Origin of the sequence: Microbacterium sp. SY138 (assembly GCF_039729145.1) — a bacterium.
GTDB lineage: Bacteria > Actinomycetota > Actinomycetes > Actinomycetales > Microbacteriaceae > Microbacterium > Microbacterium maritypicum_A.
The window spans coordinates 1,585,780-1,641,787 of sequence record NZ_CP155793.1 but is presented as its reverse complement, the minus strand read 5'-3'; the positions used below and the strand labels follow the sequence as shown (position 1 = coordinate 1,641,787).

General features: G+C 67.9%; 57 protein-coding genes and 1 tRNA gene (2 of these 58 running past the window's edge). 23 read left to right on the top strand and 35 right to left on the bottom strand.

Going from position 1 to position 56,008, the window contains the following annotated elements:
• The 3 genes in view from dnaG to dusB are tightly spaced (each overlapping or abutting the next) and all read right to left on the bottom strand, a layout consistent with a single transcriptional unit that may run on beyond the window.
• On the bottom strand, window positions 1-163 hold the start of the coding sequence (dnaG, locus tag ABDC25_RS07790) for a DNA primase (RefSeq protein ID WP_031206747.1). Its footprint begins 1,697 nt before the window's first position; 163 of the gene's 1,860 nt are visible here — the first part of the coding sequence; its start codon is at window positions 161-163; its stop codon lies beyond the left edge, outside the window.
• Window positions 163-1,548 (bottom strand): deoxyguanosinetriphosphate triphosphohydrolase, encoded by a 1,386-nt coding sequence (locus ABDC25_RS07785; RefSeq protein ID WP_021198589.1) that lies wholly within the window; start codon window positions 1,546-1,548, stop codon window positions 163-165. The genes dnaG and ABDC25_RS07785 overlap by 1 nt, the downstream gene beginning before the upstream one ends.
• The gene (gene dusB / locus ABDC25_RS07780) at window positions 1,538-2,692 is read right to left on the bottom strand and encodes a tRNA dihydrouridine synthase DusB (RefSeq protein ID WP_021198588.1); all 1,155 of its coding nucleotides are present in this window, start codon (window positions 2,690-2,692) and stop codon (window positions 1,538-1,540) included. The genes ABDC25_RS07785 and dusB overlap by 11 nt, the downstream gene beginning before the upstream one ends.
• A 59-nt stretch (window positions 2,693-2,751) precedes the next feature.
• Here dusB and ABDC25_RS07775 point away from each other — a divergent pair, with 59 nt between their 5' ends.
• Entirely contained in the window at window positions 2,752-3,246 is a 495-nt protein-coding gene (locus ABDC25_RS07775) for a glutathione peroxidase (protein ID WP_021198587.1), read from the top strand.
• Between the two features lie 32 nt (window positions 3,247-3,278).
• On the opposite strand, the gene ABDC25_RS07770 is transcribed toward ABDC25_RS07775, so the two are convergent.
• Window positions 3,279-3,965, bottom strand: a complete 687-nt coding sequence (locus ABDC25_RS07770) for a DsbA family oxidoreductase (protein WP_021198586.1) — start codon at window positions 3,963-3,965, stop codon at window positions 3,279-3,281.
• Between the two features lie 69 nt (window positions 3,966-4,034).
• Between ABDC25_RS07770 and ABDC25_RS07765 the strand changes: the two genes are divergently transcribed.
• A complete protein-coding gene (locus ABDC25_RS07765; RefSeq protein WP_347125703.1) occupies window positions 4,035-4,646 on the top strand; it encodes an AAA family ATPase in 612 nt (203 codons plus the stop codon).
• On the opposite strand, the gene ABDC25_RS07760 is transcribed toward ABDC25_RS07765, so the two are convergent.
• Window positions 4,586-5,389 carry an isoprenyl transferase gene (locus ABDC25_RS07760; protein WP_021198584.1) on the bottom strand — a complete coding sequence of 268 codons (804 nt, stop codon included), beginning with the start codon at window positions 5,387-5,389 and terminating at the stop codon, window positions 4,586-4,588. The genes ABDC25_RS07765 and ABDC25_RS07760 overlap by 61 nt on opposite strands.
• Window positions 5,386-6,129, bottom strand: a complete 744-nt coding sequence (gene recO / locus ABDC25_RS07755) for a DNA repair protein RecO (protein ID WP_021198583.1) — start codon at window positions 6,127-6,129, stop codon at window positions 5,386-5,388. The genes ABDC25_RS07760 and recO overlap by 4 nt, the downstream gene beginning before the upstream one ends.
• A 34-nt stretch (window positions 6,130-6,163) precedes the next feature.
• On the opposite strand from recO, the gene ABDC25_RS07750 reads away from it, so the two are divergent.
• On the top strand, window positions 6,164-6,862 hold the full coding sequence (locus tag ABDC25_RS07750) for a TRIC cation channel family protein (RefSeq protein ID WP_021198582.1): 699 nt from the start codon (window positions 6,164-6,166) through the stop codon (window positions 6,860-6,862).
• A 19-nt stretch (window positions 6,863-6,881) separates the two neighbouring features.
• Here the strand turns inward: ABDC25_RS07750 and ABDC25_RS07745 are convergent, their stop codons facing one another.
• Window positions 6,882-7,616, bottom strand: coding sequence for a TetR/AcrR family transcriptional regulator C-terminal domain-containing protein (locus tag ABDC25_RS07745; RefSeq protein WP_347125700.1), 735 nt, complete (start codon window positions 7,614-7,616; stop codon window positions 6,882-6,884).
• A gap of 67 nt (window positions 7,617-7,683) precedes the next feature.
• Between ABDC25_RS07745 and ABDC25_RS07740 the strand changes: the two genes are divergently transcribed.
• On the top strand, window positions 7,684-8,064 hold the full coding sequence (locus ABDC25_RS07740) for a VOC family protein (protein ID WP_021198580.1): 381 nt from the start codon (window positions 7,684-7,686) through the stop codon (window positions 8,062-8,064).
• 82 nt (window positions 8,065-8,146) lie between these two features.
• On the opposite strand, the gene leuA is transcribed toward ABDC25_RS07740, so the two are convergent.
• Window positions 8,147-9,901 (bottom strand): 2-isopropylmalate synthase, encoded by a 1,755-nt coding sequence (leuA, locus tag ABDC25_RS07735; protein WP_029260222.1) that lies wholly within the window; start codon window positions 9,899-9,901, stop codon window positions 8,147-8,149.
• A 193-nt stretch (window positions 9,902-10,094) separates the two neighbouring features.
• Here leuA and ABDC25_RS07730 point away from each other — a divergent pair, with 193 nt between their 5' ends.
• Window positions 10,095-10,742, top strand: coding sequence for a hypothetical protein (locus ABDC25_RS07730; protein ID WP_021198578.1), 648 nt, complete (start codon window positions 10,095-10,097; stop codon window positions 10,740-10,742).
• A 56-nt stretch (window positions 10,743-10,798) separates the two neighbouring features.
• Entirely contained in the window at window positions 10,799-11,299 is a 501-nt protein-coding gene (locus tag ABDC25_RS07725; RefSeq protein WP_021198577.1) for a hypothetical protein, read from the top strand.
• A gap of 52 nt (window positions 11,300-11,351) precedes the next feature.
• Here the strand turns inward: ABDC25_RS07725 and ABDC25_RS07720 are convergent, their stop codons facing one another.
• The 12 genes from ABDC25_RS07720 to hrcA all read right to left on the bottom strand — a co-directional run bounded on the left by ABDC25_RS07720 (window position 11,352) and on the right by hrcA (window position 21,423).
• Complete coding sequence (locus tag ABDC25_RS07720) at window positions 11,352-12,263, bottom strand: NADP-dependent oxidoreductase (protein ID WP_152525844.1); 912 nt, start codon at window positions 12,261-12,263, stop codon at window positions 11,352-11,354.
• A 60-nt stretch (window positions 12,264-12,323) separates the two neighbouring features.
• Entirely contained in the window at window positions 12,324-12,797 is a 474-nt protein-coding gene (locus ABDC25_RS07715; RefSeq protein WP_347125698.1) for a hypothetical protein, read from the bottom strand.
• The gene (locus tag ABDC25_RS07710) at window positions 12,794-13,774 is read right to left on the bottom strand and encodes a hypothetical protein (RefSeq protein WP_021198574.1); all 981 of its coding nucleotides are present in this window, start codon (window positions 13,772-13,774) and stop codon (window positions 12,794-12,796) included. The genes ABDC25_RS07715 and ABDC25_RS07710 overlap by 4 nt, the downstream gene beginning before the upstream one ends.
• On the bottom strand, window positions 13,767-14,294 hold the full coding sequence (locus ABDC25_RS07705; RefSeq protein ID WP_021198573.1) for a sigma-70 family RNA polymerase sigma factor: 528 nt from the start codon (window positions 14,292-14,294) through the stop codon (window positions 13,767-13,769). Before ABDC25_RS07705 ends, ABDC25_RS07710 begins: the two co-directional genes overlap by 8 nt.
• A gap of 54 nt (window positions 14,295-14,348) precedes the next feature.
• Window positions 14,349-15,245, bottom strand: a complete 897-nt coding sequence (gene era / locus ABDC25_RS07700; RefSeq protein WP_029260215.1) for a GTPase Era — start codon at window positions 15,243-15,245, stop codon at window positions 14,349-14,351.
• Window positions 15,238-16,533 (bottom strand): hemolysin family protein, encoded by a 1,296-nt coding sequence (locus tag ABDC25_RS07695; protein WP_347125695.1) that lies wholly within the window; start codon window positions 16,531-16,533, stop codon window positions 15,238-15,240. Before ABDC25_RS07695 ends, era begins: the two co-directional genes overlap by 8 nt.
• Window positions 16,530-16,988: an rRNA maturation RNase YbeY gene (gene ybeY, locus ABDC25_RS07690; protein ID WP_021198570.1), complete on the bottom strand. Its 459-nt coding sequence runs from the start codon at window positions 16,986-16,988 to the stop codon at window positions 16,530-16,532. The genes ABDC25_RS07695 and ybeY overlap by 4 nt, the downstream gene beginning before the upstream one ends.
• Window positions 16,985-18,010 carry a PhoH family protein gene (locus ABDC25_RS07685; protein ID WP_208323627.1) on the bottom strand — a complete coding sequence of 342 codons (1,026 nt, stop codon included), beginning with the start codon at window positions 18,008-18,010 and terminating at the stop codon, window positions 16,985-16,987. Before ABDC25_RS07685 ends, ybeY begins: the two co-directional genes overlap by 4 nt.
• Before the next feature lie 79 nt (window positions 18,011-18,089).
• Window positions 18,090-18,440, bottom strand: a complete 351-nt coding sequence (locus tag ABDC25_RS07680) for a histidine triad nucleotide-binding protein (protein WP_021198568.1) — start codon at window positions 18,438-18,440, stop codon at window positions 18,090-18,092.
• A gap of 67 nt (window positions 18,441-18,507) precedes the next feature.
• Window positions 18,508-19,236 carry a 16S rRNA (uracil(1498)-N(3))-methyltransferase gene (locus ABDC25_RS07675; RefSeq protein WP_167253957.1) on the bottom strand — a complete coding sequence of 243 codons (729 nt, stop codon included), beginning with the start codon at window positions 19,234-19,236 and terminating at the stop codon, window positions 18,508-18,510.
• Window positions 19,237-19,238: 2 nt separating this feature from the next.
• On the bottom strand, window positions 19,239-20,354 hold the full coding sequence (gene dnaJ / locus ABDC25_RS07670) for a molecular chaperone DnaJ (RefSeq protein ID WP_029260212.1): 1,116 nt from the start codon (window positions 20,352-20,354) through the stop codon (window positions 19,239-19,241).
• A gap of 37 nt (window positions 20,355-20,391) precedes the next feature.
• Window positions 20,392-21,423 (bottom strand): heat-inducible transcriptional repressor HrcA, encoded by a 1,032-nt coding sequence (gene hrcA, locus ABDC25_RS07665; protein WP_021198565.1) that lies wholly within the window; start codon window positions 21,421-21,423, stop codon window positions 20,392-20,394.
• Between the two features lie 103 nt (window positions 21,424-21,526).
• On the opposite strand from hrcA, the gene ABDC25_RS07660 reads away from it, so the two are divergent.
• Window positions 21,527-22,945, top strand: a complete 1,419-nt coding sequence (locus ABDC25_RS07660) for a carboxylesterase family protein (RefSeq protein ID WP_347125691.1) — start codon at window positions 21,527-21,529, stop codon at window positions 22,943-22,945.
• A 13-nt stretch (window positions 22,946-22,958) separates the two neighbouring features.
• On the opposite strand, the gene hemW is transcribed toward ABDC25_RS07660, so the two are convergent.
• The 3 genes from hemW to lepA form a co-directional block, all read right to left on the bottom strand.
• Window positions 22,959-24,176, bottom strand: a complete 1,218-nt coding sequence (gene hemW / locus ABDC25_RS07655) for a radical SAM family heme chaperone HemW (protein WP_021198563.1) — start codon at window positions 24,174-24,176, stop codon at window positions 22,959-22,961.
• Window positions 24,176-24,829 carry a DUF1990 family protein gene (locus tag ABDC25_RS07650; RefSeq protein ID WP_017830360.1) on the bottom strand — a complete coding sequence of 218 codons (654 nt, stop codon included), beginning with the start codon at window positions 24,827-24,829 and terminating at the stop codon, window positions 24,176-24,178. Before ABDC25_RS07650 ends, hemW begins: the two co-directional genes overlap by 1 nt.
• An 84-nt stretch (window positions 24,830-24,913) precedes the next feature.
• Entirely contained in the window at window positions 24,914-26,767 is a 1,854-nt protein-coding gene (gene lepA / locus ABDC25_RS07645; protein WP_021198562.1) for a translation elongation factor 4, read from the bottom strand.
• A 241-nt stretch (window positions 26,768-27,008) separates the two neighbouring features.
• On the opposite strand from lepA, the gene ABDC25_RS07640 reads away from it, so the two are divergent.
• The 5 genes from ABDC25_RS07640 to ABDC25_RS07620 all read left to right on the top strand — a co-directional run bounded on the left by ABDC25_RS07640 (window position 27,009) and on the right by ABDC25_RS07620 (window position 33,507).
• Entirely contained in the window at window positions 27,009-27,992 is a 984-nt protein-coding gene (locus tag ABDC25_RS07640; protein WP_021198561.1) for an ABC transporter permease, read from the top strand.
• Between the two features lie 2 nt (window positions 27,993-27,994).
• Entirely contained in the window at window positions 27,995-28,924 is a 930-nt protein-coding gene (locus ABDC25_RS07635; protein WP_031206745.1) for an ABC transporter permease, read from the top strand.
• Complete coding sequence (locus tag ABDC25_RS07630) at window positions 28,921-30,849, top strand: ABC transporter ATP-binding protein (protein ID WP_347125687.1); 1,929 nt, start codon at window positions 28,921-28,923, stop codon at window positions 30,847-30,849. Before ABDC25_RS07635 ends, ABDC25_RS07630 begins: the two co-directional genes overlap by 4 nt.
• Window positions 30,850-30,966: 117 nt before the next feature.
• Window positions 30,967-32,676, top strand: a complete 1,710-nt coding sequence (locus tag ABDC25_RS07625) for an ABC transporter family substrate-binding protein (RefSeq protein WP_021198558.1) — start codon at window positions 30,967-30,969, stop codon at window positions 32,674-32,676.
• A 75-nt stretch (window positions 32,677-32,751) separates the two neighbouring features.
• Window positions 32,752-33,507 carry an alpha/beta hydrolase gene (locus ABDC25_RS07620; protein WP_021198557.1) on the top strand — a complete coding sequence of 252 codons (756 nt, stop codon included), beginning with the start codon at window positions 32,752-32,754 and terminating at the stop codon, window positions 33,505-33,507.
• Here ABDC25_RS07620 and ABDC25_RS07615 read toward each other — a convergent pair.
• Both ABDC25_RS07615 and ABDC25_RS07610 read right to left on the bottom strand, forming a co-directional pair.
• On the bottom strand, window positions 33,502-34,740 hold the full coding sequence (locus ABDC25_RS07615) for an MFS transporter (RefSeq protein ID WP_021198556.1): 1,239 nt from the start codon (window positions 34,738-34,740) through the stop codon (window positions 33,502-33,504). The genes ABDC25_RS07620 and ABDC25_RS07615 overlap by 6 nt on opposite strands.
• The gene (locus ABDC25_RS07610) at window positions 34,737-36,116 is read right to left on the bottom strand and encodes a family 1 glycosylhydrolase (protein WP_347125684.1); all 1,380 of its coding nucleotides are present in this window, start codon (window positions 36,114-36,116) and stop codon (window positions 34,737-34,739) included. The genes ABDC25_RS07615 and ABDC25_RS07610 overlap by 4 nt, the downstream gene beginning before the upstream one ends.
• Before the next feature lie 222 nt (window positions 36,117-36,338).
• Here ABDC25_RS07610 and rpsT point away from each other — a divergent pair, with 222 nt between their 5' ends.
• Window positions 36,339-36,599 (top strand): 30S ribosomal protein S20, encoded by a 261-nt coding sequence (gene rpsT, locus ABDC25_RS07605; RefSeq protein WP_017830351.1) that lies wholly within the window; start codon window positions 36,339-36,341, stop codon window positions 36,597-36,599.
• 102 nt (window positions 36,600-36,701) lie between these two features.
• On the opposite strand, the gene holA is transcribed toward rpsT, so the two are convergent.
• The 5 genes from holA to ABDC25_RS07580 form a co-directional block, all read right to left on the bottom strand.
• The gene (holA, locus tag ABDC25_RS07600) at window positions 36,702-37,739 is read right to left on the bottom strand and encodes a DNA polymerase III subunit delta (RefSeq protein WP_347125682.1); all 1,038 of its coding nucleotides are present in this window, start codon (window positions 37,737-37,739) and stop codon (window positions 36,702-36,704) included.
• Window positions 37,740-37,800: 61 nt separating this feature from the next.
• Window positions 37,801-40,128: a ComEC/Rec2 family competence protein gene (locus tag ABDC25_RS07595; protein WP_347125680.1), complete on the bottom strand. Its 2,328-nt coding sequence runs from the start codon at window positions 40,126-40,128 to the stop codon at window positions 37,801-37,803.
• On the bottom strand, window positions 40,125-40,739 hold the full coding sequence (locus ABDC25_RS07590) for a ComEA family DNA-binding protein (RefSeq protein ID WP_347125678.1): 615 nt from the start codon (window positions 40,737-40,739) through the stop codon (window positions 40,125-40,127). Before ABDC25_RS07590 ends, ABDC25_RS07595 begins: the two co-directional genes overlap by 4 nt.
• 112 nt (window positions 40,740-40,851) lie before the next feature.
• A complete protein-coding gene (gene leuS, locus ABDC25_RS07585) occupies window positions 40,852-43,437 on the bottom strand; it encodes a leucine--tRNA ligase (protein ID WP_347125676.1) in 2,586 nt (861 codons plus the stop codon).
• Between the two features lie 25 nt (window positions 43,438-43,462).
• The gene (locus ABDC25_RS07580; RefSeq protein WP_347125674.1) at window positions 43,463-44,788 is read right to left on the bottom strand and encodes a chorismate-binding protein; all 1,326 of its coding nucleotides are present in this window, start codon (window positions 44,786-44,788) and stop codon (window positions 43,463-43,465) included.
• Window positions 44,789-44,829: 41 nt separating this feature from the next.
• On the opposite strand from ABDC25_RS07580, the gene ABDC25_RS07575 reads away from it, so the two are divergent.
• The 3 genes from ABDC25_RS07575 to ABDC25_RS07565 are packed head-to-tail and all read left to right on the top strand — an operon-like array spanning window position 44,830 to window position 47,396.
• A complete protein-coding gene (locus ABDC25_RS07575; protein WP_029260200.1) occupies window positions 44,830-45,501 on the top strand; it encodes a DedA family protein in 672 nt (223 codons plus the stop codon).
• A gap of 4 nt (window positions 45,502-45,505) precedes the next feature.
• Window positions 45,506-46,531 (top strand): phosphatase domain-containing protein, encoded by a 1,026-nt coding sequence (locus tag ABDC25_RS07570; RefSeq protein WP_029260199.1) that lies wholly within the window; start codon window positions 45,506-45,508, stop codon window positions 46,529-46,531.
• 1 nt (window position 46,532) lies between these two features.
• Window positions 46,533-47,396 (top strand): 3-methyladenine DNA glycosylase, encoded by an 864-nt coding sequence (locus tag ABDC25_RS07565; protein ID WP_347125671.1) that lies wholly within the window; start codon window positions 46,533-46,535, stop codon window positions 47,394-47,396.
• A 3-nt stretch (window positions 47,397-47,399) separates the two neighbouring features.
• On the opposite strand, the gene ABDC25_RS07560 is transcribed toward ABDC25_RS07565, so the two are convergent.
• The 4 genes from ABDC25_RS07560 to ABDC25_RS07545 are packed head-to-tail and all read right to left on the bottom strand — an operon-like array spanning window position 47,400 to window position 50,629.
• Complete coding sequence (locus tag ABDC25_RS07560) at window positions 47,400-48,608, bottom strand: glycoside hydrolase family 3 N-terminal domain-containing protein (RefSeq protein ID WP_347125669.1); 1,209 nt, start codon at window positions 48,606-48,608, stop codon at window positions 47,400-47,402.
• A gap of 20 nt (window positions 48,609-48,628) precedes the next feature.
• Complete coding sequence (locus ABDC25_RS07555) at window positions 48,629-49,285, bottom strand: NAD(P)H-binding protein (RefSeq protein ID WP_347125667.1); 657 nt, start codon at window positions 49,283-49,285, stop codon at window positions 48,629-48,631.
• Between the two features lie 28 nt (window positions 49,286-49,313).
• Entirely contained in the window at window positions 49,314-49,841 is a 528-nt protein-coding gene (locus ABDC25_RS07550; protein WP_021198544.1) for a hypothetical protein, read from the bottom strand.
• Window positions 49,838-50,629 (bottom strand): hypothetical protein, encoded by a 792-nt coding sequence (locus ABDC25_RS07545; RefSeq protein WP_167253939.1) that lies wholly within the window; start codon window positions 50,627-50,629, stop codon window positions 49,838-49,840. Before ABDC25_RS07545 ends, ABDC25_RS07550 begins: the two co-directional genes overlap by 4 nt.
• 138 nt (window positions 50,630-50,767) lie before the next feature.
• Here ABDC25_RS07545 and ABDC25_RS07540 point away from each other — a divergent pair, with 138 nt between their 5' ends.
• Window positions 50,768-51,790: a DUF2804 domain-containing protein gene (locus tag ABDC25_RS07540; protein WP_347125664.1), complete on the top strand. Its 1,023-nt coding sequence runs from the start codon at window positions 50,768-50,770 to the stop codon at window positions 51,788-51,790.
• Here the strand turns inward: ABDC25_RS07540 and ABDC25_RS07535 are convergent.
• Entirely contained in the window at window positions 51,777-52,847 is a 1,071-nt protein-coding gene (locus ABDC25_RS07535; RefSeq protein WP_347125662.1) for an NAD(P)-binding domain-containing protein, read from the bottom strand. The genes ABDC25_RS07540 and ABDC25_RS07535 overlap by 14 nt on opposite strands.
• A gap of 146 nt (window positions 52,848-52,993) precedes the next feature.
• Between ABDC25_RS07535 and ABDC25_RS07530 the strand changes: the two genes are divergently transcribed.
• The 6 genes from ABDC25_RS07530 to ABDC25_RS07505 all read left to right on the top strand — a co-directional run.
• Window positions 52,994-53,066, top strand: a tRNA-Ala gene (locus ABDC25_RS07530).
• A 64-nt stretch (window positions 53,067-53,130) separates the two neighbouring features.
• Complete coding sequence (locus ABDC25_RS07525; RefSeq protein WP_347125660.1) at window positions 53,131-53,748, top strand: hypothetical protein; 618 nt, start codon at window positions 53,131-53,133, stop codon at window positions 53,746-53,748.
• Window positions 53,749-53,858: 110 nt separating this feature from the next.
• The gene (locus tag ABDC25_RS07520) at window positions 53,859-54,056 is read left to right on the top strand and encodes a hypothetical protein (RefSeq protein WP_021198539.1); all 198 of its coding nucleotides are present in this window, start codon (window positions 53,859-53,861) and stop codon (window positions 54,054-54,056) included.
• Between the two features lie 65 nt (window positions 54,057-54,121).
• On the top strand, window positions 54,122-54,595 hold the full coding sequence (locus tag ABDC25_RS07515; protein ID WP_347125658.1) for a hypothetical protein: 474 nt from the start codon (window positions 54,122-54,124) through the stop codon (window positions 54,593-54,595).
• A 106-nt stretch (window positions 54,596-54,701) separates the two neighbouring features.
• The gene (locus ABDC25_RS07510; RefSeq protein ID WP_029260183.1) at window positions 54,702-55,307 is read left to right on the top strand and encodes a DUF305 domain-containing protein; all 606 of its coding nucleotides are present in this window, start codon (window positions 54,702-54,704) and stop codon (window positions 55,305-55,307) included.
• A gap of 70 nt (window positions 55,308-55,377) precedes the next feature.
• Window positions 55,378-56,008, top strand: partial view of a CueP family metal-binding protein gene (locus ABDC25_RS07505; RefSeq protein ID WP_347125656.1) — the 5' portion only. The gene runs 20 nt beyond the window's last position; 631 of the gene's 651 nt are visible here — the first part of the coding sequence; the start codon lies at window positions 55,378-55,380; its stop codon lies off the right edge, out of view.

Below are 56,008 nucleotides of genomic sequence, written 5' to 3'. Positions count from 1 at the left end.
GCTGGCGCACATGGAAGCTCGGGCTCTTCTCATCGTGGAAAGGACACAGCCCCTTGAGCGACCCGACACCGGCCGACTTGAGAGCGACACGCTCCCCGATGATGTCGGCGATGTTCGTGCGCGCCTTCACCTCATCGACATCGGCCTGCCGGATCCGGGGCATCAGTGCGCCCTTTCGGCGACGGGCAGCCGCTCGGCGTGCGCCTGGGCGCCAGGGCGGGCGTGACGGGGAGTCCAGATCCCGACCTCGGCCGGATCGATCTCGCCGACGAGGCGGTTGTGCCAGTCGATCGCGCTCTGGTCGGTGAGGCTCGCGATCTGGTCCACCACGACTCTGGCGCGTTCGGCGTCGTTCTCCGCCGCGACGAAGTCCGCGGCGAACGCAGGCTCGAGCACATCGGACCCGGCGGACCACAGCGCGTCGGTCGACCAGAGGGCGTCGGCGAGTCTCTTCAGCACCCGCCGCTGCTCCTTGTAGACGCCCTTGCGGGCTTCGATCGTGACGATCGCCTGCCCCATGATGCCCTTGAGCACGGCGATCTCGACCTCGATCACTCGCGGGACGACGACATGGGCGTTGTAGCGGACGAGTGCTGTCGTGCCGTAGGCCTCCGTGGTCGCGGAGACCGAGGCTCGGGCGAAGCGTCCGATCAGATCGCTCGTGAGGTTCTTGAGACGGGCCAGTGCCTGGCGGGAGCGGTCGAACGACGAGAGCCACATCGGCTGCGACGCGAGGCGGTAGAGCGCATCGGCGAGTTCATCGCGAGTGAAGTCGTATCCCACCCACTGCTGGATCCGTCCGACGAGAGCGTCGTGCTGACGGGGGTCGGCGAGCTGAGCGACGTCGACATAGCCGTTCACGATGGCGTCCTCGAAGTCGTGGACCGAGTACGCGATATCGTCGGAGAGATCCATGATCTCGGCTTCGATGCAGCGCAGACGCCCCGGCGCCCCTTCGCGCATCCAGCGGAAGACCGCCTCGTCCTCGGGGTACACCCCGAACTTCAGCCGACCACCCGGGTCCGGCACCGGACTGTCGACCGTCCACGGGTACTTGCACGTGGCGTCGAGGCTCGCACGGGTCAGATTCAACCCCACGGAACGGTCGGCGTCGTCGAGGACCTTCGCCTCCAGCCGCGAGAGGATGCGCAGGGACTGGGCGTTCCCCTCGAAGCCCCCGATGGGCTCTGCCCACTCGTTGAGAGCTCGTTCGCCGTTGTGACCGAAGGGAGGATGCCCCAGGTCGTGGCTCAGGCACGCCGTGTCGACGACATCCGCCGAGACGCCGAGGGCGACAGCGAGCTCGCGCCCGACCTGAGCCACCTCGAGGGAATGCGTCAGCCGGTTGCGGGCGAAATCCGCGGTGCTGGCGGGACTGAGCACCTGCGTCTTCGCGGCGAGTCGGCGCAGCGCGGCGGAGTGCAGAACACGGGCACGATCGCGAGCGAAATCGTTGCGCTCGGAACGATGGGTTTCGGCGAAGAAGCGTTCGGCGTCTCGCGCGTCGTAGCCGTCGGCGCGCAGGCCTGCCTTGGGGTCAACCGCCACTGTTCTCGATCTCCGCTCCACGCATCATCTCCGAGGTGTCGGATGCGATCTCCCGCGACTCCAACCACTTCTCCGGCAGGGCGGTGCGCTTCGGGTGTCCCGCTCGACCGCGCTGCCCCTCGGCGTCCGCACCGGGATAGGGCGCCGTGTGATCGAGCCGGCCGAGGAGGTCGTCGATCTCGGCGAGGCTGGATGCCGTGGCGAGTCCGGTGCGGATGTCGCCCCCGACCGGGTAGCCCTTGAAGTACCAGGACACGTGCTTGCGGATATCCCGGCACCCGCGGTCCTCATCCTCGAAGAACTCGACCAGCAGCTCGGCGTGGCGACGGAAGGCGTTCGCGACGAAGCCGAGTGTCGCATCGACGGTCTTCCCCTCCCCACCGAAGGCCGTGGCCAGCTCGCCGAACAGCCACGGGCGTCCGAGGCAGCCACGCCCGACCACGACACCGTCGCAGTCGGTCTGCGCCATCATGCGCACGGCGTCGTCGGCCGACCAGATGTCGCCGTTGCCGAGCACCGGGATGCTCGTGACCGCCTGCTTCAGCTCGCCGATCGCGTTCCAGTCCGCGAACCCCGAGTAGAACTCGCCAGCGGTCCTGGCGTGCAGCGCGACCGCGGCCGCCCCTGCATCTTCAGCCGCTCGCCCGGCATCGAGGAAGGTGAGGTGGTCTTTATCGATGCCCTTGCGCATCTTCACCGTGAGCGGGATGTCGCCTGCGGCTTTCACCGCCTGGTCGACGATATCGGCGAACAGCTTCGACTTCCACGGCAGCGCCGCTCCCCCGCCGCGGCGCGTGACCTTCGGCACCGGGCACCCGAAGTTGAGGTCGATGTGGTCGGCGTGGTCCTCGGCGACGATGATGCGGACGGCCTCGGCGATGGTCTTCGGGTCGACGCCGTACAGTTGGATGGACCGCGGCGTCTCCGACTCGTGGTGGCGGATCAGTCGCATGGTGGTCTCGTTGCGCTCGACGAGAGCGCGCGAGGTGATCATCTCGCTGACGTACAGCCCGGCGCCGTACTCACGACACAGTCGCCGGAAGGCGGTGTTGGTGATCCCCGCCATGGGTGCGAGGACGACCGGCACGTCGAGATCGATCGGACCGATGCGAAGGGGGCGGGCAGGTGCGGTGGCGAGAGTCATGTCCCCTCTATTCTCCCAGACGCGGAGCCCACGGGGATGCGGCGATCTAAGCTGTGAATATGACCGAATCCGCGCTCCGCACGATCCCGTTCACCGACGCGAAGGGCGAGGAGAAGACGCTCGACGATCTCGGTGCCGACGTGGTGCTGGTCGTGAACGTCGCCTCCAAGTGCGGCCTGACGCCGCAGTACGAGCAGCTCGAGGAGCTGCAGCGTCTGTACGGCGACCGCGGGTTCACGGTCGTCGGCTTCCCGTGCAACCAGTTCTTCGGCCAGGAGCCCGGCTCGGTGGACGACATCCTCGAGTTCTGCTCGACGACGTACGGCGTCACGTTCCCGGTCAACGACAAGGTCAAGGTGAACGGCAAGAACGCCGCGGAGCTCTACAAGGCACTCAAGGAGACCCCGGACGCCGGCGGAAAAGCCGGACGGGTCGAGTGGAACTTCGAGAAGTTCCTCGTGCTGCCGGATGGGGACGTCCTGCGCTTCCGCCCGAAGCAGAAGCCGGACGCCCCCGAGATCGTCAGCGCCATCGAAGCCGCGCTGACCCGCTAGATCGAGCCGAGCGTCGGACCGGCGCCGAACGGTCAGACGGCTGCCGTCTCCGTCTCGGCTTCTCCGCGCTTCGACCAGAGGTCGCGGAGGACGTTCTCGAACGCCGCCGGTGGCTGCGCCCCGCTGATGCCGTACTGGCCGTCGACGACGAAGAACGGCACACCCTGGATGCCGTAGGCGCGGGCCTGGGCCTGATCCTGACGAACCGCCGGCAGGTACTGCTCGCTCTCGAGCGCCGCGCGAGCGCGATCTGCGTCGAGGCCGACCTCGGTCGCGAGCTCGACCAGGTCGTCGATACGGCCGACGTGCTTGCCTTCGGTGAAGTAGGCGGACATGAGCCGCTCCTCCAGCTCGTGCTGCAGGCCCTCGGCCTTCGCGAAGTGCAGCAGCTCATGAGCCTTGACCGTGTTGGTGTGCTGCAGCAGGTCGAAGCGGTACTCGAGTCCCGCGTTCGCGGCGACACCGGTCACATTCGACAGCATCTGCTCGACCTGCTCGCGCGGCATTCCCTTGTGCCCGGCGAGGAAGTCGATCTCGTCGCCGTCGAAGTCGACGGGGGTGTCGGGCGAGAGCTCGAAGGAGTGGAAGGTGATGTTGACCTGCGGTGCGTCCTCGTCGGCGGCGACCGCTTCGAGACCCTTCTCGAGGTTGCGCTTGCCGATGTAGCACCAGGGGCAGGCGATGTCGGACCAGATGTCGATGGAGATGGGTTCAGTCACACTCTCATGCAACCGCATGCGCCTATGAGCTATTCCGAGGCAGCCACAGCTCGCGGGTAGGCTTCTCGGATGCTCTCCGCCGACGACCCGCTGCCGCTCCAGCCGGAGCGGGTTCTGGTGGCGGGCGTCTCCGGCTCGGGGAAGACGACCCTGTCGCGGCGTATCGGCACGATGTGGAGCCTGCGCCACGTCGAGATCGACGGTCTGTTCCACGGACCGAACTGGACTCCTCGCCCCGAGTTCCTCGACGACGTGCGCGCCTTCGCGTCCGACGACCGTTGGGTCACCGAGTGGCAGTACACGAGCAAGGGCACGGATGCGATCCTCACGCCGCGCGCGCAGCTCGCCGTCTGGCTGGACTATCCCCACCGCGTCGTGCGCGCCCGTCTGATCCGGCGCACGCTCGCCCGCGGCATCCTGCGACTCGAGCTCTGGAACGGGAACCGCGAGAAGGGACCGTGGAACCTGCTGAACCGCGATCCCGAGGAGAACATCCTCGCGTGGCAGACGGCGACGCTCCACAAATGGAGCGAGCGGTTTCCGGCCCTGCAGGAACACTTCCCCCACCTCGTCGTCGTGAGGCTGCGCCATCCGCGGGAAGCCGAGAGGTGGCTCCGGGCTCAGGCCGAGGCCTCCGGCGTGTCGATCGCGCCGCCGAAACGACGATCGCGCGACAGGTAGATACCGATGGCGCGCCACAGCTCCTCACGCGAGAAATCGGGCCAGAGGGTGTCGAGGAACACCATCTCGGCGTAGGCCGACTCCCACAACAGGAAGTTCGAGGTGCGTTGCTCCCCCGAGCTGCGCAGGAACAGGTCGACGTCCGGCATGTCGGGCACATACAGATTCCGGCGGATCATCTTCTCGGTGATCGCCTTCGGCTTCACCCGCCCGGCGGCGACGTCCTCGGCGATCGCCCGCATCGCATCGACGAGCTCCACCCTGCCGCCGTAGTTCACACACATGGTGAGGGTGAGCACGTCGTTGCCACGAGTGAGCTGCTCGGCGTGCTGGAGCTCCTTGATGACGCTTCCCCACAGACGCGGCTTGCGTCCGGCCCAGCGGATCCGCACGCCCCATTCGTTGAGCTGATCACGGCGTCGGTGCAGCACGTCGCGGTTGTACCCCATCAGGAAGCGGACCTCCTCGGGAGAGCGCGCCCAGTTCTCGGTCGAGAACGCGTACACGGAGAGATGCTTCACCCCGGCCTGGATCGCGCCGGCGACCACATCGAGAAGCACCTCCTCCCCTGCCTTGTGACCTTCGATCCGGTTGAGACCCCGGCGGTTGGCCCAGCGGCCGTTGCCGTCCATGACGATCGCCACGTGCTCCGGCACGGCCCGGAACGCAGGGGGATGCACGCCGGTCCAGTCCAGCGGGCGATAGGCCACGGCGTCCTTGTGCGTATACGGCTTCGGGCTCACCGTTCTCCTTCCGAAGGGATGTCGGACACGTGGGCGAGGGAGCGGATCCCGCGTTCCAGATGCCATTGAGCGTAGGCGGAGACCAGGCCGGACGCGGCGGCCGTGTCGGCGGGCGAAGACCCGTCGATGACGTCCCACTCGCCGGCGATCAGCGCCCGGAGCAGCGCCAGGGTCTTCTCGGCGACGCGGGGGCTCCCGGCAGGGGCGCAGTTCTGGCAGACCAGTCCGCCCAGCTGCGCGACGAACCGGGAGTGCGGACCCGGAGTGCCGCAGCGCGCGCATTCGTCGAGGGAGGGCGCCCATCCGGAGAGGGACATCACCCGCAGCAGATACGAGTCGAGGATGCTGCGGGCGACATGCTCTCCGCGGGACAGCGCACGCAGCCCGCCGACGAGGAGCAGGTACTGGTCGGGCGTCGCCTCCGAGTCGCTCAGGCGATCGGCCGTCTCGACCATCGCGTTGGCCGCCGTGAACCGGTCGTAGTGCGCGGCGATGTCCGTTCCGTAGGAACCGAGCGACTCGGCCTGCTGCACGATGTCGAGCGAGCGGCCTTGATACAGCTGCACGTCGGCGACCATGAACGGCTCGAGTCTGGCCCCGAACTTCGACGAGGTCCGGCGCACGCCCTTCGCGACCGCGCGAACCTTGCCATGACGCCGCGAGAGCATGATGACGATGCGATCCGCCTCACCGAGCTTGTGGGTGCGCAGGATCACCGCTTCGTCTCGATAGGTGGGCACCCTCCGATTATCCTCCGTGCGCGAGAATGGAGGCGTGACCGAACCGCTCTTCACCATTCCGCTGTGGGCGGACCTCCTCGGCGTCGGCCTCGGTGGCGTCCAGGGCGCGATGTTCGCATCGGGGTTCCAGGGGCAGCGTCGACTCGACTGGCTCGGCGTCTCGATCATCGGCATCATGATCGGGATGGGTGGCGGTCTCATCCGCGACATCCTGCTGGGGCAGACGCCCGCCACCCTGCAGAATCAGTGGTATCTGGTCACCGCCGGCGGGGCGGCCCTGCTCGGCATGCTGCTCGCGGGCCTCTTCACCCGGCTGAACACCGTGATCGTGGTCCTCGATGCCGTGGTGATCGGCATGTTCGGCGCCTTCGGGACGAGCAAGGCCCTCGCATTCGGGATCCCCGAAGTCCCGGCGGTCTTCATCGGCGTCTGCGCCGCGGTCGGTGGCAGCGTGCTCCGCGACATGCTCATGGGGCTTCCGACCGCGATCATGCACGTCGGTTCGCTCTACGCGGTCGCCGCGGGGGCAGGATGCACCTTCATCGTGATCGCCGTCGCCCTCGGAATGCCGATCACTCTCGCGGCGGTCATCGGCATCGCCGTCACAGCCGTCATCCGGGTCCTCGCCGTCACGTTCGACGTCTCCCTGCCCGAGCAGCGGCGCATCTACCGCCGCAAGGTGGCCGCAGAGACCGGCGCGATCGCGATCGTCAAGCCCAGCGCCGACCTCTGAGGACCAGCACGACACGCTCTCAGCGCGGCGAGGAATCCGAGACGATGCCGGCGAGCCCGTCGATCACCCGTGCCACACCGAAGTCCCATGCGACGTCGGCGTCGTAGGGGCCGTCCATCGCTTCGCCGGCTGCTTGACCGACCGCCTGAGCAAGGGGGAAGTCCGCCCCGAGATATCCCGTCACGCGCGGCGCGGCCTCGGCCCAGAACGGTCCGAAGCGCTCCCGCGCTGCACTCCCGCGCATTCTCGCCGCCGTCGCCCTCACGAAGTCGAGGACGAAGGACAACGCCGCGTCACGCTCGACATCAGACAGTCCGGCGTCGTCGAATGCCCGCAACTCGCGGTCGTATTTCGCTATCGTTCCCGGACCCACGACGACTCGAGCATCATCGATGTCCAGCAACCATGCATGGGCGCGGAACAGGGCGAGATTCTCATCGGCCACGCGACGCACGCGGGCTCGCCACCCCGCTCTGTCCGTCGGCGACGTCACCATCCTCGCGTGCGCCTCGTCGACCATCAGGACGAGCAGCTCCGCCCGACTGTTGACGTGCGTGTAGACGGACATCGCCGTGAGGTCGAGCGACTGCGCCAGCGCACGGATCGTCATCGCCTCGGTCCCACCGGCGTCCGCGAGTTCGATCGCCCCGGACACCACGGCGTCGACGGATACGCGAGAACGCGGCCCGCGACGGCCGTCCGCTCGCTCGGACGCGTCCTTGCGCCAGAGCAGGTCCACGAGATTCTTGGCCATTTCGGAATATCCTCCCGCGTCGACGACTTAACTCTGTACGTTGTACGTAGTTTATGACAGGAGAACTGTGAACATCACTCAGACCGCCATCTCGCTCAACGTTCCCGACGTCGCCGCCTCGGCGTCCTTCGCCAAGACCCACTTCGGCTTCGAGGAGGCGATGTCCGCCGAGGGCTTCGTCTCCCTGCAGCACCCGGACTCTCCACCGAGCATCATCTTCCTCGAGACCGGGCTGAGCACGTTCCGCCCGCAGGAGATCGCCGGCTCCGCAGGGGAAGGCACCCTGGTCGTTTTCGTCGTCGACGACATCGACCGGGAATTCGCGCGCATCTCCGACGCCGGAGCGCGGGTCATCACTCCCCCGGAGACCGAGCCCTGGGGTGAGCGCTACTGCCAGTTCGCCGATCCGAACGGGCTCGTCTGGCAGCTGGTGCAATGGGTCGCATAGTCCCCTGACCAGAGGTGCACACACAGACGACGGCGGCCGGGGTCCTCGGGGGATTCCGGCCGCCGTCGTCGAGACGCGTCGATCAGACCGCCGCGAGCTCCTGCTGACGCGTGCGGATCGAACGGTTCACACCCGACACGATCGCCTTGAGGGACGCGGTCGAGATGTCGCCGTCGATGCCGACGCCCCACAGACGCTGATCGCCGACCTGCAGCTCGACGTAGGCTGCCGCCTGCGCGTCGCCACCGGCGCTGAGCGCATGCTCGACGTAGTCGTACACCGTGATGTCGAAGCCCTGCCCACGCAGCACCTCGACGAAAGCGGCGACAGGCCCGTTGCCGTTGCCGGTGACGGACACCTGCTGATCGTCGTCACGCAGGACCACGTCGAGGGCGACGTCGCCGGACATGTCACTGCGGGTCTGCGTGGCGAGGAGCTCGAAGCGTCCCCACTTCGCCGCCGTGTCGACCGCCGGAAGGTACTCGTCGTTGAAGATCGACCAGATCTGCTCGCTCGTGACCTCTCCACCCTCGGCATCCGTCTTCGCCTGCACGACGCCCGAGAACTCGATCTGGAGCTTGCGGGGCAGATCGATCGCGTGGTCGGCCTTCAGCAGGTAGGCGACACCGCCCTTGCCGGACTGCGAATTCACGCGGATGACGGCCTCGTAGGAGCGACCGAGGTCCTTCGGGTCGACGGGCAGGTACGGTACGGCCCACTCGATGTCGTCGACCGTCACGCCCTCGGCCTCGGCACGCACGGCCATGGCTTCGAAGCCCTTCTTGATCGCGTCCTGATGCGATCCGCTGAAAGCGGTGAAGACGAGGTCGCCCGCCCACGGGCTGCGCTCCGGCACCGGCAGCTGGTTGCAGTACTCGACCGTGCGCTTGACCTGGTCGATGTCGCTGAAGTCGATCTGCGGGTCGATACCCTGCGTGAAGAGGTTGATGCCCAGCGCGACGATATCGACGTTGCCCGTGCGCTCGCCGTTGCCGAACAGGCATCCCTCGATGCGATCGGCGCCGGCCATGTAGCCGAGCTCAGCCGCTGCGATCGCGGTACCGCGGTCGTTGTGCGGGTGCAGCGACAGGATCACGTTCTCGCGGTGCGCGAGGTGACGGCTCATCCACTCGATCGAATCGGCGTAGACATTGGGCGAGGCCATCTCGACCGTGGCGGGCAGGTTGATGATCACCTTGCGGTCGGGAGTGGGCTCGAAGACCTCGATCACCTGGTTGCAGATGTCGACGGCGAACTCGAGCTCCGTGCCGGTGTAGCTCTCGGGCGAGTACTCGTAGTAGACCTTCGTGTCGGGGATGGTCTTCTCGAACTGCCGGCACAGGCGCGCCCCCTCGAGCGCGATGTCGATGATGCCCTGTTTGTCGGTGCGGAAGACGACCTCGCGCTGCAGCACGCTCGTCGAGTTGTACAGGTGAACGATGGCCTGCTTGGCGCCGGCGATCGACTCATAGGTGCGCGCGATGAGGTGCTCACGCGCCTGCGTCAGCACCTGGATGGTGACGTCGTCCGGGATCAGGTCCTCTTCGATGAGCTGACGGACGAAGTCGAAGTCGGTCTGGCTCGCCGAGGGGAAGCCGACCTCGATCTCCTTGTACCCCATGCTGACGAGCAGCTCGAACATCACGCGCTTGCGCTCGGGCGACATCGGGTCGATCAGGGCCTGGTTGCCGTCACGGAGGTCGACCGCGCACCAACGGGGCGCCTTGGTGATGCGGGCGTCGGGCCAGGTGCGGTCAGGCAGGTGGACGTTGATCTGCTCGTGGAACGGCCGGTACTTGTGGATCGGCATAGCGGACGGGCGCTGAGTGTTCTGCATGATGGGGCTTCTTCTCTTCGTCAAGATGAACGGGCCAACACAAGCGCCGCGACGAGGAAGGCCCTAGCTTTAGGACTCGTCGCGGCAGCTAAGAAGAAGCAGACCGCCGAAAGGCATGAGGTCATGCTAGCAGGGATGCGATCGCGGTACCGACGTGTCTGAGACGATCCGGATCTCACCGACACTCGTCGGTATGAGCACATCGCAGCGTCGCCTGTCCATCGCCGCCGCCTCAGGCGTCGGCCTCCTGTTCCTGAGCGCATGCACGACGGGCCCCGGCACCTCGCCGGCTCCGACAAGCACGACGGCGTCGTCCGAGCAGCGCATCGAGGACGCCCGGCCCGATCTCCCCGAAGGGCGCGTGATCGGGGTGGGTACGGTGCTGGACGTGGGTGGCGACGTGCAGCTGTGCATGGGAGCGATCATGGAGTCGTCTCCTCCGCAATGCGACGGCGTCCCCGTCGACGGCTGGTCCTGGGACGACGTGGAGGGTCGCGAGTCCAGCGGGGAGACGACGTGGGGTGCATACGCCGTGTATGCCACCTACGACGGCGAGCGACTCACGAACACCGATCCGCCAATCATGCTCGCACTCTTCGACCCGATCGCCCCGGAGGATCCCACGGACGGTGTCGACGGCACGACGCCGCCCGGAGAACTCAGCCGCATCCAGGACGACATCTCGGCCCGCCTCGGCGATGAGGCGGTCACCCTCCGCACCGATCGCGGTTACGTGTGGCTCGATGTCGTCTGGGATGACGGGACGATCCAGGATGCCGCGGACGCGGAGTACGGAGACGGTGTCGTGATCGTGACGTCCACGCTCCGGGAGATCGACTGAGCGCCCGCCGTCGTGTGCGATCATTTCCACGTGCATAGACCTCCGGTCGCGATGCGATGAGAATCGAGTTGCTCATCGGCGGGTTCGCCATCCTCATCGGCATCCTCGCGTCGATCCTGTCCCGGCAGACCACCGAGCTCATCGTCGCGGGGAACTACGTGATCGGATCACATCGCGGATCCGTGGCGAATGCCACGCAACGACCATGGATGACACGACTGATCGGCATCGTTTTCGTGATCGTCGGAGCAGTCCTGGTGGTGTACGGCGTCGATGACGCGCCTGGTCCCCGCCCCGCTCCTGCTGAGCAGTGGGAGCTCATCCTGCCGCTCGTGTCCTCGGGTGTTCTGGGAGCCTTCGGGCTCGGCGTCCTCGCCTCACGACGCCGCCTCACCGTCCTTGCCGCCGAACGGTTGAAGGTGAATGGTGCTGAGATCTATGAGGGCGATCAAGCGGAGAGGAGCGCCCGCATGATCGTGTTGACGTTCGCTATCTGGATCTTCGTCGTCTCCGCATTGATTTCTGCGGCCGGGGTCATCTTCTACCTGCGGGCCTGAGCCGGAGGACGCTGAAGCAGCGGACACACATCGGACAGACAACGCCCCTGCACTAGGGGATCAGAGCGATCTTGCCGCCGGGATGGCCGGTGGCGAGAAGCCGATGCGCCGCCGGTGCGTCGGCCAGGGGGAACGTTCGGGCCAGAGGGACCACGAGATCGCCGTTCTGTGCCAGCGCGACCAACTCTCCCCGCACCTCGTCGCGGAAGCGGGCGCTCTGAGGCATCGACCCGGCAATGAAGAGGATGCCGTCATCCTCCGCGCGACCCGCGGCGGCGATCGTGACGATCCGTCGACGGTCGGCGACGAGTTCGAGGGACGCGTCCATGGCTTCCCGAGTTCCCGCCGTGTCCAAAGCCGCAGCGATCGGAACATCCGCAAGGTCGCGGACTCGGCCGGAGAGCCCGGGGCCGTACTCCACAGGGACGCCCCCGAACCTTCGGACTTCGCCGAAGCGGGATGGGCTCGCCGTTCCGATGACGCAGATGCCGCGGAGCCGCGCCTGCTGCAGCACGCTCACTCCGACGGCGCCGGACGCGCCGTGGAGAAGGATCGTCTCCCCTGGTGCCGCAGCGGTGACGGCGAGCATCTCTGCGGCCGTGGTGCCGACGAGCAGCAGATTCGCGGCCTCTGGGTGCGTGAGCGTCGACGGCTTGGCGAACACTTTCTCGGCGGGCACGGTGATCTCGGTCGCGTAGCCCCCGCGCACGCGGAAGGCGATGACCTCGTCGCCGATGTCGACGGCCCCCGAGCCTGTCCTGGTGTCCGCGCCGATGGCCGAGATCTCCCCCGAGACCTCATACCCGATCGGGACGGGCAGCTCGATGCCCGTGCGGGGAGCCGCGACATGCTTCGCGTCTGCGGGGTTCACCCCCGCGGCGCGGACACGGATCGTGACCTCGCCGGGTTCGGGAGTGCGCAGCTCATGCTCGACGAACGCCCAGGTCTCGGGCGGGCCCCACACCGGCGCGGTCCACTGCCACGCGCGGAACGGATCAGTCGAGGCCACGGTGCGCGATGCTCCTCAGAGGACGCAACGCAGGTTCGTGACGGTGCCCGATACGTTGGACCAGTTGCCCGCGTAGATGGTGGCGAGCACCGATGATCCGTTTCGCGCCTGCATGTAGCCGGAGGTCCGTGCATTCGCCGCTGACCTGGTCACGAAGCTCGCAGGCACGGCGTTGACGCTGCACGAGCTGAAGCTCAGGATGCTCCCGCCGAGAGAGGCGAGACTGAATGCGCAGGTCTTGCCGGTCGCGCAGCCGCCGACTGTGCGCGCGGAGATGCTGGACGCGCCGCGGATCTGCAGCTCCATGCCGAGGTCGGGCCACACCGCTCGCGTCGCATCGATGACGATGCCGCCCGGCACCTCTTCAAGCATGGCGGCGACGGCAGGATCGACCTCACGATCGCTCGGGTCTGCGGCCATCGCCGGAGTCGCTCCGAAGGCGACGAGCAGCCCGAGGACGATCGCCGCGAGAGCAGTCGAGCGCTTCATCGGAACACATCCTCCTCCACGTCCCACATCTGATACGAGATGATCGAGCCTGCCGCGAAGAGCTCGTCGGCGATCAGAACGGTACGCTCCACTCCGACGATCCTCCCCGTGTCGCGGGACACCAGGACCACGTCGCTCACCGCCCCGTCGGGCGACTGCACACGGATACCGTCGACGGGTCGCCCCAGCCGATCCGTCGTCGTTCCGAGCGCCTGACCGCCGCCGGCCTCCTCGAGGAGGAGCAGCAGCTCGCGGTGCTGCGCATTCGTCAACGTCCATTGGCCGAGGACGGAGGTGAATGCGGTCTCCACGTCGAATGCCGTCGGGTCGTCCGGCATGCCGAACGCACGGAGCATCGCCACCATGTCGTCGTGCGCCTCACCGGGCACAGCGGTCCAGGGAGTGGTGAAGTCCCCCGGTGCCATCACCAGATCGTTGACCACTCTTCCGCTGCTGGTGACCTCTGCAGCATTGCTCGCCGCCGCATCCGAGGGGTCGTACGGAACTCCGTCGATGGTGGTCGCACGTCCGGACCCGTCCGGTTCCCACGTGAGCGTCGAAAGCTGGGGAACGACGGTCGTGGTCTTCGAATCGACCTCGACGTTGAACCCCCATGAGGCGGTCCTGACCGATCGCACCGGCTCACCGGGACCGGGGCTCTCGGCGAGGCTCGCTTCGGCCCCGTCGACGACCTGAGCGACAGTGACCGAGCCGTCGAACTCGAGCGGTGACGGCATCCCGGCCACCGCCGCCCCCTGCGGGGAGAGTACGGCGAAGGCCAGAGCCGTCGAGGCTGCGACCGCGGTCAGACCGGAAGCCCAGCCGAGTGCACGCCGACGGCGACGCCTCGGTGCGGTGCTCGTGCGGAGGATGCGGTCGCGAGTCGCGAGGGCCCGCGCGTCGGGCGCAGCGTCACGTGGAGTCGGTGCGGGATCGGCATCGCTCAGCATCCGTTCGAGCACGGCGTTGTCAGTCATCACCCGTCGTCCGCCCCTCCAGGCCCAGCTCCGCACACAGGCGATCCTGCGCGCGTCCCAGCGTCTTCCGCACTCGCAACTCGGAAGCGCGCAACAACTCCGCGATCTCCCCCACCGTGAGTCCGTCCCAGTACGTGAGCATGATGATACGCCTCTGACCTGGAGTGAGGACAGCCAAAGCCCGCAGGACCGCGAGGCGACTGTGCTGATCCGGTCCGCCCTCTTCGCCGGAGAGCCCCAGATGCACAGCGTCGAGCGCACCGTAGGGCGTCGACGCCCGGCCGGAACGAGCCCGCAGCCGCCGATCCGTCGCCCGCAACAGCCAGACACGGCTCGGCGGTCGTGCAGGTCTGAGCTTGGTCCAGGCGAGCAGGAACACTTCGGAGACGATCTCGGTGACCTCGTCCTCCGCGCCGACGACGCCCTCGATGTGATGCCGCACTGCTGCCCAGTGCTCATCGAACACTCGGGTGAAGACCTCGTTGCGCAGCGGATTCGGGTCTTCGCTGCGACCACTCATGTCGCCGGGGTCGGCGGCCTGCCCGCCGCCATCGACGTGATGCCGGATGTCATCTCAGAATCCGAGCCTGCCGAGCTGCTTCGGATCGCGCTGCCATTCCTTCGCGACCTTCACATGCAGCCCGAGGAAGACGCGCGTGCCGAGCAGCTCCTCGATGCCGACGCGCGCTCGCGCCCCCACCTCGCTGAGTCGCTTGCCTTTATGCCCGATGATGATCGCCTTCTGACTGTCGCGCTCGACCACGATCGAGGCGTGCACGTCGGTGAGGTCCGTGCCCTCACGGGGCGCGATGTCGTCGATGACGACGGCGATCGAGTGCGGGAGCTCATCACGCACCCCCTCCAGGGCGGCCTCTCGGATCATCTCGGCGATCCGATCCTCCTGCGACTCGTCCGTCGTGATGCCCTCCGGATAGAGTGCCGGCCCCTTGGGCATCAGCGTCAGGATCTCGTCCGAGAGCACGTCGAGCTGCTCGCGCGTCAGGGCGGACAGCGGGATGACAGCGGCCCAGTCCTCACGCAGCGAATCGACCTCCAGGAGCCGCTCGGTGACCTCATCACGAGCGGCAGCGTCCATCTTCGTCACGATCGCGATCTTCTTCGCACGCGGGTAGCCATCGAGCGAGGCGGCGATCCGTCGATCCCCCGGACCGACCTTCTCGTTCGCGGGCACGCAGAAGCCGATGACGTCGACGTCGCCCAGCACCTGCTCGACGAGATCGTTCAGCCGCTCGCCGAGCAGCGTGCGCGGCTTGTGGATTCCAGGGGTGTCCACGATGACGAGCTGACCCTCGGGACGGTTCACGATGCCGCGGATCGCCCGACGCGTGGTCTGCGGCTTCTCGCTGGTGATGGCGATCTTCTCGCCGACGAGGGCGTTCGTCAGCGTCGACTTCCCGACGTTGGGGCGGCCGACGAATGTCACGAACCCGCTTCGAGTATCGTCAGTCATCGTCTCGATCTCCTTCATCCTGCGAAGCGTCGGGTTCCCCCGCCGCACGTTCCACGAACACCGTCGCGATACCTCTGCCACGGCCGCGCGATGCGCCGCCCGTGAGAACCAAACCTTCCACGGTAGCCGTTGCACCGGGCTGCGGAACCTGTCCCAGCGCTTTGCCGAGCAGCCCACCGATCGAGTCGACATCCTCGTCCTCGAGCTCGAGACCGAAGAGATCGCCGACGTCCTCGAGCGAGAGACGGGAGCTCACCTGGTATCGTCCGTGACCGAGATCGACGAACTCCGCCGACACCTGATCGTACTCGTCCGAGATCTCGCCGACGAGTTCCTCGATCAAGTCCTCCAGCGTCACCAAGCCCGAGATCCCGCCGTGCTCGTCGATCACCAGACACACATGCACGGCGTCGCGCTTCATCTGCTGGAGGAGGGTCTCGGCGCGCATCGACTCGGGGACGAAGGTCGCCGGGCGCGCGATCGGCCGGATCGAGGCCGCGCGCCACGCGCTGTCGTCACGATAGGCGAACTGCACGAGGTCCTTGAGATAGAGCACGCCGACGACGTCGTCCGCATCGTCATCGACGACGGGCATGCGCGACACACCGCGGTTCAGGAACAGCGACATGGCCTCATCCGTCGTCGCCGTGGCATCGACGGTCACCATCTCGGTGCGGGGCACCATCACGGCGCGGACGAACTGATCGGTGAAGTCGAACACCGAGTGGATGAGATCGCGGTCGTCCTCCTCGATGAGGTCGTTCGACGCCGCCTCGTCGACCATGCTGAGCAGCTGGTCCTCACTGGTGAACGAGCTGCGGCCGGTACCCGGCGTGACGCGGTTGCCGAGCACGACGAGTCCCTGAGCAAGGGGGCCCAGGAAGATACGGAGTCCACGCACGACCGACGCCGTGCCGCGGATCATGCCCTCAGCATGCTGGCGCCCGAACGAGCGCGGGCTCGCTCCCACGAGAACGAAGGTGATCGCCGTCATCAACAGGGCGGCGGCGAGCATCGCCCACCAGTTGTTCTCGATCAGGATGGTGAACGCCACCGTCACGAGCACGGCGGCCGTGACCTCTGCCAGCACGCGGATGAACGCCACGGCGTTCACGTGCGCATCGAGGTCCGCGGCGATGCGACCCAGAGCCTTGGCCCTGCGCCCTTCCGTCGCCATGTCGGCCAGACCCGCCCGTGACGTGACACCGTATGCCGCATCGATCGCGGACATGAGACCGCCGAAGGCCACCAGCAGCACGGCGGCGATCAGCAGGAGAGCCGCGGTCATCGCCGGCGTTCAGCTGCGGCGAAGCCCTGGATCAGTTCCTTCTGCAGCCCGAACATCTCACGCTCCTCGTCAGGTTCGGCATGATCGAATCCGAGAAGGTGAAGCAACCCGTGCGTGGTCAGCAGGATCAGCTCGTCCATCAGAGTGTGTCCTGCGGCCTGCGCCTGCGCTTCCGCGACCTGCGGGCAGAGGACGATGTCGCCGAGCAGACCGGGAGCGGTCGGGCGATCCTCGGTACCGGGGCGCAGCTCGTCCATCGGGAAGCTCAGCACGTCCGTGGGACCGGGCTCATCCATCCACTGCACGTGAAGAGCCTCCATGGCGCCCTCGTCGACGAGAACGATCGCCACCTCGGCGTCCGGGCTCACGTGGAGCTGTGCGAGGTTGAAGTCGGTCAGTCGCTGCAGCACGGTCTCATCGACGTCGATGGCCGACTCGTTGTTGATCTCGATCATGAGAGTCCTCGTTTCGGGGCGCGATCACGCGGTCCTGGTCGTTGCGCTCCTCGGCGCTCGGCACGATTGGCGAACTCGGCCGCCTGTTCGCGCTCGAACCGCTGCGCGGTGCGCTTCTCGTCGTACTCGCTGTACGCGTCGACGATGCGGCCGACGAGCGAGTGGCGCACCACGTCATCGCTGGTGAGGCGGGAGAAATGGATGTCGTCGATTCCGTCGAGCACACGGGTGACCAGACGGAGACCGGATGCACCTTGCGGAAGATCGACCTGCGTGATGTCGCCGGTGACGACCATCCGCGTGCCGAAGCCGAGGCGCGTGAGGAACATCTTCATCTGCTCGGGAGTCGTGTTCTGCGCCTCATCGAGCACCACGAAGGAGTCGTTGAGGGTGCGGCCGCGCATGTAGGCGAGCGGGGCGACTTCGATCGTGCCCGTCGCCATCAGTCGCGGCACGATCTCGGGGTCCATCATCTCGTTCAGCGCGTCGTACAGCGGGCGCAGGTACGGATCGATCTTGTCCGTGAGGGTGCCGGGGAGGAACCCGAGCCGCTCCCCCGCCTCGACGGCGGGACGGGTGAGGATGATGCGGGTCACTTCCTTGCGCTGCAGGGCCTGCACCGCCTTCGCCATCGCGAGATAGGTCTTGCCCGTACCGGCGGGACCGATGCCGAACACGATCGTGTTCTCCTCGATCGCGTCGACGTACTCCTTCTGACCGAGGGTCTTCGGACGGATCACCTTGCCGCGGGTGGTCAGGATCGCCTCGCCCAGCACCTCGCTCGGACGCGGTCCGCCCTCCTGACGCAGCATGCGCGCGGAGCTCGACACATCGCTCGGGGCCAGGTCGTGCCCCGCCCTCGTCATGGCGAGGAGCTCGTCGACCAGTGCTTTCGCCTTCGCGACCGCATCGGTGCTGCCGCCGAGCGTGATCTCGTTGCCGCGCACGAGCACCTGGACGCCGGGGTGCTCCTTCTCGAGCATCCGCAGAAGCCGGTCCTGGGGCCCGAGCAGCTGCACCATCGCGACGCCGTCGGCGTAGATCTTCTCGACGGCCTCGGGAGGCTGACCTCCCCGGCTGCGCTCCTGGGGTTCGTGGTTCTCAGGCACCGACGCTCTTCTCGGTCAATCCGCCGCCCAGCACATGCGCGTGGACGTGGAACACGGTCTGCCCGGCGTTCGCGCCGGTGTTGAAGACGAGGCGGAAGTCGCCGTCTTCGGTGTGCTCCGCGGCGAGCTCCCCCGCGAAGGCGATCATGTCCGCCAGCAGAGTGGCATCCCCGGCAGCGAGCTCGGTCACGTCGCGGTACTCCGCGGTCTTCGGCACCACGAGCAGATGCACGGGCGCCTGCGGCGCGATGTCGCGCAGAGCGAAGAGGCGGTCGGTCTCGCCGATGATCTCGGCAGGGATCTCCCCGTTCAGAATGCGCGTGAAGATCGAGGGTTCCGTCATGCCGTCAAGTCTACTGACCACAGCACGCTCGCAGTCCGGTGCGCGTGGGCAGGCGGGCGAGTCGCGTTCACCATCGTCCGAGTGCGACCGACAGCACGGCGATCGCGGCAGGCCCTGCCGTCGAGGTGCGCAGCACGGTATCGCCCAGGAGCACGCGCTCGGCCCCCGCCTCCGTCAGGCGGTGGAGCTCCTCTTCGGAGATCCCGCCTTCCGGCCCAACCACGAGCACCAGGTCACGGCCGTCCGTCACGATCTCGGACAACCGCACGGGGGCCGTCGGGTCGAGGAGCAGAACACGCTGCGAGCTGACGCGCTCGGCGAGCTGCTTCGTCGAGACCGGCGCGACCACCTCCGGGACCCACGCGCGGTGCGCCTGCTTCGCGGCCTCGCGCACGATGCTCGCCCAGCGCTCCCTCCCCTTCACCGCCTTCGGACCTTCCCAGCGCGACACGCTGCGACTCGCCTGCCAGGGCACGATCTCGTCGACGCCGAGCTCGCACGCGGCCTGTACGGCGAGCTCATCGCGATCGCCCTTCGCGAGCGCCTGCACCAGGACGATCCGCGGACGGGGCGCGGGACGCTCGACGCGCTCTGCGATGCGCACGTCGACGCGAGCGGGCGACACCTCCTCGGCGACACCGGCCAACCACACTCCGGCACCGTCGCCGACCGTGACGGCCTCGCCGACGCGAAGCCGTCGTACGACGGCCGCGTGCTTGGCTTCGGCTCCGGTCAACGACACGATGTCGCCGACTCCGGCATCGGTCGACGAGTCGACGAGGAAATGCAGGGCCATGGTCAGTGGCTGCGGAAGCGGTCGCGGAGCTTCGAGAACAGTCCCTGTTGGAACTGCGCGAGCTGGGGCTCCGGCGACTTCGTCTTCTTGGCGAAGTCCTCGATCAGGGCCCGCTGCGCGGAGTCCAACCTGGTCGGGGTCAGCACCTGCACGCCGACCCGCAGATCGCCGCGCTGAGTCCCTCGGAGCGGCGTGATGCCGCGGCCCTTGATCGTGAGCACGTCGCCGGACTGCACACCGGCACGGATCTCGAGGTCCACCTCACCGTCCAGTCCCTGGATCTTCGTCTCCGTGCCGAGGATCGCATCCGTCATCGACACCTCGAGCGTGGCGAGCAGGTCGTCGCCCTCACGGCTGAACGCCGCGTGCGGGTTGACCGTCACCTCGACGTACAGGTCTCCGTTCGGTCCGCCCGCCTTGCCGACCTCGCCGGAACCGGGAAGCTGCAGACGGAGCCCCGTCTCGACGCCGGCCGGGATGTCGAGCGACACGGTACGGCGCGAACGCACGCGGCCCTGGCCACCGCACGTGCCGCAGGGGTAAGGGATCGTCGTGCCGTAGCCCTCGCACGTGCCGCAGGGCTGAGAGGTCACGACGTTGCCGAGCAGGCTGCGCACCTGACGCTGCACGTGACCGGAGCCACCGCAGATGTCGCAGGTGACCGGAGAGGTGCCCTCTTGGCAGCAGGATCCCTGACACGTCTCGCACAGCACCGCGGTGTCGACGTCGATGTCGCGGTGCGCACCGAACACCACATCGCCGAGGTCGAGGGTCACGCGGACGAGGGCGTCCTGGCCACGCTCGCGACGCGAACGCGGACGCGCGCCACGTCCGCCGCCCTGTGAGGCCCCGAAGAACGTCTCGAAGATGTCTCCGAAACCGCCGAAGCCGCCGAAGTTCCCTGCTGCACCGTCTCCGCCGCCCATGTCATAGCGCCGGCGGGAGTCGTCGTCGCTGAGCACGTCGTACGCATGCGTGACGAGCTTGAACTTCTCCGCCGCGTCCTCTCCCGGGTTCACATCCGGGTGCAGCTGCCGGGCGAGGCGCCGGTACGCCTTCTTGATCTCATCGGTGGAAGCGTCTCGGGACACCCCGAGAACCTCATAGTGGTCCGCCACAATCGCCTTTCTTGCGTGTGTCTCGGTGGCGACCGCGTCAGCGGCCGGCCTCGTCTTCATCGAGCATCCGCGACAGGTAGCGGGCCACGGCCCGCGCTGCGGCGAGGTTGCTCGGGTAGTCCATGCGCGTCGGTCCCATCACTCCGACGCGCGCCGTGCCGCTCGGGGCGGCGTAGTTGCTGGCGACGATCGACGCCTCGCCCAGGCCGAACGGGGCGTTCTCCGTGCCGATGCTCGCGGCGAGTCCGTGCTCGTCAGTCACCATCTCGCTCATCAGACGCAGGAGCGTCACCTGTTCCTCGATGGCTTCGAGGAGGGGGTGGATGCTGCCGCGGAAGTCCTGCTCCCGGCGCGCGAGGGTCGCCGCTCCCGCCATCACCAACCGCTCCTGGCGGAACCCTCCGAGTTCGTCGACGATCACCGCAGCAAGCGTGCGCAGCACGGCATCCTGGGGCTTCTCCTCGGCGACCAGCAACGCCTGCAGCCGATCGGATGCCTCCCCGATGCCCTGACCGGTGATCGACGCGGACAGCCGTGCGCGCAGCACAGCTATGTCGGCGTCGTCGATCGGCTCCGGGAGGACGGCCATACGCTGCGAGACCCCGCCGGCATCGGTCACGAGCACGATCAGAAGCCGGTTCGGCGCGAGCGCGACCAGCTCGACGTGCGTGACATGCGCGCGGGCGAACGAGGGGTACTGGGCGAGCGCGACCTGGCCGGTCAGCTGTGTCAGCACCCGCACCGTTCGCGCCATCAGGTCGTCGAGGTCGGCCGGCTCGCCGAGGAAGGACTCGATAGCCGATCGCTGAGCCGACGAGAGCGGTCGCAGCTGGGCGAGGTGGTTCACGAAGACGCGATAGCCCTTGTCGGTGGGCACACGGCCGGACGAGGTGTGCGGAGCCGTGATGAGCTCTTCGTCCTCGAGCAGCGCCATGTCGTTGCGGATCGTCGCCGCCGAGACGCCGAACGAGTGCCGGTCGACGATGGAGCGGCTGCCGACGGGTTCGTGGGTCTCGACGTAGTCCTGCACGATCGCTCGGAGAACCTGGAGTCCTCGCTCTGTGACCATCGCCCTTCCCTTCCGCTGGCACTCGGACGTTCAGAGTGCCAATCCTACCCCGTGCAGCTCGGGATTCTCCGTACCACGGACGCACGACCCTAGGATGACGCTCATGACCACCTCGCCCCAGGCCACCCTGTCGAACGGCCTCGTCCGCGGCACCGAGGAGGCCGGGGTGGTCCGCTACCTCGGCATTCCCTATGCCCAGGCGCCGTTCGGGGCGAACCGCTTCCGCGCACCGCAACCCGTCCCGGCCTGGGAGGGCGTGCGAGAGGCGACGCAGTTCGGGCCGACACCACCCCAGGTCCCCTACGCCGGAGCGATCGGCGAGCTGCTGGGATCTGTGCGCATCGACGGCGACGACATCCTCACCGCGAACGTGTGGGCTCCCGCTGATGCCTCTGGCGCGCCCGTCCTGCTCTGGATCCACGGCGGCGCGCTCGAGCGAGGGACCGCCGCGCTACCGCTGTACGACGGCACCGTGTTCGCCGCGGCAGGCCTCGTCTTCGTCTCGATCAACTACCGACTCGGTTCGGAGGGCTTCTCGGTGCTGGACGGCGCCCCGCGGAATCTCGGCCTGCGCGATGCCGCCGCCGCTTTGGAGTGGGTGCACCGAGAGGTCCAGGCGTTCGGCGGCGACCCGGCGCAGATCACCGCCATGGGCGAGTCGGCCGGTGGCGCGATCGTGGCCGGTCTCCTCGCGCGGGACACCTCCCGTGAACTGATCAGCCGCGCGATCATCGAGTCCGGCCCACTTCGCGCCCAGACCGCGCGGAAGGCAGGAAGAGTGACCGCGCAGATCGCGAAGCGACTCGGTGTGCGGGCCGACCGTGAGGCCTTCGCCGCGCTGACACCCGACCAGCTGCTGGACGCACGCACGGCGCAATCGGCGGGATCGTCACCCCTCGGCGGGGCACCGGGGTTCCAGTTCGCGATCGACGCCGAGAGCCTTCCCCGCTCGCCGCATGAGGTGCTCGGGGAGATCGACACCCCGCTCCTCATCGGCAGCAACACCGACGAGTATCGGCTCTGGTTCCCGCCGGAGGCGCTGGCCGCCATCGGCGGGATGAAGCTGCAGGCCGCACGGCTGCTGTCACGCATCCCCCGGCGCGCGGTGACCGCGTACCGATCCGCATTCCCCGACGCGAGCACCGGGGAGATCTTCGGGCAGCTCGTCACGGACATGATGCTGCGTGCGCCCCTCAGCCGTGTGGCGGCGGCCCACCCGGACACGACCTACGTCTACGAGTTCGCCTGGCCGAGTCCGGTGCGTGACCTGCGGGCGGCCCACGCACTCGAGCTCGGGTTCGTGTTCGATCGGCTCGATGATGCCGAGGCCGAGCGACTGGCGGGTCCCGATGCTCCGCGCCGGCTCGCCGCCGAGATGAACGCCGCCTGGGTCGGGTTCGCGACCGCCGGAGACCCCGGGTGGCCCGCCTATGGGCCGGACCGCCGGACGCGTGTCTTCGATGCGGACAGCGCGACGGTGACGCAGCGGCGGACAGCGGGCATGGATCTGCTTCCCGGATGATTCCGAGAAGGAATCAGTCGGTCAGCTGGCGGACCACGGCATCCGCGAGAAGACGGCCCCGCAGTGTCAACTGGATACGCCCCTGCAGCGCCGCGACCGGGTCGACGAGTCCATCGGCCATGAGCCCGGCGACCCTGCTCCGGTTCGCACTCGGCACGTCGTCGACGGCGATGCCCTCACGGATACGACTGAGCAGCAGGATGCGCTCGAGCGTGCGCGACTCCTCGTCCGGGCGCTCGGTGCCGGCTGCCGGAGACTCGGATGCCGAGAGGCGCTGCGCGTACGCGGCCGGGTGCTTCACGTTCCACCACCGCAGGCCGGCGACGTGGCTGTGCGCACCAGGACCGAAGCCCCACCAGTCGCTCCCCCGCCAGTACGCGAGGTTGTGCCGCGACCGGCGATCAGGCGTGCGCGCCCAGTTGCTCACCTCGTACCAGTCGAAGCCACCGTCGGCCAGGCGCGCATCGGCGAGCTCGTACATGTCGGCCTGCAGGTCGTCGTCCGGCGTCGGCACCTCGCCGCGACGGATCTGGCGGGCCAGCTTCGTACCGTCCTCGATGATGAGCGCGTACGCGGAGATGTGATCGGGTTCGAGCGCGAGGGCAGCATCGAGAGAGGCCTCCCAGTCGGAGAGCGACTCCCCCGGTGCGCCGTAGATCAGATCGACGCTCACGGCGAGACCTGCATCCTTCGCGGCGGCGACAGCGGTGCGCACGTTCTCGGGGCGATGGGTGCGATCGAGCGCGGCGAGCACGTGGGGAACGGCGGACTGCATCCCCACCGACATCCTCGTCACCCCGGCATCCGCGAGAATGCGGGCCACCTCAGGTGTCACGGTGTCGGGGTTCGCCTCCACCGTGACCTCCGCACCCTCGGCCAGGCCGAACGCGTCGGTCGCCGCGTCGAGCATGCGTGCGAGGTCACCCGCGGGAAGAAGGGTGGGCGTACCTCCACCGAAGAAGACCGTGTCCATCGGCCGCCGTGCCCCGGCGTCGTCCAGTACACGACGGGCGAGGGCGATCTCGGAGATCAACGTGGACGCGTAGTCCTCCTGCTTCGCCCCGCGCAGCTCGGTGGATGTGTACGTGTTGAAGTCGCAGTACCCGCAGCGCACCGTGCAGAACGGAATGTGCAGGTATGCCGAGAACGGAACGGCCGTGTCGATCGCGAGGTCGGACGGCAGGCGCCCGTCCGCTGGCGCGGGATCTCCGAGGGGAAGCGGTCCCGCCATCAGAGCGGGGTCGCGTAGAGCGGAGAGATCGCCCGGAGGTAGCGTGCGAAGAGCTCACGACGACGACGCTTCACGAGCGCGGGAATCGTGCGGTAGAGAAGACCGTTGGGCGCATCGAAGGCCCGGACGGTGAACCACACCTCGTCGTTGTCCTCACGCCAGTCCACGTCGAACGACTCCTCGCCGCTGACGACCGATCCGCCGACCGTGCCCAGGACGAACCCGACACGTCGGGTCTCCTCGGTGACGGAGATCACGCGCAGCTCGGAATCGGCGCGCATGCCGGCGACGCGTCCGCGAAGGTGCAGGGTCATCCCCGCCCCGACGAACGGCATCCCCTCGGCGTCGTACCGCGGCTCGACGTCTCGCTTGCTCGGAGCGATCGGGTTGCCTTCCGCGTCGAAGCTCACTCCGGCGTAGGCAGGTCCCGGCGCGGGTCGCACGTCCTCGACCGAGAGGCCGGCCGCACGCTGCGCCGTCCACGACAGAAGCGCTTCGCCAGCCGTCTGGAACCGTTCGACCCCACTGCCGATGCGCCAGGATTCCTCCGCCGGGATGCTGCGCTCCGGTGGGTACTGCATCAGGTCGGGCGCATGGGTCGCACCCACGGCCGCATAGTCCACCGTGTCGTCTCGGAAAGTCCCGCGCCGCATGACTTCCACCCTACTTCGCGTTACCTGAGCGAACACCCCCCACGCGCCGCGGGACGTCACATCCCAGGGCGCGATCAGACGTCGCTACTTCTTGTCCTTGCCTTCGACGTCGCCCGAGAGCGCGGCGATGAACGCCTCCTGGGGGACCTCGACGCGGCCGACCATCTTCATGCGCTTCTTGCCCTCCTTCTGCTTCTCGAGAAGCTTGCGCTTGCGGGTGATGTCACCGCCGTAGCACTTGGCGAGCACATCCTTGCGGATCGCACGGATGGTCTCGCGGGCGATGATGCGCGCACCGATCGCCGCCTGGATCGGCACCTCGAACTGCTGGCGAGGGATGAGCTTGCGCAGGCGCTCTGCCATCATCGTGCCGTAGGCGTAGGCCTTGTCGCGGTGCACGATCGAGCTGAAGGCGTCGACCTTCTCGCCCTGGAGAAGGATGTCGACCTTGACGAGGTCGGCCTCCTGCTGACCGGACGGTTCGTAGTCGAGCGACGCGTAGCCCTGGGTCTTCGACTTCAGCTGGTCGAAGAAGTCGAACACGATCTCGCCGAGGGGCATGTTGTAGCGCAGCTCGACGCGCTCCTCCGAGAAGTACTCCATGCCGAGCAGCGTTCCGCGGCGCGACTGGCACAGCTCCATCACGGTGCCGACGTAGTCCTTCGGCAGCAGGATCGCAGCCTTGACCATCGGCTCCGACACCGACCCGATGCGCCCGTCCGGGTACTCGCTGGGGTTGGTGACGGTGACCGTCTCGCCGGTGTCGCTCGTGAGCACCTCGTAGATCACGCTGGGCGCTGTCGTGATGAGGTCGAGGTTGAACTCGCGGGCCAGACGCTCGGTGATGATCTCGAGGTGCAGCAGCCCGAGGAATCCGCAACGGAAGCCGAAGCCGAGCGCGACCGAGGTCTCCGGCTCGTAGACGAGCGAGGCGTCAGAGAGCTTCAGCTTGTCGAGCGCCTCGCGCAGCTCCGCATAGTCGCTGCCGTCGATCGGGTACAGGCCCGAGAAGACCATCGGCTTCGGGTCGGTGTAACCGGGAAGGGCCTCGGAGGCCGGCTTCCGGGACGTGGTGATCGTGTCACCGACCTTCGACTGACGCACGTCCTTCACACCGGTGATGAGATAGCCCACCTCTCCGACGCCGAGTCCCTTGGTCGGAGTCGGTTCTGGGCTCGACACGCCCACCTCGAGCGCCTCGTGGTTCGCGCCGGTCGACATCATCTGGATGCGCTCGCGCGGCGAGAGGCTGCCGTCCACCATGCGCACGTACGTGACCACTCCGCGGTAGGCGTCGTACACGGAGTCGAAGATCATCGCGCGGGCCGGAGCATCCGCGTCTCCGGTCGGGGCGGGGATCTCCTGCACCAGTCGGTCGAGCAGATCCTCGACGCCGACGCCGGTCTTGCCGGAGACGCGAAGGACATCCTCGGGCTTGCCGCCGATGAGCGAGGCCAGCTCCTTCGCGTACTTCTCCGGGTCGGCGGCCGGCAGATCGATCTTGTTCAGCACCGGGATGATGTGGAGGTCGTTCTCGAGCGCGAGGTAGAGGTTCGCGAGCGTCTGCGCCTCGATGCCCTGTGCCGCGTCGACGAGCAGGATCGCTCCCTCGCAGGCCGCGAGCGAACGCGAGACCTCGTACGTGAAGTCGACGTGGCCGGGCGTGTCGATCATGTTCAGCGCGACGGTCTGGCCATCGAGTTCCCACGGCATCCTGACCGCCTGGCTCTTGATGGTGATGCCGCGCTCACGCTCGATATCCATGCGGTCGAGGTACTGCGCGCGCATGTCGCGATCGGAGACGACTCCGGTGATCTGGAGCATGCGATCGGCGAGCGTCGACTTGCCGTGGTCGATGTGGGCGATGATACAGAAATTACGGATCTGCGCAGCCGGCGTCGCAGCAGGCTGAAGAGGGGTGAGAGCGCGTGGGGACATGTCCACTCGATTGTACGGTCAGGGGAGGCTAATCCCCGATTCGGCCATACCGGTGATAGTCTCCCGAAGTTGCCAGGGAAAATCCGTGACACCGGATCCCGCAAGCGATAAGACTCCGTCACATACCCCGTGATGGTCGTCGCATCGCAGAGTTCGGTGGATGGCGATTGTGTATCCAACTGACTCAGCGTTGCGTCGGCAGATCCCGAGCGCGTCTGTAGAAGAGAAAGACTGACCCCTTTTGATCAAGTACCTCCTGCGCCGAGCACTCGGCTGGCTGCTGATGATCGTGGTCGCCACGAATCTCACGTTCTTCCTGGCGTGGGGCTTCCTCGATCCGCGCAGCAATTACGTGGGACGGCGTCCCCCGCTCTCGCCTGAGCAGATCGACAACGTCCTCACCCCGCGCAACCTCAGCGACACCGTTCCCCTGATCGAGCGGTGGTGGAACTGGTTCAGCAGCATCCTGTTCCGCTGGGACTGGGGTGTGAGCCCGACCGGTCAGTCCGTCAACGAGCAGGTCTCCTACCGCATGTGGATCAGCGCGGAGCTCGTCCTCGGCGCCACGATCATCGCCGCAGTGCTCGGCATCTGGCTGGGCGTCTACACCGCTTCTCGTCAGTACAAGCTCGCCGACCGCATCGGTCAGGCGACCTCGATCATCACGATGAACGTGAACATCATCGTCGCGGGCCTCGCCGTCGTCCTTCTCGCGATCTCGCTCAACGAGTGGACCGGCGTCCGCATCTTCTACGTGACAGGCTCCTCGAGTCCCGGTGTCACCGGCTTCTTCCCCGTCCTGGTCGACACGCTGCAGCACCTGACGCTGCCCACGATCGCGCTCGTGATCGTCGGCTACGCCCAGTACCACTTCCTGCAGCGTTCGCTCCTGCTCGACAACATCAACGCCGACTACGTGCGCACGGCGCGCGCGAAGGGCTTGACCAAGTCTCAGGCGATCCGCAAGCACGCCCTGCGGACGTCGCTCATCCCTGTCGCGACGCAGGTCGCCTTCACGATCCCGACGATCTTCACCGGCGCGATCCTGACCGAGCGCATCTTCGCCTGGCAGGGCATGGGGCGGTACTTCCTCGACACCATCAACAACAACGACATCAACGGCGTCGTCGCCGTCGCCGCGTTCGGCGCCGTGCTGACGGCGATCGGCGCGGTGCTCGCCGACATCGTCGTCGTCGTTCTCGACCCGCGAGTGAGGGTGAGCTGAAAATGACCACCGATATGATCGATCCCCTGGTCGAGCCGCCGGCCGTGCCGCCGACCGCCGACCGCGCCTCGGGAAAGTCGCTGTCCAAGTGGACGCTCTACACCCGCCGGTTCATGCGCAACAAGCCGGCAGTGGGCGGCGTCGTCGTTCTCTTCGTGCTGATCCTCTTCTCGACGCTCGGACCGCTCCTGTCGCCGTACGCCGTCGACAGCATGGACTTCCTCGCCCTGAGCCAGCCGCCGTCCGCTGCGCACTGGTTCGGCACCAACGGGGCTGGCAACGACACCTACACGCAGACCGCCATCGGCCTGCAACGCTCCCTCATGATCGCGATCACCGTCTCGGTGGGCACGACGATCCTCTCGGCGCTCGTCGGGACCGCGGCCGCGTACTTCGGCGGCTGGTTCGAGCGCATCGCTCTCCTGGTGATCCACTTCATGATGGTGGTGCCGACCTTCCTCCTGCTGTCGATCATCTCGAACGACTCCGGCGGCGTGTGGTGGGTCATCGCGTTCGTGATGATTTTCGTCAGCTGGTTCTTCCCCGCGAGGATCATCTGGACCATGACCCTGTCGCTGCGTGAGCGCGAGTACGTCCAGGCCGCTCGGTACATGGGTGTCCGGGGACTGCGCATCGTGACGCGTCACCTCATTCCGAACATCGGCTCGCTGCTGGTGATCAACTTCACCCTCGGCATCGTCGCGGCGGTCACGACCGAGACCGGGTTGTCGTTCATCGGCTTCGGCGTGAAGATCCCCGATGTGTCGCTCGGCTCGTTGATCGGCGAGGGCAGCTCGTCCATCGTCAGCTCGCCGTGGCTGTTCTATTTCCCCGCACTGATCCTCACGCTGCTGACCGTGTCGATGGCGCTCATCGCCGATGGACTGCGCGATGCCCTCGATCCCACTTCGGCTGCAGGAGGCCGCGCATGAGCCCCGTACTCTCCGTCCGCGACCTCCGGGTCAGCTTCGCGTCCGAGGCCGGCCGCGTCGACGCCGTCCGCGGCGTCTCCTTCGACCTCGAGGCGGGAAAGACCCTCGGCATCGTCGGCGAGTCCGGGTCGGGCAAGTCCGTCACCTCGCTCGCCGTCATGGGCCTCCTCGACGAGAACGCCAAGGTCACCGGCTCCATCGTGTTCGACGGCCAGGAACTTCTCGGCAAGACCGACACGCAGCTCTCTGCCATCCGCGGCAACGGGATCTCGATGGTCTTCCAGGACCCGCTCACGTCTCTGACGCCGGTGTACACGATCGGCGCTCAGCTGATCGAGGCGCTGACGGTGCATCGCAATCTCAGCATCAAGGAGGCGACCGCACGCTCGATCGACCTTCTCAAGCTGGTGGGCATCACCGAGCCCGAGAAGCGGATGAAGTCGTTCCCGCACGAGTTCTCGGGCGGCATGCGCCAGCGCGTCGTGATCGCGATCGCGATGGCGAACGATCCGAAGCTGATCATCGCGGACGAGCCCACCACGGCTCTCGACGTCACGATCCAGGCGCAGATCCTCGACCTCATCGAGAAGGCGCAGGCCGAGACGGGTGCCGCCGTCATGATGATCACCCACGACATGGGTGTCGTCGCCCGAACGGCCGACGACGTGATGGTCATGTATGCCGGCAAGGCCGTCGAGCAGGCGCCCGTGCGCGAGCTGTTCCACCAGACCCGGATGCCGTACTCGATCGGTCTCCTCGGCGCGATTCCCCGCGTGGACAAGGCCGAGAAGGAACCGCTCACCCCGATCAAGGGCAACCCGCCGCTGCTGATCAATCTTCCGGACGCGTGCCCGTTCGCGGACCGCTGCCCCATCGTCATGGACGCGTGCCGCACCCGCGAGCCGGAGCTTCTTCCCGTGCTGACCGGTGGCGGCGAAGAGCACCGTGCGGCCTGCATCCGTGCGAACGAGATCACCGACGGCGGCCTGCTCGGCGGTCTTCCCGTGTATCCGGTGCGCGAGGCACCGGAGAGCGCCCTGACGCGACTCCCCCGTGAAGAACGCCCCATCACCCTCGAGGTGAAGAACCTCACCAAGACCTTCCCTCTGCTCAAGGGCGCGTTCCTGAAGCGGAAGGTCGGCGAGGTGCACGCGATCAAGGGCATCAGCTTCGACGTGCGCGAGGGTGAGACCCTGGCCATCGTCGGCGAGTCCGGCAGTGGCAAGACCACGACGCTGCTCCAGATCATGGACATGGTCAAGCAGACCGATGGAGACATCGTCATCGCGGGCACCAGCGTCAACGACATCCACAGCCACAAGGTGGAGCGAGCGCTGCGCCGCGACATCCAGATCGTGTTCCAGGACCCGATGGGAGCGCTCGATCCGCGTATGACGGTCGCGGACATCATCTCGGAGCCGCTCTCGGCGATCGGTACCCCGAAGGCCGAGGCGCACCGCCGTGTGAAGGAGCTGATGGACCTCGTCGGACTCAACCCGGCGCACAGCGATCGCTTCCCGCAGGCTTTCTCCGGAGGCCAGCGTCAGCGCATCGGCATCGCCAGGGCACTGTCGACCAACCCCAAGATCCTGGTGCTCGACGAGCCGGTCTCCGCGCTCGACGTGTCGATCCAGGCCGGTGTGATCAACCTGCTCGACGATCTCAAGGTCAAGCTCGGGCTGTCGTACCTCTTCGTGGCGCACGACCTGTCGGTCGTCCGGCACATCGCCGACCGGGTCGCGGTGATGTACCTCGGAGACTTCGTCGAGCACGGCGATGTGGACGATGTCTTCGACAACCCACAGCACCCTTACACGAAGGCGCTGCTGTCCGCGATCCCGGTCCCGGACCCCGACATCGAGCGCACGCGTGAGCGGATCGTGTTCGATCCCGCCACGGTGACAGCGCGGCCTGCGGCCTCATGAACAGATCACGGATCACCGTCCGATAACGGTTAGCCGATATTCACTCGCCGCCCGGACATTCGCGGATCCGGCGAACTATTCTCCCCTTATGACACGCCGCAAGGCGAAAGGAGCACCATGAAGCAGTACAAGCTGATGGGAGCGCTGGCACTCACCGGCGCTTTCGCACTCGCGCTCAGCGGGTGCGCTGCCGGTAACACCGGCAGTGGCGACAAGGGCGACGCCGGCGAGACGACCGACGTCGAGATGGCGAACTACAACCCGCAGCCTCGTGAGAACCTCAAGGAGGGCGGCACGGTCAACTTCGCGATCCGCGAGGTTCCGACGCAGCTGAACTCGTTCAACAGCGACGGCAGCGCCGACACCGCACGCATCGCCGCGTGGTACATGCCGCAGATCATCCTCATGAAGCCGGATGGCACGCAGTACAAGAACGACAACTACCTCTCCGAGTGGAAGAACGAGGTGAAGGACGGCAAGACGGTCCTGACCTTCACGTTCACCGATGAGGCGCACTGGAACGATGGCACCGACATGGACTGGACTGCCATCGACGCCACCTGGAAGGCCAACCGCTCGTACGACGAGGGCTTCAACCCGAACGCGACCGACGGCTACAAGGAGATCGAATCCGTCGAACAGGGCGACACGGCGAAGACCGCCATCGTCACGTTCAAGGGCGAGTTCGCCTGGCCGCAGATGCCGTTCAACGGCGGCGTCATCCACCCGGCTCTCGCTGACCCGACGACCTTCAACGAGGCCATGATCAGCAACCCGCACCCCGAGTGGGGCGCTGGCCCGTACACGGTCAACGAGTTCGACGCCAACAAGGGCTACATCTCGTTCAAGCCGAACCCCGAGTGGTGGGGCGACGCGCCGCTCCTCGACGAGGTCACCATGACCGGCATGGACGCCCAGGCCGGCGTCAACGCCTTCAAGAACGGCGAGGTCGACATGGTCGAGACGGGTTCCCAGGAGCTCATCGACCAGGTCAAGGACGTCGACGGCGCGAAGGTCTATCGCGCACAGCAGACCGCCAACACCATCCTGCAGGTCGACTCGACCAAGCCGCAGTTCGAGGACGTCAAGGTCCGTGAAGCGTTCTTCAAGGCCATCAACATCGACCAGCAGAAGCAGATCGCCTGGAACGGCCTCGGCTACCAGGAAGACCCGGCGGGCTCGCTGACGCTCTTCTCGTTCCAGCCCGGCTACGAGGACTCGATGAAGGCCGCAGGCTGGAAGTTCGATGTCGAGGGTGCCAAGAAGCTCCTCGACGAGGCCGGCTGGAAGGAAGGCTCCGACGGTATCCGCGAGAAGGACGGCGTCAAGCTCTCCGTCGTGTACCCGATCTGGAGCGACTCCGCCACGCAGAAGGCTCTCGCGCAGTCGCTGCAGGCCCAGGAGAAGGAGGTCGGCATCGACGTCAAGGTCGAGGTCCGCCCCGCCAGCCAGTTCTCCGACGACTACACGTCGAAGAACTGGGATGTCTCCGGACTCCGCTTCACCTCCTCCGACCCGTTCGGTGCCGCCTGGTTCTGCCAGCTGTACTGCTCGGACTCGGGTCTCAACCTGTCGGGTGTCGGTGACGCCGAACTCGACGCCGAGATCAAGGACAAGGTCGAGTCGCAGTCGGACCCCGAGGCGCAGACCGCTGCCGCGATGAAGCTCGAGCCCGAGATCTACAAGCGCTGGGGCCTCATCCCGCTGTACAACGGCCCGCAGATCTACACCGTCAAGGAAGGCCTGGCGAACCTCACGCCCGAGCCCTACGTCGGTCTGGACCTGTTCGGCATCCAGCCGGTCGAGAACGTCGGCTGGGAGAAGTAACACTCTCTGACACACATGGTGTCGAAGCGGGGTCGGTGGTTCATCCACCGGCCCCGCTTTCCTTATGCTGAACCCGTGAGCGTCCAGATCGTCTTCGTGCACGGTATCCGCACGTCCGCCACCATGTGGCGGTCCCAGGCGGCCTACCTCGAGGAGCGCGGCTACGCCTTCACCGCCGTCGACCTCCCGGGGCACGGTACGCGGATGCAGGAGGACTTCACCCTCCACGAGGCGCTGCACACCATAGATGAGGCGGTGCGCGCCGCGGCCGAGAAGGGCCCCGTCCTGCTGGTGGGGCATTCGATGGGCGGATTGCTCTGCCTCGCGTATGTCGGGGGCGCGGAGCAACCTCCCGTCGCGGGGCTGATCGCGGCGTCCTGCACCTCGATCCCCCACGGTGCCGGGCTCGCGGCCTACCGTCTCTTCACTCGAGCCGTCGATGCCCTTCCCGACCGCGGGATGTGGCTGACCGGCCGGATCCTCGAAGCCACCGTGCCTGTGGAGACCCGGTCCGACTTCGCCGCCGGCGGCTACGCGCTCGACACCCAGGACGCCGCGCTGCGCAGTCTGGCCGCGCTCGACATCGCCGCGGCGATCCCTCGCATCACGATTCCGCTCTGGTTCGTGAACGGGCAGTACGACCAGCTGCGGCTCAACGAGTCACTGTTCCAACGGCTCGCCCCGCATGCCGAGCTCATCATCGTGCCACGCACGACGCACCTCGTCACCGCGATGCGGCCGCAGATCTTCAACGCCGTGCTGCAGCTCGCCATCGCGACCGTGGAGCGTGACGCCGCGCAGGGAGTGACGCCTGACCCCTCGAGTTCATGACGCCCTGGCCGGCTGCCGCGCGAACGCCGTGAGCAGCCCGCCGACGAGGGAGAGAACCGCCGCCGCGACGAACACGAGCCAGAAGCCGCCGACCAGCGCGACCAGTCCCGCCCCCAGCACAGGGCCGATGAGCTGCCCGAGCGCGGCTGTGACGTTCACGATCCCGAGGTCCCTCGCATGGTCCTGCTCGTCCGGCAGCAGGTCGGCGGCGAATGCGAGGCCCACCGTCGAGAACGCGCCATAGCCGAGGCCCATCAGCGCGGCAGCGACCATCGTCATCTCGAACGTCGGTACCAGCGCGATCGCCACCCCCGAGGCCGCCTGCACGACCGTCGCCGCCACCGTGAGCGTCCGGCGATTCCCTGTCCGGTCGGAGACGATCCCCGTGATCACCGAGGCGATGACGACGAACACCGTGTAGACGACGATCAGCAGCAGCAGGTTGTCCTGGGCGATGGCGCTGGGCTGACCGAGGCCGTGCAGCAGGAAGAACAGGAACAGCGCGGTCCCGAGTGCGTTGCCGACGTTCGTCACCAGGCGCCCGGACAGCATCCAGGCGAAGTCGCGATCGCGCAGTGAGTCCAGGTGGCGGCGTCCGATCCGTTTCGGCCGCATCGCCTCCGTGGTCGGTGGATCGGGCAGCAGCAGCGCCGCCGTCGTACCGACCACCGCGATGATCCCGGCGAGCAGGAGATAGCCTTCCCGGAGCTCGAGACCGAGCAGGACAACGAGGCCGACCCCGACCACGATGCCGACAGCCTGGCTGGACCCGACCGCGGCGGAGGCGGCCCCGCGCTGTGTCGTCGGCAGCTGGTCGGCGATCAGCGCGGTGAAGGCGGCGGACGACACCGCCACGCCGATCGACACCCCGACCCAACCGGCGCCCACGGCCCATGGCCCTTGCGCGTAGCCGGTGAGGACGAGGCAGACCGCGGTGAACAGCACACCGCCCAGCGCCCACGGACGCCGACGGTGGCGGCCCGCAGCCGCGCGGTCCGAGAGCGCGCCGGCCGCCGGTCCCGCGATGATCCCGGCGAGCCCGCCGATTCCGAGAACCAGTCCCGAGGAGACGACGCCCCGGATCCAGTCGTCCTGCGGGGTGTCGAGCTGCAGCGGCAGGAGCAGCTGCACCGGCGTGAGCTGCACGGTCCAGATCGCCAGCCACGCGAGCGTGAACAGCGACATCCAGCGCGCACCCGCGCGGACCGGGCGCGTTCCGGTCGCTTCGGTCATCTCGCCGCCTCCGTCGTGGCAGCGGTTGCATCCGTCCGCGCGCTCTCGATGATCCCGCGGTACCAGTCGTACGACGCCTTGGGGGTCCGTTCCCCCGTCTCGAAGTCGACGTGGACGAGTCCGAAGCGCTGAGTGTAGCCGTCAGCCCACTCCCAGTTGTCGAGCAGCGACCACACCGTGTACTCCTCCACCGGCACCCCCGCATCGATCGCCTCCCCTACCGCGGCGATGTGTCCCGCCAGATAGGCGATCCGATCGGCGTCATCCACGCGGAGGGCGCGCTCGGGTTCCGGGAACGACGCACCGTTCTCGCCGATGATCACGGGCGGCATCTGCGGATGCCGGGTGTGCAGGTCGATCAGGAGATCGCGCAGCGCGCTCGGCATGATCGGCCATTCCGGACCGAACCCGGTGACCGGGACTCCCGGAGTGGGCACGATGTCGAACGGGATCGGGCTCTCCTGCTCGGCGGCGGTCACCGTGGTCGGGTTGTAGAAGTTGATGCCGTAGAAGTCGATCGAGCGTCCGATGGCCTCGAGGTCGCCGTCGTGCACGGGCATCGGGGGCAGGCCGAGTGATTCCAGGTCGGGGTATGTTCCGGCGAGGAGGGGTTCGCTGAAGATCCGGTTGTGGATCAGATCGTAGACCGCTGCGGCCTGGTGGTCTTCAGCGGTGTCGCCCAGCGGCAGGACCCGAGTGTGGTTGTTGACCAGTCCGACCGATGCGGCACCACGCTCCCGCAGAGCGGCTGCCGCGCGAGCATGGGCGAGCAGTTGATGGTGAGCGGTCGGCAGCGCGCCGAAGAGGAGCTGCTTCCCGGGCGCCAGCGCGCCGACCGCGTATCCCTGAAGCGTCATCATGGCGGGCTCGTTCAGGGTGTACCAGTGCTGCACCCGGTCGCCGAGACGATCAGCCACGATGGCCGCATAGTCGGCGAGGCGCTCCGCGGTATCGCGCTCGAGCCAGCCGCCGCCTGCTTCGATGAGACTTGGCATCTCCCAGTGGAACAGGGTGGGGAACGGGACGACCCCGGCATCGAGGAGGAGATCGACCAGGCGCGAGTAGTGATCGAGGGCCGACGCGTCACCGCGGCCGAGGCCGTCGGGCTGCACGCGAGCCCACGGGATCGAGAACCTGTAGCGGTCGAGACCCAGGCCCGCCGCAAGGGCGACATCATCCTCGGGGCGCCGGTAGCTGTCGCACGCGGGATCCGCCGTCGATCCGTCGACGATCGCTCCCGGTCTCTCGAGGAAGTCATCCCAGATGGAACGACCGGATATTCCGGTGGGGCGCGACCCCTCGATCTGGAACGCTGAGGTCGCGGCGGACCAGCGGAGCCCGGCAGGCGCAGACAGGCGAGGGAACGCGGGGGTCATGGGGCTCCTTGACATCAGTGTCGAGATAGTGATGATTCTGCACCCGGTACCATCGAATGCGCGACTGCGTCTCGCATTCTCCTCGTCGTTTCGCGTCAACAGCCCCTCTGCTGGTAGACTCGACTCTTGGCTTGCGTGTGGGTTCTTCCCTCACGACCGCTGTGCAGCAGCCCTCTTCTGCTGCCGGCATTCCGAACACTCCTGTACAGAAAGCGTCCACACGTGGCAAACATCAAGTCGCAGATCAAGCGCAACAAGACCAACGAGAAGGCGCGCGAGCGCAACAAGGCCGTGAAGAGCGAGCTCAAGACGGTCATCCGCACCACTCGCACGGCCGTCTCCGCCGGTGACAAGGCCGCCGCAGAGGCCGCCCTGAAGAAGGCTGCCGTCAAGCTCGACAAGGCCGTCAGCAAGGGTGTCCTGCACAAGAACCAGGCGTCGAACCGCAAGTCGGCTCTCGCCAAGCAGGTCGCTTCCCTCTGAGCCGAAGCTTCTGAGAAAGGCCCGTCCCGTTCCTCGGGGCGGGCCTTCTTCATTGCCTCGGAGCGTCCCGGCAGTCGAATCCGACTGGCCACTCTCGCTCGATCACTCGCCGAACGGCTGGCGAGTGGCGATGACGGTGACCATGCGCTCCAGCGCGAAGATCGGGTCGCGTGCCGCACCCTTGACCTCGCCATCGGCCCTGGCAGTGGCCTGGATCGCCATTCCGAGTGACCGCTCGTTCCAGCCGGCGAGATCGCGGCGTGCGCGGTCAACCTGCCAATCCTTCATTCCCAGACGCTGAGCGAGCTGGCGGCTCGGCTCGCGGTTGCCGGCGACTCGTGCCATGGTGCGGAGCTTCATGGCGAAGGCCGCGACCATCGGAACCGGGTCGGCGCCCGACGAGAGAGCATGACGGAGGGCGATGAGGGCCTCGCCGTAGCGTCCGGCGATGGCCGTGTCGGCGACGACGAACGCCGACACCTCGACCCGACCTCCGTAGTACTTGGTGACGATGTCTTCGGAGATGTCGCCCTCGACGTCTCCGATGAGCTGCTGGCAGGCCGCGGCGAGCTCGGTGAGGTCGTCGGCGAAGGCCGAGACCAGGGCTCGAAGAGCCGGAGGCGCGATGCGCTTCTTCGCCGCGCGGAACTCGCCGGCGGCGAAGTCGACTCGGTCGCTGTCGCGCTTGATGGCAGGGCAGGCGATCTCGATACCGCCGCCGTTCCCGGCACGGACAGCGTCGAGCAGCTTCTTGCCTCGCACGCTGGCGCCCGTGTGGCGAAGGACGACGGTCGCGCCCTCCTGCGGGTTGTCGAGATACGACACCGCCTCCTGGATGAAGGCATCGGAGCACTTCTCCACGCCGGAGACGCGGACGAGACGTGGTTCCCCGAACAAGGACGGCGATGTGAGGGAGAGCAGCGTTCCGGGTGCGTAATCATCGGCCCGTACGTCACTCACTTCGAGCGCGGGGTCCTCGGCACGGAGGTAGTCGCGAACGCCGACGATCGCGCGCTCGGCGCAGACCTCTTCCGGGCCCGACACGAGCACGATCGGAGCGGGGTGCGGCTCACGCCAGGAGACCTGCGGGATCTTGGTGGGCTTCGCGCCGCCGCGGGAAGGGGTTCGCGAAGCTGCCATGGATCCAGCCTACCGGCGGTCGCCGACATGGTTCCGCTCCTTCGAGGCTGATCCGAGCGGCTCATCCGGCAGGCTTCTCCGTCCAGACCTGCAGTTCGCCGTCGCGAAGACCGAGCAGAATGCGCCCCCGTTCGTCGGTGCGCAGCACATGTGCACCGGTCGCCGCCAGGAGATCGAGGGTCTCGGAACGTGGGTGCCCGTAGTCGTTGTCCGCTCCGACGCTGAACAGCGCCACCCGGGGCCGCATCGCCTCGTAGAGGCCGGGATCCTGGTCGGCGCTGCCGTGGTGCGCGACCTTGACCACGGCGTACGGCATCATCCTCGCCGTGCGCTGCAGCATGCGCTGGGGCACGGCCGAGAGGTCGCCGAGGTAGATCGAGCGGGGCACCTCTCCCCCGTCGAACTCCATCACCACGCTCGCATCGTTGCCATCGGGAAAGGCAGCGGATCGGCGCAGCGGCCAGAGCACACGCCACGCCGCCTCGCCGAGCATCCCCTGCTGACCTTCCGACGCCGCGTGGACGCGTGCGCCTCCATCGACGAGGTCATCGAGGAGACGTCGATCGGCGTCCTCGGCGATCGGACCGTGCATGACCACGTCGACACGACCGCGCACCGCCTCAGCCCCGCCGACGTGATCGAGGTCGAAGTGGGTGAGGACGAGAAGGTCGATGCGCTCGACGCCGAGCGACCGCAGACATGAGGCCAGTGGCTGGGGCTCCGGCCCCGTGTCAATCAAAGCGACCTGGGTCGCCGAGCGCACGAGCACCGCGTCGCCCTGCCCGACATCGCACGCCGCGACGGCCCAGGCGTCGGGGGTCGTCGCCGCAGCGAGGGGGCCGTCGAGAAGCGCACGAGAACCGGCGATCGACAGCACCACGACGACGATCATCGCCGCACCGCGACGTCCCCAGGCAGCCGCCCGCTCCACACGTGAGCCCGGCTGATACGCGGGGGCACGCATCAGCACGATGGCGATCGCCGCACTCACCACCGCCACCACCAGGGCACTGCCGAGGCCGGGTGGTACCAGGACCTGCGCGCCCGGCAGTTGGGCCGTGGTGGTCGCGGTCATCGCGATCCACGCCGCGGGAAGCCACGCCGAGGCCGTCAGCAGGTCAGCGAGCACCGGCAATGGAGCGGCGAGGCAGGCGAGGAGCCCGATCACCGTCGCGACCGGGGCTGCGGGCCCCGCGATCAGGTTCGCGGCGATACCGACCAACGACTGCTGTTCTGCGAACAGGGCGATGATCGGGCCGCACGCGAGCTGCGCGGAGAGCGGGACCGCGACAGCGAGCGCGACGGGGCGCGGCATCCCCCGAGCCAAGCCGCGCGCCAGAGGCGGGGCGAGCAGGATCAACGCACCCGAGGCGACGACCGACAGCGCGAACCCCGGCGTCGCCGCGAGCCAGGGGTCCGCAACCAGAATCGTGGTGGCGCACAGCGACAGCACCCCGGCCCCGGCGCTCGGCTTCCCCGACAGCACGGAGAGCATCCCCACCGCCGCCATCACCCCCGCCCGGATCACACTCGGCTCGGGAGTCACCAGAACCACGAACCCGGTCAGGCCCACGAGCGACAGGAGAACACGCAACCGGCGGCCGCCTCCGCACAGCGCCGTCAGCCAGAAGATCGCGCCGACCACGATCGCGCAGTTCGCTCCGCTGACCGCAGTGAGGTGACTGAGCCCGCTGGTGCGCATGTCGTCGTTCAGCTCGGCGGTGACGGCGCGCGTGTCGCCGACCGCGAGTCCGGGAAGCAGTCCGTTGCCCGGTTCCGGCAGGCGTAGAGACCGTTCGACGAACACGCTCTTGATCGTCGCCGCCGCACCGAAGACACCAGGCGCGGGCGAGATGACCTCGGCGTCGCTCGCGAAGACGACCAACGCTGAGCGCTCCACGGCATCCGTCGCCGATGACTCGCCCACGACCCGAACCGTCGCGCCGAGGTCGAAGCCCTCGGCCGGGACGACCCCCAGGCGCACCGGGGCGGCGGACGCCACCGCACGGCCCGGCGGCCCGAGCGTCGATGTCACCGCCTCGAACCACAGCCGCCCATCGCGTCCGATCGATGCGGAGGACGTCACCTCGGCCGTGATATCGACCACGCGAGCGTCCCACCCCTTCGCCGCTTCCCGCTCGGGGACGGCGAACCCGACCGATACCGCCGCAGCCGCGATCGCGGCCAGCACGACGACGACGAGGCCCCCGCGTGCTCCGGACTTCCCCTGGCGGTTTCGACGGTGCACGACCGATGCCAGTACGCCTACCGCCCCGAGCCCGCACGCGGCGGCGCACCCCCACGCGACCGCAGGGAACAGCACACACAGCAGCGCGACGCACCACACCGCCAGCGCGAGCGGCACGAGCCGGAGGTCTCGTCCCCTCACACCCTGACCCCGTCGCGCAGGCCCGCGACCAGCTTCTCCCCGATGCCGGGAACCGCCAGGAGGTCATCCACCGAGGAGAACCGGCCGTTCTCCTCCCGCCAGGAGATGATCCGCTCCGCGAGTGCCGGACCGATACGCGGGAGCGTCTCCAACGCCGCCTGATCCGCGGTGTTGAGGTCGATCCGGTCATCGTCCGGTGGCGGTGCGACTTCGCCGGGCCCACCCGCCATGGCTCCGGCTATCGGCACGACGACCTGCTCTCCGTCTTCGAGCATTCGAGCGAGGTTGACCGCGGCCAGGTCGGCCTCGACGGTCGTTCCCCCTGCAGCCGCCAGCGCATCGACGAGCCGTGCGTCACGATCGAGCACATAGAGTCCGGGCTTCTCGACAGCGCCGAGAACGTGCACGTAAAGGTCATCGGTCGCTTCGGGGCCTGCGCCTGCTCCCGTACTCATGTCCTCGAGCGGCACCGATTCGACAGGCGCGGCCTGCCCCCGCATGATCCCGAGGCCCACGGCAGCCGACAGCACGACGAGAGCCAGCACCACTGCCGCTCCGATGCTCAGACGCAGTCGACGCCGAGGTGGGAGGGGTACCTGCGGAGATTCCATCCGGCCACGCTAGGCGCGGTCGTTCCTCCGGCCGGGCGGCATTCGCCCCTGCCGGGGACAACCCCGTGCGAGGAGACTTCCGTGGAGGACAGGCGATCAGCCCGTACGTCGATCAGCCCTTGACGACGAAGCTCACGATCTTCGGAGCACGCACGACGACCTTCACGATCTCGCGGTCGCCGATCGACCGGATCACGCGCTCGTCGGCGCGGGCCAGAGCCTCGAGCTCCGACTCGCCGATACGCGCCGAGACCTCGAGCTGGGCGCGCACCTTGCCGCCCACCTGCACGACGGCGGTGATCGTGTCCTCGATCAGCAGTGCCGGGTCGGCGGAACGCCACGTCACCAGGCCGACGGAAGGCTCGTGTCCGAGGACCTCCCACATCTCCTCCGCCGTGTGCGGAGCGATGAGGTCGAGCATCACGGCGATCGTCTCCGCGGCTTCGCGGACGGCGGGGTCAGCCGCGCCGGCGGCACCGTCGATCGTCTTGCGGGTGACGTTCACGAGCTCCATCAGGCGCGCGACCAGCACGTTGAACTTCGTCTGCTCGACCAGAGCGGGCGCTTCGGCGAGCAGCTTGTGCGTCGCGCGTCGCAGCGCGGAGTCACCGCCGTCGAACACCACGTCGACCGGGCTCGACACCTCACCGGCGATGCGCATCGCGCGCGCCAGGAACTTCTGGGCGCCGGTCGTCGAGACGTCGGCCCAATCCTTGTCGTCCTCCACGGGACCGGCGAACGCCAGCCCCACACGCAGGGCGTCGGCGCCGTGGGCGTCGAGCTCCTCCTGGAAGAGCACCAGGTTGCCCTTGCTCTTGGACATCTTCTGCCCGTCGAGCAGCACCATGCCCTGGTTGATGAGGTTCGAGAACGGCTCGGTGAAGTCGATCAGCCCCATGTCGAACAGGACCTTCGTGATGAAGCGCGCGTACAGCAGATGCAGGATCGCGTGCTCGACACCACCGATGTACGAGTCCACCGGTGCCCAGCGCGCCGCCTGCGCCGGATCGAAAGCCACCGTGTCGCTGTTCGGCGAGAGGAAACGCAGGAAATACCACGAGCTGTCGACGAACGTGTCCATCGTGTCGGGGTCGCGCAGCACGGGGTCGCCCGTCTGCGGGTCGGTCGTGCGCACCCAGCTCTCGGCACCGCCCAGCGGCGAGGTGCCCTTGGGCTTGAGGTCGAGTCCTTCGACGCTCGGCAGCTTCACGGGGAGCTTGTCCTCGGGAACCGGGATGATGCTGCCGTCTTCGGCGTGCAGCATCGGGATCGGCGTGCCCCAGAAGCGCTGACGCGAGATCAGCCAGTCACGCAGACGGTAGTTCTTGGCGGCACGACCCGTGCCGGTCGCTTCCAACTGCTCGATCGCACGCGCGATGGCGTTGCGCTTGGAGAGCCCATTGAGTGCACCGGAGTTGATCATGCGGCCTTCGCCGGTGAGTGCAACGCCCGTGGTGGCGGGGCTCTGCTCCTCGAGCGCGGCGCCCGTGTCGATCGGCACGCCCTCGTCGTCGACCTCGATCACCGGCATCGCGCCCGTGACGGGAGCCGTCGTGTCGACGACCACCTTGACGGGCAGGTCGAACGCACGAGCGAAGTCCAGGTCGCGCTGGTCGTGCGCAGGAACCGCCATGACTGCACCGTGACCGTAGTCGGCCAGCACATAGTCCGCCGCCCACACCGGCAGCTTCTCGCCGTTCACGGGGTTGATCGCATAGCGCTCGAGGAACACACCGGTCTTCGGGCGGTCCGTGGACTGCCGATCGATATCGGTCTCCTTCTGCACCTGCTCCAGGTACGTCTGGAAGCGCTGACGCACGTCATCGGAAGCACCGGCAGCGAGTTCGGACGCCAGGTCGGAATCGGGTGCGACCACGAAGAACGTCGCGCCGTGCAGCGTGTCAGGGCGCGTCGAGAACACCGTGACCGGCTCCTCACGCCCCTCGATCAGGAAGTCGACGTCGGCGCCCACGGAGCGTCCGATCCAGTTGCGCTGCATCTGCAGCACCTTGTGCGGCCAGAATCCCTCGAGCTGGTTCAGATCGTCGAGCAGACGGTCCGCGTAGTCGGTGATCCGGAAGTACCACTGCGTGAGCTTCTTCTTGATGACCTCCGCACCACAGCGATCGCAGCGTCCGTCGACGACCTGCTCGTTCGCCAGCACCGTCTGGTCGTTCGGGCACCAGTTCACCGGGCTCTTCTTGCGATACGCCAGGCCCCGCTCGTACAGCTTCAGGAACAGCCACTGATTCCAGTGGTAGTACTCGGGGTCGGACGTGTGCAGGACCCGGCTCCAGTCGAACGAGACGCCGTACTGTTCGAAGCCGACCTTCTGCTGCGCGATGTTCTGATACGTCCAGTCCCGAGGGTCGGCACCCTGCCGGATCGCCGCGTTCTCGGCGGGCAGCCCGAACGAGTCCCAGCCGATCGGGTTCAGGACGTTGTGTCCGCGGTGGCGCCAGAAACGGGCCACGATGTCGGAGTAGAGGTAGTTCTCGGCGTGCCCCATGTGCAGGTCGCCGGACGGGTACGGGAACATCGCGAGCACGTACCGGCGCGGGCGGGTGTCGTCGTCGCCGCCCGTGAGGAACGTGCCGTTCTCCGCCCAGTACTTCTGCCACTTGTTCTGGATGGCGTGCGCCGACGGGGTCTCGTCGTCGGCAGGAGCGGTGGACAGGTTCTCAGACAACGAACGCACGACCAATCTGGTGGAAAAAGCGGGATCAGTTCAGGATATCGGAACGCCAGGGCACGGGCATTCCGGCACCGAGGGCAGCAAGCGGCGCCCTCGCCTTGGTCGCGACCTCGGCGACCTCTGAGGTCGCGATCGACCCCCAGGTGATCCCTCCGCCGGCGCCGACCACAGCCTGCTCCCCGTCGATCACGATGCTGCGGATGACCATCGCCAGATCCAGGGTTCCGTCGTCACCGATGTACCCGAAGCATCCGGCGTACACGCCGCGAGGCCCGCCCTCCAGCTCGTGCAGCCGCGTCATCGCCGAGAGCTTCGGAGCCCCGGTCATGCTGCCGGCAGGGAAGGCCGCCTCGAGCAGGGCCTCGACCGTGGTCCCCTCGCCCGCCCGCCCACTCACGGTACTCACCAGCTGGTGCACCGCGGGATAGCTCTCGACCACCCAGAGACCCTCCACACGTATGCTCCCGGGCTCGCACACCCGCGAGAGGTCGTTGCGCATCAGGTCGACGATCATGACGTTCTCGGCGCGCTCCTTGCGGTCCGTCGCCAGTTCCGCGGCGAGCGCGGCGTCTTCGACGGGATCGATGCTTCGGGGCCTGGTGCCTTTGATGGGACGGGTACGGATGACTCCGCCCGCGGCATGGAGGAACTGCTCGGGACTGGCACTCAACAGGGCGCGATCGCCGATGCGCAGGAATCCGCCATGATGGGCGGGCGTGGCGTCGCGGAGCCGACGATAGACCTCGACCGGGTCGTGGGCGCCGGCCACGGTGAAGCGCGTGGTGAGGCACAGCTGGTAGGCGATGCCCGCACGGATGAGATCGCGGCAGCGTTCGATGAGTGCGGCGTACTCGCCGGGGTCGTGTCGGGCGACGGCGATACGCGGCGGGTGGTCGGGGTCGCTCATCGAGGAGGGCACGGCTTCCGGGACCCCCACCAGTGCCCGGACGTCTGCCGCCCAGTCCGCGACGTCGCTCTCCATCCCGAGCGCCCAGACGCGCTGCTTGTCGTGGTCGAAGGCGACGACACGGGTGGCACGCAGCCAGGAACCGCCCGAGCCGTCTTCCGGGCCCGCGACCGGTGCACCGACGGCGGCGGCGCCGCTCTCGTAGTCGAGCCACCCCACCCATCCCCCTGTGAACGGCGGCAGCTCAGGGTCGGCAGCGACGACGTCGACGCGCACCTCGCGCGGAAGCGTCGAGCGCTCCCCCGTCCCGACGAAGCTCCATCCGGTGATCGCGTCAGCCCCGGCGTCGAGCCAGAACACATCGGCGGTCCCGGCTTCCAGCATCCCGAACACCGATGACGGCTCCACCCAGTCGGGAAGCGGACGAGCACTCAGCTGTTCGGGCACCTTTCCAGCCTAGGACCGGGTGGCTCCCGTATCCTCATGGGGTGGACGACCTCCTGATCTGGCTCCTCGACACCGTGCAGTCGATCGATCCGGTCGCCCGCACGCTCATCGCCGGGCTCGCCGTGATGCTGGAGACGAGCATCCTGATCGGCCTCATCGTTCCCGGCGACACGATCGTGATCATCGCGTCCATGGGTGTCGCCACTCCTCTGGAGGGCATCGCGATGGGTGTCGCGGTCGTGATCGGGGCGCTGATCGGTGAGAGCATCGGGTTCTGGCTGGGGCGCTGGCTGGGCCCGCACATCCGCGTCTCCTGGTTGGGGCGGCGGATCGGCGAGCACAACTGGGTGCGCGCCGAGAACTATCTCGAGCGCCGCGGGGGGATCGCGATCTTCCTCTCCCGCTTCCTCCCCGTGCTGCATTCTCTGGTTCCCCTCACCGTCGGGATGAGCGAGTACCCGTACCGCAAGTTCCTGGCATGGACGGCTCCCGCCTGTGTCCTCTGGGCCACCGCCTATGTGAGTGTCACGTCGCTTGCCGCCGGCAGCTTCCGCGAGCTGGTCGATCGCGTGCACTTCGCCGGGTACATCTTCGTCGGCGTGATCGCCCTGTTCCTGCTTCTGGCTTTCCTGGGCAAGAAGCTGCTGCAGCGCATCGAAGCCCGTCACCTGGAGTCCCCGGAGGCAGAGGCCGACGCCGACGTGAAAGACTGAGGCAATGGCATCGGCTCCCCCAGCCCCCCGGATCCACTGGTTCGCCCGACTCGAACACCGCTTCCATGTCTGGCGCGAAGGTCGTGCGCGCCGTCGTGGCCGTGTCGCGACGATCCTTCCCTTCCCCGGTTACGGTGGTCCGGGCTGGGTCCGCGTCGTCGGCCGGGTGCTGATCGTCCCGCCGCAGCGTCGCACCCGAGACGGTGAACCGGCCAGCGTCCGCGGATGGCGCAGCTTCGTCGGCATCCCGGTGGGATTCGCCGCTGTGAGCGTGCACTTCGGCGAGACCACCCACCAGGTGGCCGCCGACCGCGGCGGCGTGGTCGATGCCATGATCCGTGTCGATCTGGAACCCGGCTGGCAGACGTTCACGTTCTCGGTCGAGGGCCAGGCGCCGGTGGAGGCTCGCGCATTCATCGTGGCCGAGGGCACCTCGTTCGGCGTGGTGTCGGATGTCGACGACACCGTGATGGTTACGGCGCTGCCTCGTCCCTTCATCGCCTTCTGGAACTCCTTCGTGCTCGACGAGCACGCACGCCTTCCCGTCCCGGGGATGGCCGTCCTCCTCGATCAGCTGCTCCGCCAGCACCCGGGTGCACCCATGGTGTACCTCTCCACCGGTGCGTGGAATGTCGCCCCCACCCTGTGGCGCTTCCTCGGTCGCCATCTCTTCCCCGCCGGCTCCATGCTCCTGACCGACTGGGGTCCCACTCACGAACGGTGGTTCCGCAGCGGGCGTGAACACAAGCTCACGAACCTGCGTCGCCTCGCGACCGAGTTCCCCGACGTGAAATGGCTGTTGATCGGAGACGACGGCCAGCACGACGAGTCGATCTACAGCCAGTTCATGGACGAGTACCCCGATTCCGTCGCCGGCGTCGCGATCCGTCGTCTGCTTCCCGCCGAGGCCGTGCTCGCCGGTGGACGCGCCGGTCACGAACCGCACTCCGAAGATGCCGCCCCGTGGGTGAGCGCCGAGGACGGCGCCGGTCTTCGCGATCTGCTCGGCGAAGCCGGCATCCTGCACTGACATGACCATCGCCCGCCCGGACTGGACCCTCCGCGAGGAGGCGCATCGTGAACGAGCCGATGCCCTCACCGCGGCGCACCGCGAACGGGCGACGCGGGCGGAGAAGCATCCGGTGTGGGACTTCCTCTTCACCTACTACTCGTACAAGCCCGCGCACCTGCGTCGATGGCATCCGGGGGCCGGTGTCGAACTCGCCGATGCGCCGGAACGCTGCGACTGGCGGTGGTACTCCCCCGGACGATCGCCCGGCAGCGTCGTGCCGGATGCGGCGACTTTCGGCGCAGAGAAGACGGAGTTGGCCGCGCTCATCGAGCGCATGCTCCGCCGCACCGCATCCCGCCCCGGACAGTTCGGCTGCTTCGGCCTGCACGAATGGGCGATGGTGTACCGCGCGGACGAGCATCGCCACGCGGTGCCGTTGCGACTCGGGCAGGCGGGCACGGATGCCGTCGTCGAGAATCATGAGCTGCGTTGCACCCATTTCGACGCATTCCGCTTCTTCACCCCCGAAGCGGTCCCCCGCAACCGCACGCCGTTGAGCCGCGACGACCAGCCCCTGTTCGAGCAGCCCGGTTGCCTGCACGCGGGGATGGACCTGTACAAGTGGGCGACGAAACTCGGGCCCCTCATCCCCGGCGAACTCCTCCTGGATTCGTTCGAGCTCGCCCGCGACATCCGCCTGCTCGACATGCAGGCCGCGCCGTACGACCTCTCGGCATGGGACGTGGTCCCGGTTCGCATCGAGACGACCGAGGGCAAGGCCGAGTACGTCCGTCGGCAGCGAGGGTTCGCCGACCGGGGCGCCGATCTGCGCGCGGCGCTGCTGAACGCCTGGATCGGCGACGGAGCTCGCGATGCGGCCTGAGCGTCAGCCCACCGGTTCGCAGTCATCGCAGATCGACCAGCGGGCGGTCGCCGCGGCGGTCTGCATCCGGAGCGCGACCACGCGTGCCGCCGCCTCCTCGAGCCGCTCGGGCGGAAGCGTCCCCGCTTCGGCCGCCGCTGCGATGCCGGCGACCATCGATCCGGCTGTCTGCGCGTCGGACCCCGCGATCATCAACACGAGGTCGTTCCCCGCAGCGATCGCCGCCACCGCGTTCGTGACCGGGTCGGCATAGGCCGGATCTCCTGAAGACAGCAGCATGCCGAGGTCGTCGGTCACCGCCACCCCGGTGAAGCCGAGCTCGTCTCTCGCGATCTCATGCCACCGCGGCGAGAGGGATGCCGGCAGCGGATCGACCGCCGCGTAGGCGAGATGCCCGTACATCAGCAGCGAGGCCCCGGCGTCGATACCGGCGGCGAACGGCACGGCCGCGGTGGCGCGCCATTCCTCGATTCCCATCGTGGTGCTCGGGATCGCGTGATGAGAGTCACCCGGAGCCGCGCCGTGGCCTGGGAAGTGTTTGAGGGTCGAGGCGACGAGCTGCTCCTGCGCGACGGTTGCCGCCGCCACGCGCTCCGCCGCCGCGGCAGGGTCTGTGCCGAGCGCGCGACCGTGGATGAACGAGCCGGGATCGTCCGTGTAGTCGGCGACCGTTCCGAAGTTCACGGTGATGCCCGCTCGCGCCACCAGAGAGCCCCGCGCGGTGAACGCCGCGGACGTCTCGGCGACCGGAAGCCCCTTCAGGGAGAGGGAGGCAGGGAAGCCGTCACCGTGCAGTCGGGAGACGAAGCCGCCCTCCTGGTCCACGGCGATGAGCGGTGGCAGGCCGGGATCGACCGTCAGCGCGGCCGTGAGCGCCTGCAACTCCGCTTCGGTCGCGGGGATATTGGCCCCCATGAGGATGAATCCTCCCAGTCCGGACTCCATGTACGACCGAAGGGCGGACGGGTCCGTTCCTGCCACGTGCCCCATGACCACCGTCGCTGCCTGTTCCGCCACGGACATCTCCTGCACCCGCGCCTTCGCACGCGCGGTGAGCAGCTCAGATCCGCTGGTCGACACCGTGGACTCGGGGATGCCCGACGTCGAGGGTGCGCCCACCGCCGACGCCGTGGCGGCCGACGAGACGAAGAGCCCCATCACCGCGGCGAGCGCGAGTGCGCTCGCCGTCCGTCCCCGGCGCCGATTCTCCATGTCGCGCGAAGTGGCGTGTCTCAGCAGGACAGCGCCTCGGCGATCGGCACCGCCGAGTCGGCGTCGCCGTTCCCGAAGCGGATGGTCCGGCCGACCGTGCACGGTTCGTGCAGGGACGCAGCGATCACGGCAGCGACGTCGGCACGCGCGACAGCTCCACGACCGTCCGGATCGAGCTGGATCCGACCGGTGGGATCGTCGAAGGTGAGTGTGCCCGGCGCGAGGATCGTGCCCTCCAGACCGGTGCCACGCAGGTGCTCGTCGGCAGCCCACTTCGCGTCTGCATAGGGGAAGAAGGAGTCGCCTTCCGGCACACCGTGATCAGCGGTGGACCCGAGCCATGACACCATCACGTACCGTCGGACGCCCGCGCGTTCTGTCGCGTCCATGGAACGCTGCGCGGCGTCGCGGTCGACCGCGTAGGTGCGTTCGGCCGATCCGCCACCGGCGCCGGCCGACCAGACGACGGCGTCATGACCGCGGATGATCTCGGCGAGCGCCTCGACATCCATGTTCTCGATGTCGGCGACGAGCGCTTTCGCACCGCCGGCTTCGACATCGGAGGAATGGTCAGGGTTGCGGATCACCCCGGTCACCTCGTCTCCCCGTGCGACGAGGAGCGGCGCGAGCAGGAGGGCGATGCGGCCGTGGCCGCCGAAGACGATGATTCGCGACATGCCTTCACCCTACGCGCCCCCTCCGCACTCAGCGCGGGGTCTGGTCGCTGTCGATCACGAACGCCTGTGGATGGCTCGAAAGGTAGCGCACGACGATCAGCTGACCGCCGGGTATGTACGCGTCGCGGTCGGGATACACAGCGGGGGTGAAGAAGTTGCTCTCCAGCGTGTATTCGACGCCTTCGGCCGTCGTGAACGTCACCCAGTCACCATCCAGAGTCGCCGCCGTCGGTCGACCGTTGTCGTAGATGTACGCACGGGTGAGGGGCACGCCGGCGAGGCTGAGGATGCCGATCACCAGGGAGGCGAGCATGAGGAAAGCGAGGATGCGCGCGCCGATGCGCACGATTCCTCCCCCGACGCGGCCTCGCGGACGCTGATCCGCACGCAGCAGCCCCTCCCGCTCGCGGATGGCCCGCAGCTCCCCGCCGGGCATCGCTCCCCGCGCCGACAGCGCGAACAGGCCGAGGATCGAGAAACCGGCGATGAACACCATCGCGTATCCGTGCGACGCCGGGAAGTTCACGAGCCAGATGAGCGTGTCCATCGGGTTCATCGCCCCTCCTCCTTCTCGATCGTCACGGCGACGGTCTGCGGGTCCTCACGCCGATAGAACGCCCAGACCGGGGCTCCGACCTGCAGGTGCGGAATGGCCTGCGGGTACACGAAGACCGTGGTGTCCGCTTCCCAGGTCGCCGCTCCCTCCGGCGCCATCAGCACGCGCAGGGCGAGCTCGCTCTGCCCCTCACGACGCCGCCCCGTCGGTCGCACCTCGAGCACGGATGCCGTCACCGGGGTGCCGCTCGTGCGCGCCCGCACCTGCCGCGGATCGATCAGCCCCCGTTCGATCCGCCATTGCAGCATCGCGTCCCGCACCGCGGGGTCGTTCAGGTCGGCGAGCTCCACCGTGTCCTGGTCCGTGAGGCTGTACCGCACGGGTACCGGGAGCCCGATCTGCAGGCCGGCGAGATCGGAGGCGTCGACCAGCATGCGCAGCTGCGCGATGAACTCCTCTGCGGTGCTCGGTGTCACCCGGATGAACAGGTCGTACTGCGGCACGTCGTTGACGGTGAGACCGGTGCGCGCGACCTCGACGATCGTGCCCACTCCGATCTGGGTCTCTCCGCGCACCCGCTTACGGCGCCCGAGCCCCGACAGGATCCCGCCGAAGGTCAGCAGCAGACCCCACGCCACACCGATGATGATCGGAGCGCCCAGTGTGTCCTCTCCCGAGAACGGAAGGCTCGACTGTCTCTGATCGACGCCGAAAAGTCCCTCCCCGACCCAGACCACGAGCCAGGCGGACAGCAGCAGCCAGACGACGAAGAGCAGGATGCGGAGCATGCCCTCAGCGTAGCCAGGAGCCGATCTCGACCCGAACACGGTTTTCCCACAGGACCCCCGCCGTTCGTCGCCCGGTCCTCTACACTCAGGGCAACGACACCGACCCGAGACGGTGTCCCTCCGGACAGCAGGACGACGATGCCCACACCGCTGATCGAGCGCGAGATCACCGCGCATGTATCTCTCACCACGCCCACCGGGATGCTGAACCGGGAGGCTCTCGGCTGGTCGCGCACACCGGTTCACGACACCTCGGGTATCCCCGGCCGCGGCCACTGGGGGCGCAACAAGCGGTGGGAGTACTGGAACGTGATGACGCCGTCGCACATCGTCGCCGTCACGGTCTCGTGCGTCGACTACATGGCTCTGCACGAGTTGTGGGTGCTCGATCGCGCGACCGGTGACGACATCGACACGACGGTGATCTCGCCGGGAGGGCGCAGCGCGACGCTCCCGTCGTCTCTCGGCGCGGGGCCCGCCCGCGCGCGCACGCGTCGGATCACCGTCGACATCGACGAGGCCTTCGACGGAACACGCCTGCGCGCCTCCACCCCCCGCGTCTCGATCGACCTGCTGGCCGGTCGCCTGGAGGCACACGAGTCGCTCGGTGTCGTCGTGACGTGGCGCCTCGGCGACGAGATCCCCCATTTCCAGTACACGGTCAAAGATGTGGCACGCCCGGCCACCGGAACAGTGACCGTGGACGGAGTGGCGCACGAGGTGCCGACCGGAAGCTGGGCCGTACTGGACCACGGTCGCGGGCGCTGGCCGTATCGCGTGCGCTGGAACTGGGCTGCGGCCAGCGGTGTCGTCGACGGCCGCGTCATCGGGCTGCAGCTCGGTGCGAAGTGGACCGACGGCTCGGGTGCCACGGAGAACGCGCTGCTCGTCGACGGTCGGCTGTCGAAGATCAGTGAAGAGCTCGTGTGGGATTACGACTCCGAACATTTCATGCGTCCGTGGCACGTGCACGGGACGCGCGCCGACCTCGTGTTCACCCCGTTCTACGACAAGCACTCGCACACGAACGCGCTGGTGATCTCGAGCCGGACCGATCAACTGTTCGGTGTCTGGACCGGCTGGGTGCGCGACGAGAACGGAACGCGGGTGCGCGTCGACGGCATCGAGGGATTCGCGGAGGAGGTGCTCAACCGCTGGTGATGCGCACGCCTGCAGACTGCAGCGCGCGCTGCACTCCCTTCGCCGCCGAGCGACCAGCACGATTGGCGCCGATCGTGCTCGCCGACGGCCCGTAGCCGACCAACTGCACGCGGGGGTCTGCGACCGCCGTCGTACCTCGACCGTTCCGGTCGAGCTGGATGCCCCCGGCCGCACTGCGCAGGTGCAGAGGGGCGAGGTGACTGATCGCAGGGCGGAAGCCGGTGGCCCACAGGATGACGTCGACCTGCTCGAAGCTGCCGTCTGCCCAGCGCACGCCGTCGGGTTCGATCCGTTCGAACAGGGGGCGCCGGTCGGCGTAGGCACCCAGACGCTCGGCCTCCCGCTCCTGCGGGCGGAGCATGAGTCCGGTGACGCTGACCACGCTCTCCGGAGGGAGACCGGCCGCGACGCGCTGCTCCACGAGGGCGACGGCTGCGGCTCCCGCTTCCGGCGTGAAGTCGTCATGGCGCCACACCGGTTCGCGCCGGGTCACCCACAGGGTGTCGGTGATCGGCGCCAGCGCCCCGAGGAACTGCACGGCCGACGCTCCCCCGCCCACGACGAGCACCCGCTTGCCGATGAAGTGCTCGGGCCCCGGGTAGTCCACGGTGTGCAGCTGTTCACCGACGAACGTCTCCATGCCGGGGAAGTGCGGGAGGAACGGATGCGTCCAGGTGCCGGTCGCATTCACGAGGGTGCGGGTCGTCCACTCCCCCTCACGCGCCCGCACGACGAGAAGACCGTCGTGGTCCTCGACGCGCTCGACGTGCACGGGGCGGAGCACCGGGAGTTCGTGCGTCTTCTCGTATCGCGCGAAGTATGCGGGCACGGCCTCGTTGGCGCGTGCACCGTCGCGGGGCGGCGGCGTGTCGCCGGGCAGTTCGGCGACGCCGTGCACATCGCGCATCGTCAGCGCGTCCCACCGGTGCTGCCAGGCGCCGCCGGGCTGTCCGTCTGCGTCGAGAACCACATGCGAGATACCCAGCCTCGAGAGGTGGAAGGATGCCGAGAGGCCGGCCTGCCCTGCGCCGATCACCAGACTGTCGAGGATGCTCACGCCGGTTTCAACGCCCGGCGCCGCGCGCTTGTTCCTCCCCTCCGCACTCCACGGTGACGCGCCCGGGATGCCCTCCCCGATTGGTGTTCGCGTCGATTCGTGTAGTACTCTTTTCAAGTTGCTCCGGCTGGTCCGGAACAGCGTCTGGGCCTGTGGCGCAGCTGGTAGCGCACCTGCATGGCATGCAGGGGGTCAGGGGTTCGAGTCCCCTCAGGTCCACAGAAAAAGCCCCCGGTTCTCCGGGGGCTTTCTTCGTCTCACGCGGCAGTGACCAGGAGGCTCCATGACGCACGCGCCCCTGGGCTACGCGGATCGTGTGCGTGCGTCGCGGGGATATCGGACGGTGAGCCAGCTCATCGCGGACGACCTCAACGTCTTCCTCGATCCTTTCTCCGCCCTCCTCTCCGCGCACGCCGAGATCGGGACCGGCAATGTGTTCTGTCCGAACGTCCGCATCGACGCCGACCCCGGCACTCTCCTCATCGGTGACGACAACCGCTTCTTCGAGGGCACCCGAATCGAGGCGACCGGCGGCGGACGCGTGAGCATCGGCACCGACAACGAGTTCGGCCCGCATGCGGTGGCTCTGCTCGCGAACCGTTCCGATTCCGTGATCACGATCGGCAACCGGGTGCGTCTGATCGGGAGGATCGACCTCGCCGGCGCTTCCACTCTGGGCGATGGATCGCAGATCCTCGGCGATGTCACGGCGGTGAACGTCGCGCTCGCGAGCGGCGGGAGCCACCGCGACCCCGATCCTGACCTGCGCGGCGCCGTGCTCAAAGGACGAGGCCGGGCCACCGGACTCACGCTGGCTCGCGGCCACGTTATCAATGCAGACGGTGATTTCGGCACCGCAGCCGTAGAGGCCCAATCGGTCTATCACCCTCGCCCTGCCTGATGACCGCGCCGGATCAACCGCGCTAGCGCGCGTCTGCACGAGCGTCAACCCGATTCCGACCGCACGCCCCGCGTTCTACCGTGAACCCATCTCGACGAAAGGATGCGATCATGTCGAACCCGATCATTCCCCCGGTTCCCCCGCTCCCCCATGACGACGACCCGACCGACCCGACGGGTGTGCCGACGAGGGAGGTCGACGGCGAGCGTGTTCTCGATCCGGATGTCGATGACGCGCTCGTCGACAGCGCCGAGGCCGACCGCGTCGCTGCCGGCGCGGACGAGCACGACGACGGCCCCGACATCTGACTGCACACCCTCGCCGGCCCGCAGCGCACCGGTCGCCGTCACCCGCGCCCCGTAGACTTGCTCTCATGGCACCGGTGGCGGCGACGTGGTCCGGAAGAGGCTCATCGAGCGTCTTCCGGGGTGTGCTGTCGGGCGTGCTCCTCGTCGCCGCAGTCATCCTGGGGCTGCTGGGGATGCACACCCTGAATCTGCACGGCACTGCGGCGGCCGACACTCCGGCGGCGGCGATTTCGGCGGTGATGACCGTGTCCGAGCCGGTATCCGCGCATCACGGCACAGCGCAGGTGCAGGCGCTCCCGTCCGAAGACCCGTCCGGCACGACCGCGATGTCCTGCGCAGGCTGCGGCACCGATGATCACGCCGGCATGGCGATGATGTGCGTCCTCGCGCTCCTCCTCGCCCTCGTGCTCCTCATCGCGCCTGGAATGCTTCGCGGCTGGACGGCGATGCTCCTCCGCTCGCTCCTTCTCGAGGTCCTGGCCGCGCGGGTCCTCCCCCGCGCCCCTTCTCTGCACGTTCTCTGCATCAGTCGCACCTGAGCAGCCGTCGAGCCCGCGCTCTCGCGCCACGGCTCCAGGCCTCTCACCCTCGCGCGCCGCCGTCCGGCGTGTGCGCAACGACTATGCGTATTTGGAGAACACACCCATGAAGATTCGTGCTGCGGCAACCGCCGCACTCACCCTGTCCGCCGTTCTGCTGCTGTCCGGCTGCGCGACCGGCACCGACGACGCTTCCATGCCCGGCATGGACCACAGCTCGTCGTCACCATCGGCCGGCATGAGCGATGCCGACGTCAACGATGCCGACGTCATGTTCGCCTCGATGATGATCGTGCACCACGAGCAGGCGATCGAGATGAGCGACATCGTGCTCGGAGTGGAGGGGATCGACCCCGAGGTGGCCGAACTCGCCCAGCGGATCAAGGCCGCGCAGGGCCCGGAGATCGAACAGCTCGAGGGCTGGTTGGACGATTGGGGCATCGGCTCCGACGACCGCGACGCGAACGGGATGGACCACGGCGACGGGATGATGAGCGACGACGACCTCGCCGCGCTCCGCTCCGCCGACGGTCCCGAAGCGTCACGCCTGTTCCTCGACCAGATGATCGTGCACCACGAGGGAGCCGTCGAGATGGCGCGGGCGGAGGTCGACGGCGGGAGCGATCCGGAAGCGATCGAACTCGCCCAGACGATCATCGACGCGCAGACCGAGGAGATCCAGGAGATGAAGGACCTCCTCTCCACCCTCTGAACCCATTTCGGGGTCGGTGTCGGCGTATCCCCGCCCACACCGGCCCCACCTCGCACGAAGGACCGTCCCCATGAACCATCCCCTCCCCTCCACCACGTCCCCCGCCTCTCCGTCGGTCTCCGCATCACGTCGACGACGGAGGCTGTCCGCGGGGCTCGCCGCGTTGGCCGTCGCCGGAATCGCCCTGTCCGGGTGCGCGCCCGCCGTCTCCCCCGCCGACGTCGACTCGGTGGCGTCGGCGCAGGACCTGCTCGCCGCGCACGACCTCGCGGGGCTCGACGTCGGCGAGGTGATCGAACGACTCGACGCGATGCCCGTGGCGGACCGCCCGGACGATCTCCTCGCATCCGTCGAACCCGACGCGCTCCTGCTGCGTGACACCAGCGGCCGGGAGAGTCGGCTGCCGATGCCCGACGACGCGGTGTACATCTCGGTCGCACCATTCCGCGAACAGACCCACGAGTGCCACTTCCACAGCCTCACGACGTGCGTCGGTGAGCTCTCCGACATCGAGATGCGCATCGTCCTCACCGCCGACGACGGGACGGTGCTCATCGACGAGATGCGCCGCACCCACGACAACGGGTTCACCGGCGTCTGGGTGCCTCGGGGAATCGAGGCGACGCTGACCGTCGAGAGCGCCGGCCTGACGGGCACCGTGCCGCTGTCGACCACGTCGCCGGACGATCGCACGTGCGTGA

Bases quoted from the DNA above. Each gene is read 5' to 3' on its own strand.
- dusB (WP_021198588.1), bottom strand. From the start codon at position 2,692: ATGACTCTCGCCACCGCACCTGCCCGCCCCCTTCGCATCGGTCCGATC.
- ABDC25_RS07775 (WP_021198587.1), top strand. From the start codon at position 2,752: ATGACCGAATCCGCGCTCCGCACGATCCCGTTCACCGACGCGAAGGGC.
- ABDC25_RS07765 (WP_347125703.1), top strand. From the start codon at position 4,035: ATGCTCTCCGCCGACGACCCGCTGCCGCTCCAGCCGGAGCGGGTTCTG.
- ABDC25_RS07745 (WP_347125700.1), bottom strand. From the start codon at position 7,616: ATGGCCAAGAATCTCGTGGACCTGCTCTGGCGCAAGGACGCGTCCGAG.
- leuA (WP_029260222.1), bottom strand. From the start codon at position 9,901: ATGCAGAACACTCAGCGCCCGTCCGCTATGCCGATCCACAAGTACCGG.
- ABDC25_RS07730 (WP_021198578.1), top strand. From the start codon at position 10,095: ATGAGCACATCGCAGCGTCGCCTGTCCATCGCCGCCGCCTCAGGCGTC.
- ABDC25_RS07725 (WP_021198577.1), top strand. From the start codon at position 10,799: ATGAGAATCGAGTTGCTCATCGGCGGGTTCGCCATCCTCATCGGCATC.
- ABDC25_RS07715 (WP_347125698.1), bottom strand. From the start codon at position 12,797: ATGAAGCGCTCGACTGCTCTCGCGGCGATCGTCCTCGGGCTGCTCGTC.
- ABDC25_RS07710 (WP_021198574.1), bottom strand. From the start codon at position 13,774: ATGACTGACAACGCCGTGCTCGAACGGATGCTGAGCGATGCCGATCCC.
- ABDC25_RS07705 (WP_021198573.1), bottom strand. From the start codon at position 14,294: ATGAGTGGTCGCAGCGAAGACCCGAATCCGCTGCGCAACGAGGTCTTC.
- era (WP_029260215.1), bottom strand. From the start codon at position 15,245: ATGACTGACGATACTCGAAGCGGGTTCGTGACATTCGTCGGCCGCCCC.
- ABDC25_RS07695 (WP_347125695.1), bottom strand. From the start codon at position 16,533: ATGACCGCGGCTCTCCTGCTGATCGCCGCCGTGCTGCTGGTGGCCTTC.
- ybeY (WP_021198570.1), bottom strand. From the start codon at position 16,988: ATGATCGAGATCAACAACGAGTCGGCCATCGACGTCGATGAGACCGTG.
- ABDC25_RS07685 (WP_208323627.1), bottom strand. From the start codon at position 18,010: ATGGTGCAGCTGCTCGGGCCCCAGGACCGGCTTCTGCGGATGCTCGAG.
- ABDC25_RS07680 (WP_021198568.1), bottom strand. From the start codon at position 18,440: ATGACGGAACCCTCGATCTTCACGCGCATTCTGAACGGGGAGATCCCT.
- ABDC25_RS07675 (WP_167253957.1), bottom strand. From the start codon at position 19,236: ATGGCCCTGCATTTCCTCGTCGACTCGTCGACCGATGCCGGAGTCGGC.
- hrcA (WP_021198565.1), bottom strand. From the start codon at position 21,423: ATGGTCACAGAGCGAGGACTCCAGGTTCTCCGAGCGATCGTGCAGGAC.
- ABDC25_RS07660 (WP_347125691.1), top strand. From the start codon at position 21,527: ATGACCACCTCGCCCCAGGCCACCCTGTCGAACGGCCTCGTCCGCGGC.
- hemW (WP_021198563.1), bottom strand. From the start codon at position 24,176: ATGGCGGGACCGCTTCCCCTCGGAGATCCCGCGCCAGCGGACGGGCGC.
- ABDC25_RS07650 (WP_017830360.1), bottom strand. From the start codon at position 24,829: ATGCGGCGCGGGACTTTCCGAGACGACACGGTGGACTATGCGGCCGTG.
- lepA (WP_021198562.1), bottom strand. From the start codon at position 26,767: ATGTCCCCACGCGCTCTCACCCCTCTTCAGCCTGCTGCGACGCCGGCT.
- ABDC25_RS07635 (WP_031206745.1), top strand. From the start codon at position 27,995: ATGACCACCGATATGATCGATCCCCTGGTCGAGCCGCCGGCCGTGCCG.
- ABDC25_RS07630 (WP_347125687.1), top strand. From the start codon at position 28,921: ATGAGCCCCGTACTCTCCGTCCGCGACCTCCGGGTCAGCTTCGCGTCC.
- ABDC25_RS07625 (WP_021198558.1), top strand. From the start codon at position 30,967: ATGAAGCAGTACAAGCTGATGGGAGCGCTGGCACTCACCGGCGCTTTC.
- ABDC25_RS07615 (WP_021198556.1), bottom strand. From the start codon at position 34,740: ATGACCGAAGCGACCGGAACGCGCCCGGTCCGCGCGGGTGCGCGCTGG.
- ABDC25_RS07610 (WP_347125684.1), bottom strand. From the start codon at position 36,116: ATGACCCCCGCGTTCCCTCGCCTGTCTGCGCCTGCCGGGCTCCGCTGG.
- holA (WP_347125682.1), bottom strand. From the start codon at position 37,739: ATGGCAGCTTCGCGAACCCCTTCCCGCGGCGGCGCGAAGCCCACCAAG.
- ABDC25_RS07590 (WP_347125678.1), bottom strand. From the start codon at position 40,739: ATGGAATCTCCGCAGGTACCCCTCCCACCTCGGCGTCGACTGCGTCTG.
- ABDC25_RS07570 (WP_029260199.1), top strand. From the start codon at position 45,506: ATGGCATCGGCTCCCCCAGCCCCCCGGATCCACTGGTTCGCCCGACTC.
- ABDC25_RS07565 (WP_347125671.1), top strand. From the start codon at position 46,533: ATGACCATCGCCCGCCCGGACTGGACCCTCCGCGAGGAGGCGCATCGT.
- ABDC25_RS07560 (WP_347125669.1), bottom strand. From the start codon at position 48,608: ATGGAGAATCGGCGCCGGGGACGGACGGCGAGCGCACTCGCGCTCGCC.
- ABDC25_RS07555 (WP_347125667.1), bottom strand. From the start codon at position 49,285: ATGTCGCGAATCATCGTCTTCGGCGGCCACGGCCGCATCGCCCTCCTG.
- ABDC25_RS07550 (WP_021198544.1), bottom strand. From the start codon at position 49,841: ATGAACCCGATGGACACGCTCATCTGGCTCGTGAACTTCCCGGCGTCG.
- ABDC25_RS07545 (WP_167253939.1), bottom strand. From the start codon at position 50,629: ATGCTCCGCATCCTGCTCTTCGTCGTCTGGCTGCTGCTGTCCGCCTGG.
- ABDC25_RS07540 (WP_347125664.1), top strand. From the start codon at position 50,768: ATGCCCACACCGCTGATCGAGCGCGAGATCACCGCGCATGTATCTCTC.
- ABDC25_RS07525 (WP_347125660.1), top strand. From the start codon at position 53,131: ATGACGCACGCGCCCCTGGGCTACGCGGATCGTGTGCGTGCGTCGCGG.
- ABDC25_RS07520 (WP_021198539.1), top strand. From the start codon at position 53,859: ATGTCGAACCCGATCATTCCCCCGGTTCCCCCGCTCCCCCATGACGAC.
- ABDC25_RS07515 (WP_347125658.1), top strand. From the start codon at position 54,122: ATGGCACCGGTGGCGGCGACGTGGTCCGGAAGAGGCTCATCGAGCGTC.
- ABDC25_RS07510 (WP_029260183.1), top strand. From the start codon at position 54,702: ATGAAGATTCGTGCTGCGGCAACCGCCGCACTCACCCTGTCCGCCGTT.